Annotated in this window: 52 protein-coding genes and 4 pseudogenes (1 of these 56 running past the window's edge); 22 read left to right on the top strand and 34 right to left on the bottom strand. The window is 42.9% G+C overall.

Annotated elements, in window-relative coordinates; translation table 11 throughout:
- Positions 1 to 813, top strand: partial view of a metallophosphoesterase gene (locus tag FZC79_RS13725; RefSeq protein WP_148947341.1) — the 3' portion only. Its footprint begins 105 nt before the window's first position; only the last 813 of its 918 coding nucleotides appear in the window; its start codon lies off the left edge, out of view; its stop codon occupies positions 811 to 813.
- A 74-nt stretch (positions 814 to 887) separates the two neighbouring features.
- On the opposite strand, the gene FZC79_RS13720 is transcribed toward FZC79_RS13725, so the two are convergent.
- The 8 genes from FZC79_RS13720 to FZC79_RS13685 all read right to left on the bottom strand — a co-directional run bounded on the left by FZC79_RS13720 (position 888) and on the right by FZC79_RS13685 (position 9,781).
- Complete coding sequence (locus tag FZC79_RS13720; RefSeq protein WP_148947340.1) at positions 888 to 2,315, bottom strand: glycoside hydrolase family 1 protein; 1,428 nt, start codon at positions 2,313 to 2,315, stop codon at positions 888 to 890.
- Between the two features lie 62 nt (positions 2,316 to 2,377).
- Positions 2,378 to 4,240 (bottom strand): beta-glucoside-specific PTS transporter subunit IIABC, encoded by a 1,863-nt coding sequence (locus FZC79_RS13715; protein ID WP_148947339.1) that lies wholly within the window; start codon positions 4,238 to 4,240, stop codon positions 2,378 to 2,380.
- 146 nt (positions 4,241 to 4,386) lie between these two features.
- Positions 4,387 to 5,217, bottom strand: coding sequence for a BglG family transcription antiterminator LicT (licT, locus tag FZC79_RS13710; RefSeq protein ID WP_148947338.1), 831 nt, complete (start codon positions 5,215 to 5,217; stop codon positions 4,387 to 4,389).
- A gap of 162 nt (positions 5,218 to 5,379) precedes the next feature.
- Entirely contained in the window at positions 5,380 to 6,429 is a 1,050-nt protein-coding gene (locus FZC79_RS13705) for an acyl-CoA dehydrogenase family protein (RefSeq protein ID WP_148947337.1), read from the bottom strand.
- Positions 6,430 to 6,434: 5 nt separating this feature from the next.
- Positions 6,435 to 6,947, bottom strand: coding sequence for a DUF402 domain-containing protein (locus FZC79_RS13700; RefSeq protein WP_252183329.1), 513 nt, complete (start codon positions 6,945 to 6,947; stop codon positions 6,435 to 6,437).
- A gap of 212 nt (positions 6,948 to 7,159) precedes the next feature.
- Positions 7,160 to 8,002 (bottom strand): MetQ/NlpA family ABC transporter substrate-binding protein, encoded by an 843-nt coding sequence (locus FZC79_RS13695; RefSeq protein WP_148947335.1) that lies wholly within the window; start codon positions 8,000 to 8,002, stop codon positions 7,160 to 7,162.
- A gap of 378 nt (positions 8,003 to 8,380) precedes the next feature.
- Complete coding sequence (locus FZC79_RS13690) at positions 8,381 to 9,043, bottom strand: methionine ABC transporter permease (protein ID WP_148947334.1); 663 nt, start codon at positions 9,041 to 9,043, stop codon at positions 8,381 to 8,383.
- A 3-nt stretch (positions 9,044 to 9,046) separates the two neighbouring features.
- Positions 9,047 to 9,781, bottom strand: coding sequence for a methionine ABC transporter ATP-binding protein (locus tag FZC79_RS13685; protein WP_148947333.1), 735 nt, complete (start codon positions 9,779 to 9,781; stop codon positions 9,047 to 9,049).
- Between the two features lie 198 nt (positions 9,782 to 9,979).
- Between FZC79_RS13685 and FZC79_RS13680 the strand changes: the two genes are divergently transcribed.
- From FZC79_RS13680 to FZC79_RS13670, 3 genes are all read left to right on the top strand, one after another.
- Positions 9,980 to 11,107, top strand: a complete 1,128-nt coding sequence (locus FZC79_RS13680) for an aspartyl protease family protein (RefSeq protein WP_148947332.1) — start codon at positions 9,980 to 9,982, stop codon at positions 11,105 to 11,107.
- 128 nt (positions 11,108 to 11,235) lie between these two features.
- The gene (locus FZC79_RS13675; protein ID WP_148947331.1) at positions 11,236 to 11,472 is read left to right on the top strand and encodes a hypothetical protein; all 237 of its coding nucleotides are present in this window, start codon (positions 11,236 to 11,238) and stop codon (positions 11,470 to 11,472) included.
- An 83-nt stretch (positions 11,473 to 11,555) separates the two neighbouring features.
- Positions 11,556 to 11,846, top strand: a complete 291-nt coding sequence (locus FZC79_RS13670; RefSeq protein ID WP_148947330.1) for a hypothetical protein — start codon at positions 11,556 to 11,558, stop codon at positions 11,844 to 11,846.
- A gap of 260 nt (positions 11,847 to 12,106) precedes the next feature.
- Here the strand turns inward: FZC79_RS13670 and aspA are convergent, their stop codons facing one another.
- The 6 genes from aspA to FZC79_RS13640 all read right to left on the bottom strand — a co-directional run bounded on the left by aspA (position 12,107) and on the right by FZC79_RS13640 (position 24,269).
- Positions 12,107 to 13,537 (bottom strand): aspartate ammonia-lyase, encoded by a 1,431-nt coding sequence (gene aspA / locus FZC79_RS13665; protein WP_435873945.1) that lies wholly within the window; start codon positions 13,535 to 13,537, stop codon positions 12,107 to 12,109.
- Between the two features lie 122 nt (positions 13,538 to 13,659).
- Positions 13,660 to 15,138, bottom strand: coding sequence for a phytoene desaturase family protein (locus FZC79_RS13660; protein ID WP_187442781.1), 1,479 nt, complete (start codon positions 15,136 to 15,138; stop codon positions 13,660 to 13,662).
- A 514-nt stretch (positions 15,139 to 15,652) separates the two neighbouring features.
- The gene (locus tag FZC79_RS13655; protein ID WP_148947328.1) at positions 15,653 to 19,960 is read right to left on the bottom strand and encodes a glycoside hydrolase family 66 protein; all 4,308 of its coding nucleotides are present in this window, start codon (positions 19,958 to 19,960) and stop codon (positions 15,653 to 15,655) included.
- Between the two features lie 1,376 nt (positions 19,961 to 21,336).
- Positions 21,337 to 22,056, bottom strand: coding sequence for a ThuA domain-containing protein (locus FZC79_RS13650; protein WP_148947327.1), 720 nt, complete (start codon positions 22,054 to 22,056; stop codon positions 21,337 to 21,339).
- Positions 22,057 to 22,077: 21 nt separating this feature from the next.
- Positions 22,078 to 23,187, bottom strand: coding sequence for a Gfo/Idh/MocA family protein (locus FZC79_RS13645; protein ID WP_148947326.1), 1,110 nt, complete (start codon positions 23,185 to 23,187; stop codon positions 22,078 to 22,080).
- Between the two features lie 17 nt (positions 23,188 to 23,204).
- A complete protein-coding gene (locus FZC79_RS13640) occupies positions 23,205 to 24,269 on the bottom strand; it encodes a Gfo/Idh/MocA family protein (protein ID WP_148947325.1) in 1,065 nt (354 codons plus the stop codon).
- 685 nt (positions 24,270 to 24,954) lie between these two features.
- On the opposite strand from FZC79_RS13640, the gene FZC79_RS23865 reads away from it, so the two are divergent.
- The 9 genes and pseudogenes from FZC79_RS23865 (at position 24,955) to FZC79_RS13600 (ending at position 30,094) form a co-directional block, all read left to right on the top strand.
- Positions 24,955 to 25,089: a hypothetical protein gene (locus FZC79_RS23865; RefSeq protein WP_262371048.1), complete on the top strand. Its 135-nt coding sequence runs from the start codon at positions 24,955 to 24,957 to the stop codon at positions 25,087 to 25,089.
- 230 nt (positions 25,090 to 25,319) lie between these two features.
- A complete protein-coding gene (locus FZC79_RS13635; RefSeq protein ID WP_148947324.1) occupies positions 25,320 to 25,832 on the top strand; it encodes a hypothetical protein in 513 nt (170 codons plus the stop codon).
- Between the two features lie 218 nt (positions 25,833 to 26,050).
- The gene (locus FZC79_RS13630) at positions 26,051 to 26,485 is read left to right on the top strand and encodes a hypothetical protein (protein WP_148947323.1); all 435 of its coding nucleotides are present in this window, start codon (positions 26,051 to 26,053) and stop codon (positions 26,483 to 26,485) included.
- A gap of 129 nt (positions 26,486 to 26,614) precedes the next feature.
- Positions 26,615 to 26,977: a hypothetical protein gene (locus FZC79_RS13625; RefSeq protein WP_148947322.1), complete on the top strand. Its 363-nt coding sequence runs from the start codon at positions 26,615 to 26,617 to the stop codon at positions 26,975 to 26,977.
- A gap of 462 nt (positions 26,978 to 27,439) precedes the next feature.
- The gene (locus FZC79_RS13620; protein WP_148947321.1) at positions 27,440 to 27,649 is read left to right on the top strand and encodes a hypothetical protein; all 210 of its coding nucleotides are present in this window, start codon (positions 27,440 to 27,442) and stop codon (positions 27,647 to 27,649) included.
- A gap of 112 nt (positions 27,650 to 27,761) precedes the next feature.
- Positions 27,762 to 27,938, top strand: coding sequence for a hypothetical protein (locus FZC79_RS13615; protein WP_252183328.1), 177 nt, complete (start codon positions 27,762 to 27,764; stop codon positions 27,936 to 27,938).
- A 509-nt stretch (positions 27,939 to 28,447) separates the two neighbouring features.
- Positions 28,448 to 29,086 carry a DUF3139 domain-containing protein gene (locus tag FZC79_RS13610; protein ID WP_187442780.1) on the top strand — a complete coding sequence of 213 codons (639 nt, stop codon included), beginning with the start codon at positions 28,448 to 28,450 and terminating at the stop codon, positions 29,084 to 29,086.
- A 117-nt stretch (positions 29,087 to 29,203) separates the two neighbouring features.
- Positions 29,204 to 29,410 (top strand): hypothetical protein, encoded by a 207-nt coding sequence (locus FZC79_RS13605; RefSeq protein ID WP_148947318.1) that lies wholly within the window; start codon positions 29,204 to 29,206, stop codon positions 29,408 to 29,410.
- A 210-nt stretch (positions 29,411 to 29,620) separates the two neighbouring features.
- Positions 29,621 to 30,094, top strand: a pseudogene (locus tag FZC79_RS13600) (AraC family transcriptional regulator).
- A gap of 385 nt (positions 30,095 to 30,479) precedes the next feature.
- On the opposite strand, the gene FZC79_RS13595 reads toward FZC79_RS13600, so the two are convergent.
- From FZC79_RS13595 to FZC79_RS13540, 12 genes are all read right to left on the bottom strand, one after another.
- Positions 30,480 to 32,156, bottom strand: a complete 1,677-nt coding sequence (locus FZC79_RS13595) for a glycoside hydrolase family 13 protein (RefSeq protein WP_148947317.1) — start codon at positions 32,154 to 32,156, stop codon at positions 30,480 to 30,482.
- Positions 32,153 to 33,454 (bottom strand): extracellular solute-binding protein, encoded by a 1,302-nt coding sequence (locus FZC79_RS13590; RefSeq protein ID WP_148947316.1) that lies wholly within the window; start codon positions 33,452 to 33,454, stop codon positions 32,153 to 32,155. The genes FZC79_RS13595 and FZC79_RS13590 overlap by 4 nt, the downstream gene beginning before the upstream one ends.
- Entirely contained in the window at positions 33,444 to 34,982 is a 1,539-nt protein-coding gene (locus FZC79_RS13585) for a response regulator transcription factor (RefSeq protein WP_148947315.1), read from the bottom strand. Before FZC79_RS13585 ends, FZC79_RS13590 begins: the two co-directional genes overlap by 11 nt.
- Positions 34,975 to 36,765 (bottom strand): cache domain-containing sensor histidine kinase, encoded by a 1,791-nt coding sequence (locus FZC79_RS13580; RefSeq protein ID WP_148947314.1) that lies wholly within the window; start codon positions 36,763 to 36,765, stop codon positions 34,975 to 34,977. Before FZC79_RS13580 ends, FZC79_RS13585 begins: the two co-directional genes overlap by 8 nt.
- Before the next feature lie 1,171 nt (positions 36,766 to 37,936).
- Positions 37,937 to 39,718 carry a glycoside hydrolase family 66 protein gene (locus FZC79_RS13575; protein WP_148947313.1) on the bottom strand — a complete coding sequence of 594 codons (1,782 nt, stop codon included), beginning with the start codon at positions 39,716 to 39,718 and terminating at the stop codon, positions 37,937 to 37,939.
- Positions 39,719 to 40,065: 347 nt separating this feature from the next.
- Entirely contained in the window at positions 40,066 to 40,899 is an 834-nt protein-coding gene (locus tag FZC79_RS13570; RefSeq protein WP_148947312.1) for a carbohydrate ABC transporter permease, read from the bottom strand.
- A gap of 21 nt (positions 40,900 to 40,920) precedes the next feature.
- Positions 40,921 to 41,883, bottom strand: coding sequence for a carbohydrate ABC transporter permease (locus FZC79_RS13565; protein ID WP_215727438.1), 963 nt, complete (start codon positions 41,881 to 41,883; stop codon positions 40,921 to 40,923).
- 318 nt (positions 41,884 to 42,201) lie between these two features.
- Positions 42,202 to 43,485 (bottom strand): extracellular solute-binding protein, encoded by a 1,284-nt coding sequence (locus tag FZC79_RS13560; RefSeq protein WP_148947311.1) that lies wholly within the window; start codon positions 43,483 to 43,485, stop codon positions 42,202 to 42,204.
- A 720-nt stretch (positions 43,486 to 44,205) separates the two neighbouring features.
- A complete protein-coding gene (locus FZC79_RS13555) occupies positions 44,206 to 44,694 on the bottom strand; it encodes an STAS domain-containing protein (RefSeq protein WP_148947310.1) in 489 nt (162 codons plus the stop codon).
- 613 nt (positions 44,695 to 45,307) lie between these two features.
- Positions 45,308 to 45,529, bottom strand: a complete 222-nt coding sequence (locus FZC79_RS13550; protein ID WP_148947309.1) for a hypothetical protein — start codon at positions 45,527 to 45,529, stop codon at positions 45,308 to 45,310.
- A gap of 180 nt (positions 45,530 to 45,709) precedes the next feature.
- Positions 45,710 to 46,006: a hypothetical protein gene (locus FZC79_RS13545; RefSeq protein ID WP_148947308.1), complete on the bottom strand. Its 297-nt coding sequence runs from the start codon at positions 46,004 to 46,006 to the stop codon at positions 45,710 to 45,712.
- Between the two features lie 123 nt (positions 46,007 to 46,129).
- A complete protein-coding gene (locus FZC79_RS13540; RefSeq protein ID WP_148947307.1) occupies positions 46,130 to 46,624 on the bottom strand; it encodes a hypothetical protein in 495 nt (164 codons plus the stop codon).
- Between the two features lie 425 nt (positions 46,625 to 47,049).
- Here FZC79_RS13540 and FZC79_RS23195 point away from each other — a divergent pair, with 425 nt between their 5' ends.
- A complete protein-coding gene (locus tag FZC79_RS23195; protein ID WP_187442779.1) occupies positions 47,050 to 47,217 on the top strand; it encodes a hypothetical protein in 168 nt (55 codons plus the stop codon).
- Positions 47,218 to 47,607: 390 nt separating this feature from the next.
- Here FZC79_RS23195 and FZC79_RS13535 read toward each other — a convergent pair whose 3' ends face one another.
- The 4 genes from FZC79_RS13535 to FZC79_RS13520 all read right to left on the bottom strand — a co-directional run bounded on the left by FZC79_RS13535 (position 47,608) and on the right by FZC79_RS13520 (position 50,248).
- Entirely contained in the window at positions 47,608 to 48,066 is a 459-nt protein-coding gene (locus FZC79_RS13535; RefSeq protein WP_148947306.1) for a DMT family transporter, read from the bottom strand.
- 12 nt (positions 48,067 to 48,078) lie between these two features.
- The gene (locus tag FZC79_RS13530; RefSeq protein ID WP_148947305.1) at positions 48,079 to 48,507 is read right to left on the bottom strand and encodes a DMT family transporter; all 429 of its coding nucleotides are present in this window, start codon (positions 48,505 to 48,507) and stop codon (positions 48,079 to 48,081) included.
- An 84-nt stretch (positions 48,508 to 48,591) separates the two neighbouring features.
- Complete coding sequence (locus FZC79_RS13525) at positions 48,592 to 48,906, bottom strand: ArsR/SmtB family transcription factor (protein ID WP_148947304.1); 315 nt, start codon at positions 48,904 to 48,906, stop codon at positions 48,592 to 48,594.
- 112 nt (positions 48,907 to 49,018) lie between these two features.
- Positions 49,019 to 50,248 (bottom strand): GNAT family N-acetyltransferase, encoded by a 1,230-nt coding sequence (locus FZC79_RS13520; RefSeq protein ID WP_148947303.1) that lies wholly within the window; start codon positions 50,246 to 50,248, stop codon positions 49,019 to 49,021.
- 196 nt (positions 50,249 to 50,444) lie between these two features.
- Here FZC79_RS13520 and FZC79_RS13515 point away from each other — a divergent pair, with 196 nt between their 5' ends.
- On the top strand, positions 50,445 to 50,825 hold the full coding sequence (locus FZC79_RS13515) for a hypothetical protein (protein ID WP_148947302.1): 381 nt from the start codon (positions 50,445 to 50,447) through the stop codon (positions 50,823 to 50,825).
- Positions 50,826 to 50,857: 32 nt separating this feature from the next.
- Positions 50,858 to 51,055 carry a hypothetical protein gene (locus tag FZC79_RS13510; RefSeq protein WP_148947301.1) on the top strand — a complete coding sequence of 66 codons (198 nt, stop codon included), beginning with the start codon at positions 50,858 to 50,860 and terminating at the stop codon, positions 51,053 to 51,055.
- A 127-nt stretch (positions 51,056 to 51,182) separates the two neighbouring features.
- On the opposite strand, the gene FZC79_RS13505 is transcribed toward FZC79_RS13510, so the two are convergent.
- The 4 genes from FZC79_RS13505 to FZC79_RS13490 are packed head-to-tail and all read right to left on the bottom strand — an operon-like array spanning position 51,183 to position 52,832.
- Entirely contained in the window at positions 51,183 to 51,488 is a 306-nt protein-coding gene (locus FZC79_RS13505) for a nucleotide pyrophosphohydrolase (protein WP_148947300.1), read from the bottom strand.
- Between the two features lie 41 nt (positions 51,489 to 51,529).
- Positions 51,530 to 51,865, bottom strand: a complete 336-nt coding sequence (locus FZC79_RS13500) for a hypothetical protein (protein ID WP_252183327.1) — start codon at positions 51,863 to 51,865, stop codon at positions 51,530 to 51,532.
- Positions 51,866 to 51,900: 35 nt separating this feature from the next.
- Positions 51,901 to 52,296 (bottom strand): hypothetical protein, encoded by a 396-nt coding sequence (locus FZC79_RS13495; protein ID WP_148947299.1) that lies wholly within the window; start codon positions 52,294 to 52,296, stop codon positions 51,901 to 51,903.
- Positions 52,297 to 52,316: 20 nt separating this feature from the next.
- Positions 52,317 to 52,832 (bottom strand): hypothetical protein, encoded by a 516-nt coding sequence (locus FZC79_RS13490; RefSeq protein WP_148947298.1) that lies wholly within the window; start codon positions 52,830 to 52,832, stop codon positions 52,317 to 52,319.
- A gap of 95 nt (positions 52,833 to 52,927) precedes the next feature.
- On the opposite strand from FZC79_RS13490, the pseudogene FZC79_RS13485 reads away from it, so the two are divergent.
- The 6 genes and pseudogenes from FZC79_RS13485 to FZC79_RS13465 all read left to right on the top strand — a co-directional run.
- Positions 52,928 to 55,483, top strand: a pseudogene (locus tag FZC79_RS13485) (DEAD/DEAH box helicase family protein); the annotation flags it as partial.
- A gap of 1 nt (position 55,484) precedes the next feature.
- A complete protein-coding gene (locus FZC79_RS23190) occupies positions 55,485 to 55,694 on the top strand; it encodes a hypothetical protein (RefSeq protein WP_148948309.1) in 210 nt (69 codons plus the stop codon).
- A complete protein-coding gene (locus FZC79_RS13480) occupies positions 55,675 to 56,202 on the top strand; it encodes a DUF6431 domain-containing protein (RefSeq protein ID WP_353733612.1) in 528 nt (175 codons plus the stop codon). Before FZC79_RS23190 ends, FZC79_RS13480 begins: the two co-directional genes overlap by 20 nt.
- Positions 56,097 to 56,435: pseudogene (locus FZC79_RS24075) on the top strand (helix-turn-helix domain-containing protein); the annotation flags it as partial. The gene FZC79_RS13480 and the pseudogene FZC79_RS24075, both read left to right, overlap by 106 nt.
- 217 nt (positions 56,436 to 56,652) lie before the next feature.
- Positions 56,653 to 57,393: pseudogene (locus FZC79_RS13470) on the top strand (DDE-type integrase/transposase/recombinase); the annotation flags it as partial.
- Positions 57,394 to 57,546: 153 nt separating this feature from the next.
- Positions 57,547 to 57,671 (top strand): helix-turn-helix domain-containing protein (locus FZC79_RS13465; RefSeq protein WP_353733611.1); only part of this gene is annotated, 125 nt, incomplete at its 3' end.

The following is a 57,671-nucleotide window of genomic DNA, read 5'->3' as shown; positions in this document are numbered from 1 at the left end:
ACAGCAGAGATACCCAACCTTCCCCAAGCTTGGGATGGGAAAGACATAGCGGTATTAGGAGATTTTCAGGTCGGAATGTGGATGGATAATGACTCTGTTATTCCCCGTGCAGTGGATAAGATTATTGAAGAAGAACCTCAAGCTGTACTGCTCCTGGGAGACTATGTCTATCATCCTGCAGATGACAACACGGTACAAATGGAGAAGGTCGCAGATGCTTTGACACCATTAGAGGAGGCTGATATACCTGTCTTTGCTCTTCTCGGAAATCATGATTATGCTATGGATAAAAAAGATGACAGAATTAACCAGGAAACAGCGGATCGTGTAGACCGCATTTTAGGGGAGAAAGGCATCCGCATGCTTCAGAATGAGTCTGTTCCTCTTACTTTAGAAAACAATGAAATAACCACTAATGGGGAGAATGAAAATACCCTTTACCTGGGCGGACTGGGGGCAAGCTGGCCTGGTAATGTGGATGCTCCAAAAGCATTGGAGAATATTCCAGAGGACGCCCCAAGGCTTTTCATGATGCACAATCCTGAAGCGTTTAAAAAACTGCCGCCTGATTCTGCACCAGCAGCTGTTGCAGGCCACACGCATGGAGGACAAATCCGGATACCTTTCACTCCAGACTGGTCATATAAGGATCTTGGAGCTAAAAATGCTCATGTCGACGGCTGGACTGATGAGAGTTACGGCAGTAATGGAAACAGCCTTTATGTAAATCGCGGGATTGGGTTCAGCCTGCTCCCAATCAGGATCAATTGTCCACCAGAAATCACATTTTTCAAATTATCCGCAAAGGCATGATGTGAAATTGGCCAATACACTTTAAAGCGCGAAAAGGGACAGTCCCTCTTCGCGCTTTCTTGTGTTGAAATGCTTTATAGATTCTCCCCATTACTGCCAATAACATCTTTGTACCAGTAGAAGGATTTTTTTCGGCTTCTTTCCAGCGTTCCGCTGCCATCATCATGCTTATCAACATAGATGAAGCCATATCGCTTGGAATATTCACCGGATGAAGCACTCACCAAGTCGATGCAGCCCCATGAAGTATATCCAATGAGGTCTACCCCATCTTCAATTGCTTCACCCATTGCTTTGATATGGTCGCGAAGATATTCAATCCGGTAGTCATCGTTGATGCTGCCATCTTCCTCAACCTTATCGTAAGCACCTAAACCATTTTCAACAACCATCAGTGGTTTTTGGTAGCGGCCGTACAGCTCATTTAGTGCAACACGAAGCCCAGTAGGATCAATCTCCCAGCCCCAGTCACTTGCTTTCAGGAATGGATTTTTCACGCCGCCAATCAGATTTCCTTCTCCGATTTCTTCTGGTGTTTTATTCTTCTTCTCCGTTCTGGACATGTAGTAACTGAACGAAATGAAGTCAACCGTACCTTCTTTGATTGTCTCCAAGTCACCCTCTTCCATTTCAATCTTAATATCGTTTTCCTTGAAGAATCGATTTGCGAATGTTGGATATTCTCCGCGAACATGTACGTCCCCACAGTAAAAGTTGAACATTCTTCCATCAGCCAATGAGTACATGACATTTTCCGGATTAGCATCATAGGAATAAGTTGGAGCATAGATCAGCATACACCCGATCTGAGAACCAGGAATGATTTGATGACCGAGCTTTACGGCAATGGCACTGGCCACAAATTGATGATGCAGCCCCTGGAAGCTTTCCTGCAGACGTGTTTCATCACTAGTAGCCGAGAATCCAAGACCGAATAATGGGAAGTGAGTGGCACCATTGATTTCATTGAACGTCAGCCAATATTTCACTTTGTCTTTATAGCGGTTGAAAAGAACCGTTACATAACGCTCGAAGAAATCTACCAGCTTACGATTCTTCCATCCGCCATATTCTTTTATTAAATGCAGAGGAGTTTCATAGTGAGCAATTGTCACCAATGGCTCGATTCCGTGCTTATGAAGTTCATCAAAAACCCGATCATAGAACGCCAATCCTTCTTCGTTTGGCTCAAGCTCGTCACCCTTAGGGAAAATCCGGCTCCAGGCAATACTCATGCGAAAGACTTTAAAGCCCATTTCGGCAAACAATGCGATATCTTCTTTATACCGGTGATAAAAGTCAATTGCCTCATGATTAGGATAAGTATATTTTTCAGTATCCATTTCAAAGTCGAAGCCAGACTGCGATAAAAGCTTCATACGTACTTTTCCGCCTGGTAACACGTCTGCCAAATTCGGCCCTCTTCCTCCTTCGTTATATCCACCTTCTAATTGATTGGCAGCAGTTGCGCCGCCCCATAAAAAGTTTTCTGGAAATTTCATATCAAATTACCTCCATTTTTTAGTGAAAAATTGTACTAGTAATATCATAATTTTTTTAACTCTTAAGCCTCAAGGTGTAACAAAACGTCATTATGTGTGACAGCTGCCATATTTGTTTTGTTTATTTTTGCAAATGAAGTAGTGTTTGTGATGATAACAGGTGTCACTGTATCAAAGCCTTCTTTCTTGATACCTTCAATATCCACTTCCAATAAAGGCTGTCCTGCTAGTACGCTTTCTCCCTGTGCAACCAAGGCTTCAAAATATTTACCTTCAAGCTGTACTGTATCAATACCTACATGAATCAAGATTTCAACACCTTCTTCTGATGTAATCCCAATTGCATGTTTGGTTTTAAACAGGGTGGTTACCACGCCATTTACCGGCGATACAACCCTGCCATCTACCGGTCTTACAGCAATTCCTTCTCCCATTACTTCGGAAGAGAATGTTGGGTCGCTTACTTCAGAAAGCTTTACCACTTCCCCTTTCAGCGGACTGATCAAAACGGAATCCGTATCTGCTTTAGTTACAGCCACAGCTTCTTCTGTTTTCGTTACTTCCTCGTTTTCAACTGAAGCTTCAACCGGAACATCCTCAAACCCTAGTAGGTAAGAAATAATTGTGGCTGCAAAGAATGCTACAGCAAGCCCGATTAGTGCGTGCACAAAAGTTGGTCCAATAAATGAGGTAACTCCCGGCAGACCTGCGCTTCCTCCTAAGATATAAGCAGCTACACCTGTAATGGCATAGTATAAGCCCCCGACCGCTGCTCCTAATAAAGCTCCGACAAACGGCTTCTTAAGTCTTACGTTTACTCCATACATGGCAGGTTCTGTAATACCCATCAAGGCCGTAATAGAGACCGTTAATGACAGAGATTTGAATTTTTTATTTCTAGATTTTAAAAATACGGCAAACGCTGCCCCTGCCTGGCCCATATTCGCCAAGAACATCGCCGGCATTAAGTAATCAATGCCCTTTACGGTAAGATTGTTGATCATAATAGGCACCAAAGCATAATGCATACCCGTCATAATAATTAACGAGAAAGTACCCGCTAGTAAAACCATTGCAATAAAGCCATAATCTTCAAATAAGAAACCTAATCCACTAGATAGATAGTCACCCAGAATAACTCCAAGCGGCCCTACTGTCATTAAGGTTACCGGAACAACAAACAGAATAGTTAACGTCGGCACGACAATCAATTTCAAAGAACTATGTGTAAATTTATCCACAAACCTCTCAACATATGAAGCAATCCAAATAGATAGGATAATCGGGATAACCGTTGAAGAATACACTGCTGCTATTACAGGTAACCCAATGAAACTTATAGGTTCACCAGCGTTGAATAAAGTCGTTAACGTCGGATGCAAAATGGCCGCAGCAATGGTGGCCGCTATATAAGGGTTACTGCCAAACTTACGGGCTGCACTGACTGCTAACAGAATCGGCAGGAAGTAGAATGCTCCATCCCCAATGGCATTTAAAATAATATACGTCTGAGACGCTGCATCAAGCCAGCCGAATGTAGCAAGGATGGCCAAGATCCCTTTAATCATCCCAGCGCCGGCAATCGCTGGAAGAATCGGAGTAAACACACCAGAGATGACATCAAAAATCGCGCTTATTACATTACTGCTGCCTGATTTTTCTCCGTTGCTATCCTCACTTAACTTAGTATTATTGATGATCTCTTTATAAACTTTCGGCACATCATTTCCAATGATAATCTGGAATTGAGATCCGCTTATATTCGTACCCATGACCCCATCCAGATTTTCAAGTTCGCTGCGTTTTACTTTCTTGTTGTCACGCAAATTGAACCGAAGCCTCGTCATACAGTGAATGACACTTTGAACGTTATCTTCCCCGCCAACCAACTCAATTATCTTGATACCTAAATCTTTATGGTTCATATCCTTACACCCCCAATAATTTTCAAAAACAATTCATTTCCCAAAAGAAAAAACCCAAACTACGTGAAGACCAGCAAGTACGTTGCCCGCCATTCCCGCAATTCAGGTTTTGCCTCAAGAGAGTAACAATCCTAAACGGAAAGTATTTATTTTTTCACTACACGTTCGATATGAATGGTTAAGTAAAGCAGTTCTTCTTCTGTCAGTTCATATCGGTATTGCTTTTCCACAAACTTCTTGATCTTCAATGAGCATTGATAAGCATCAGGATACTTATTGATAATGACATTTAACAAATCGTCTTCCTGACTGTTTTTGTGGTGCTCCCCTTTGACCAAGCGATGTGCGAAGAACTTCAGATGCGTGATGAACCTGTGATAATTTAAAGAAGACTCATCGAACTCGATTTTGAAGCTGTATTTGACAATCGTTAAGACATCCTGGATCACCTTCGTCATATCAACCGTGTTGGTCATGTCCTCATTGAACTGAGCATTGACAATATGGAGGGCAATGAACCCTGCCTCATCCTCCGGTAGAATAACGTTAAAGCGGTCGCAAATCTTATTCAGAGCTTCAAGGCCGATTTCGAACTCCTCTTTATAAAGGTTCTTCGTTTCCCAGAGCAGCCCATTCTTGATAGGCAGATTCTGATTATACCGCTCTATCGCAAAATGGATATGATCCGTTAAAGAAATATAGATGCTGTCGTTCAGTTCTTTTCCGAGCTTTTGCTTTGCAAATAGGATAACTTCCTCAGACAGTTCCATATACTCCATTGGGATATCCGCAATCAGGGTTTTAAACTTCTTTGTGATATCCTGGTCTTCCAAAGTGAAGATCTTTTCTACTTTATCTTCATCGATGTCTTCCCCAACACGCTTGTTAAAAGCAATGCCGCGTCCCATGACAATCACTTCCTGATCATCTTTCATGGAGACAATTACATTATTGTTCAGTATTTTACTAATCTTCACTTCTTCCACCTCCGATAACAAAAAAGGCAAAACCTTCCCCGTTTATAAGGGAATCGGTTTTGCCTGATTTAACAGTAACAATCCGTTCTGTATGCGCTTACTTAGTATATTACAACACAATAAAGATGCACGCAACCTCTTTTTCAAAAAATTTAAATACTATTAATAAGGCCCTATCAACTCATGCTGCGAAGCCGCCAGCAAATCCCTGAACACGCGGTTGAACGGAGTATCTCTATCACCGGCGTACATCCCCAAGTAAGGATACAAGGCAAAAGCAATCTCCCTGACGCCTTGAGCAGTTCCCGCACACACTTCGCTCACTTCATCATATTGCTCCTGACCCGATTCACCTTCTAGATGCAGGCTCCAATTTCCATCAATCGTATGATAAAAAGTACTTCTCACAGCTTCCAATCTTTCTCCCTGTTCATCCAGCACTTTCCTCAGAACCGGTTTTTTAGCAGACTCTTCCACCAACATGTCTAAGTAGTGCCCCGCTTCCTCCATGACCCGCAGCCCCAGACCCAGCATCACTGCTGTAAAGGAAGCCTGAGCAAAAGGCATGAATGGATAGGAGAAAACAGGCTCATCCACAACACCATTACTTTCAAAGATTGAAAAAGTCCATTCTTCAGGAACAAACACATCTTCCACCTTGATCGAGTGGCTGCCTGTTGCCTTCAATCCAAAAGCATTCCAATCTCTCAAAATCTCAACCTGTTTTTCAGTAAAAGCAAAAGACCTCATCGCCGGTTCTTCCCCAGCACCATGCTCAATCATCGCATTAGCCGTAAATGTGGTCGCAAACTCAGCACCCGAACAGTACTTCCACTGCCCTGTCACCCGGTAGCCCCCTTCACACTTCACCGCTTTTCCTGTTGGAGCCCCGCTTCCCGCAATCACCGCATTCTGTGGTAAAAAAACATCATCCAGGACTTCTTTCTTCATATTCCCAGAGAAAAATCCACCTCCGGAACCGATCGTCACCAGCCATCCCATACTCCCGTTTACCGATGAAGCCTCTTCAAAAATACGAACACTTTCCGGAAGAGAGGTCATCCGGCCGCCAAACCTCTGAGGTACAAATAACTTGAACAACCGCTTATCATAGATGATAGCAAGGAGCTCGTCCGGAAAAGCTCCCTCCCTATCCATTTGTTCTTCGTTCCAGCGGATTTTCTCCACCTCTTGTTCTGTGAACTCTTTCAACTACATCACCTCGAACTTCCTTCGTTCAGCTTTTTTATAAGGATATCTTTATGCACTGCGGTTAAGTCAAACAAGTTGAACTCCCCGCTTTTAATTAAATGCAAAATCTCTTTTTGTTCCTTCCAAGCCAAATCATATAGCTTCTGATCAATCTTTCCCATCGAAAAAGCCTCTTCCAGTTCATCCACATCTTTTTCAATCACTCTGCCGGACGGAAGCACAACCAGGTCCAAATACAAATCCTCCATCCAGGGAACCTCATCCTCAAAATGATTCTTTGCACATATATCGATGTACCACTGAACAATAGCACCCTTTTCGTCGAACATTGTCGTCACAACATGGTTCTTTCCCTCAGGGAACTGGTGCAGCCACATATACCCGTCATCGGCAATGCAATGGGTGTGGCCGCCGTACCCCACGATCAAAGGGTGAGCAACCTTTACTGTATGCAATAAGGCGATGGCCCCTCTGAACGAATCTGTTTTCAAAAAGGACTGGGCATATTCTTTTTCCAAAATCCGTTTCCATCCTTGGCGATTTCCATATTTTCTCTTCAGGACTTCCAACTCCCTTAAATATCCCGTTCATTTTATGGTAAAATTATACCAAAATAGTTGAAATAGTCTAATATTTATATTTCTGGATTGAGAAATGATGCAACAAAGAAAGGCCCTTCAGCATGATAAAAGCCCCTTCTCTCACTCCCGAGAAGGGGCTTTATTGAAAATTATTCAAACGCCGGAATCGCCGTTTCATCGTAATTTTCTTCTAAAAACGTGCGTACTTCTTCGCTCGTCATCGCTTCAGCGAGCTTTTGGATCGGCTCGGAATCGACATTATCTTCACGTGCCACCAATGTGATCGCAAAGTCATTTTCAACGCCTTCTGTCAGAAGTCCGTCACTTTTCGGAGTCAATCCAAGCGGTGACGCATAAGCCGGTGTCATGACGACCGCATCTGCGTCATCGTACATTCTCGCCAGCATCAGCAGGTCGACTTCTTTGAATTCATAGTTCTTCGGATTCTCAATGATATCCGCTTGTGTGTAGTAGACATCTTCTTTTTCTTTCAAAGTAATGACGCCATGCTGCGCAAGCAGGGACAATGAACGGTCGATATTGGACACGTCGTTCGCAATGGCAATCACAGAGCCTTCAGGCAGTTCTTCCATTGAAGGATACTCTTTTGAGTACACACCATAGTTGGCAAAATAGATCGGTGTAACCGGAACAAGGTTTGCATCGTTGCTGCGATTGAATTCTTCCATGTACGGAACGTGCTGGAAGAAGTTCGCATCGACTTCTTCTGCCGCAAGAGCGGTGTTTGGCTGGACATTATCTCCCAGAACAACCATTTCAAGGTTGATGTTGTCTTCAGCAAGCTTTGGTTTAACAAGCTCAACGATTTCGGTCATTGGCGGGATCAGAGAAGCTACCTTCAGGGTTACTTCTTCCTGAGGTTGATCTTTTGGTTCTGAGGCATTTTCCTCGTTATTTCCTTGATTGTTGTTTTGACCGCAGCCGGCCAGTACGAATAGTAATGCTGCTGCTAGTAAAAGTAATTTTTTCATGTAATTTTCCTCCTGGTGATTTATTTGGTATTGATTGTAACGTCCTTTTTGTTAACCAAATCCCGATTCCTTTAAAATAAGAGTAATATCCTTAAATGAGTAACCAGCGGCGAAAAATAAGGGGAATTTTTACCGCTATTTGTAGATGAGTGCTCATTTTGCTCGTGAATAAGGGAGTTTTTCCCCTTAAGCAAAGAAATAGCCCCTAATTTCCAGTGTTTTGGTCAAATAAGGGGAATTTCTCCCTCTATTCAAGCGATTTTTGATGTTTTTTCAAAAATAAGGGGAAATTTTCCCTCTATTATTTGCCAAAGCACCTAATCTACCCCTGACCGACAAAGTGATGCAAGTAGCGAATGGTCATGCTCCAGCCCTCAGCTACCTCTTATCAATCAACCGAGCGACGGTCGTCCCGGCGAATTGAATCAGCTGAACAAAGATAATCATGATGACGATCATGTACAGCATCAGATCCGTTTTGAACTGCTGGTAGCCGTAGCGGATGGCAAAGTCACCGATTCCGCCGCCGCCAACGACCCCCATGATAGTAGAGTAGGAAATGAAGCTGATGATTGATGTCGTCAACCCGAGGACCAGTCCTGATCTAGCTTCGACATAAACAAATTTAAATATAACTTCTTTGACCGAAGCTCCCATGGAAATGGCCGCCTCCATCACTCCTCTTGGCACGTCCAGCAAAGACTGCTCGACCAAACGGGAATAATGGGCAATCGCGATAATCGCCAGCGGGACGGTCGCCGCCGCTGTTCCGATGGCTGTCCCGATGATAAAACGTGTGAATGGAATCAAGAAAACCACTAATAGCAGAAACGGAAACGAACGGATGATGTTCACCAATAAGTTCACGATCGAAAATAGCCACTGATTCTCAAGCATATTTCCTTTTCTGGTCAGAAACAGCAGCGTACCGACGGGAAGCCCCAGCAGAATGGCCGCAAGAATAGAAATGCCGACCATCACAAAGGTCTGTCCGATAGACCGCCAAATTTCAGCTTCGTATTGAACTAAAACCTCAAGCATCTATCACACATCCTTTTTCAGCTGCTCTATAAAGTAATCGGGGCTGTCATCCCTGGCTTGTATCCCTCTCGGTTCCGAGTCGACGGTATCGTAGATTTCCCCGCCGGCCATCACCGTCACACGATTGCAGATGCTCTTAATCACGTTCATCTCATGGCTGACAATCACAATCGTCACCCCGAGACTTCGATTGATATTTTCTAAAACACCCAATATATCGGACGTTGTGTTCGGGTCGAGAGAAGAAGTCGGCTCATCGCACAGCAGTACCTGGGGCTTATTCGCCAATGCTCTCGCAATCGCCACCCGCTGTTTCTGCCCGCCGCTCAACTGCGCAGGATACTTCTCCACAAAGCTCTCCAACCCAACAAACCGAAGGCACTCCATCACACGGTCCCGGCGTTCTCTTTTTGGAAAATTCGCCAGCTGCAAAGATACGACCACATTCTCATACACCGTTTTATTGGCCACCAGATTAAAGTGCTGAAAAATCATCCCAATCGACTTCCGGGCTTCCCGAAGCTTCCGGCTGTTCATCTTCGTCAGGAACTGTCCGTTCACTTCGACTTCACCTTCATCAGGGATTTCCAGCAAATTCATCAGCCGCAGCAAGGTTGACTTCCCCGCCCCGCTGGCTCCGATGATTCCATGAATCTCGCCTTTATGTATGGTCAGTGACACCGATTTAATGGCTTGATAGCTCGAAAAACTCTTCGTCACATCATGCAACACAAGCATAAAAAAACCCCTTTCTTATGTGAAAGGCAAATTTCAGACGCATTCAATTATAGCTTAATTCACTAGTGGTGTCAGGTTAGCTGTTTTTTCTATTTATTTTGAAATTTACGAATTATCATTGGGGTTAAAAGGTAAAATATTACTTTTATTGTTATAATGATAGTTAAATTTACTTTTTTATAGGGGGATCTAAAAGTGATGAAGAAATTGAAGGTTTTTGATCTTGGTAACCAAAAGTCTGATGAAGGATTGGGGACTGCTTTAGAATTCATTATCATGGGAGAAGATTCTATTGCAATCAACCATTTAAAGCAGCTGTACAACTCCACCCAGAATTCTTTAGTAAAGAGTGAAGCAGCCAACCTATTATTTGACCTTTATTTTACACGTTCAGAGTGGAGTCAAATAGAAACAGACGGACTCCTTGAAGAACCAAGTATCGAAAAAAGCAATCGAATAATCGCAAGGTCATGCGGCATGTCTGAACCTCCCTTGTACTCTTTCCCAGAAAGCCCTATACATACTCCAATGAAACTCAGCTTTTCAGGCTGCCCAACGATTGAAGTTCTCATCAACGGAAAAAAGAAATTCTTCTGGCTGGATACAGGGGCGGGAATGACGGTAATTTCAAGTACTCTAGCAAATGAATGTTCAATGAACCTTTTAAAAGAGAAGGAAATGGTAGTCGGAAATTCAACCAACCAGGACTTGGATACAGACTTAGCATTTATTCATTCTATTAAAATTAAAGATTTGCTCATTCGCAACCAGCCGGCTTTGGTCCTTTCAGATAATCTACTAGAGATTCCACTCCCTGACAAGAAAGGAAACATGGTCATTGACGGAATTATAGGATGGGACATTATTCAACATTTACATTTAGAGATTGATTACAAAGCGAAAGAAGTTCTGATCCAGAAACCAATAACAAAAGAAAACAAGGATAGAAACCTCTTTTTCTGCGGAGCTCCATTTATAAAAGTAAGTAGCTTAAATGAAAAACCGCTGTATTTCGGATTGGATACGGGAGCCAATAAAACGCATTTTGGGCAGCCTCTTCTGTCAAAACTGGATAATCTGGTAGTAGAGAACAGACTCATCCATGCCGGCGGAATTGGCGATGTAAAAGAAAGAGAGATTCAGTGTATCAATTACTTAAGCATCCAGTTCAATTCCCAACAAGACATTACCTTTGCAAACGTCCGGATGATGTTATCTGATTTTGGCAGTTTTTTTACCCCTGATGGTGTATTTGGAAGCGATATTGCGAAAGACGGACGCTTGATTATTGATTATGCTAATAGGAAGGTTGACGTTTTCCGTTAAACTATTTCAATGAACGTTCCATAATTAAATGCTGGATTATATGTAAATATACAGCTTATAAGTTTTTAATTGTTAACAACCATCTTCAGGTAAGGTTCAGTTAAGGAAGCTTTTAAGGAGTGAGGAAGATGAATATATTAAAAAGGGTAAATGATATCCTCTTTATCATAGTAATTGGACTTTTTTTATCTTATTTTTTAATGGAGAATAAGATACCGATATATCTTGTTCTCGGTCTTTTATCTATTACGTATTTGTTAACCGCGGTTGAATTTATCAAGGGGCGGCAAGATAAGGGCGGCTATAAATATATTGTTGGTGCAATTGCTATGCTTTTTGCGGCTGCTGCGTTCTACATAAGGTGATAAATTTCCCTGCGGGGGTGATTGTTCCATAAAGCAGCCGCTTTTTCACTATCGAAAATTTCCAGGTAGAGTAGAGGTCGAGTATGAATCAATTATTTTTATCATTAAATGAAGCAGGTTTGATTTTTAAGGGGCATACAGAACAGGGAGAGGTTGATTTCATTTTTCTTGAAACCTACGAGAATGGAACAACACATTCAGTGGATGTGGATACATTCAAAACGCTTTTCGGAGATATAGAAGGAAGTCCGACCTATGAAGCATTGTCGGGACCTCATACTTTTAAATGGGGCGGTACGCAATACACCATGACTGCCGAGGAAATGGGTTATCAAAAGTATTTCGACCAATGGAAAGAACAAAGGATTATCTAACGAACGGAGTTTTAAATTGCATAAGTAAATGGCAAAAGGCTTAGAAGTTCAGCTTCTAAGCCTTTCGCCTGCTCATTACTCGCTATTGGTAATCGAAATAAGTACTGCCACTAATCACCAAAAAAGGCTAGGGATACCCCAAGCCTTTTTTGGTATGTTAATTCCATTCATTTCCCTTGTTGCATACATTATGATCATGTAGATTATTTAGGCTGCCATTATACGTCAACATGATCTAAATTTCCCAAAAAAACTTGCTCTTATTCTCTATCAAACAAAGCCGCCCCCGCAATACCCGGGTTCGTCATTTCATAAGGATCCAGAATCAAATCTAGCTCTTCTTCTGTCAGGACATCATATCTCAAGCACAGTTCCCTGATTGGCTCGCCGTTCAGGATCGCTTCCCTCGCGATTCGTGAAGCGACTTCATAACCGATATGCGGGTTGACTGCCGTGATGATGCCGACACTCTTCTCCACATAGGTCTTCATTCTTTCTTCATTGGCTTCGATCCCTTTTACACAGTTCTCTGTAAAAGTATCAAAGGCATTGTTCATGATGCTGATGGATTGAAGAAGGTTGAAAATCAGCACCGGCTCCATCACGTTCAGCTCCATTTGCCCGGCTTCGGACGCCATGGAAATAGTGTGGTCATTCCCGATGACTTGGAAAGCCACCTGGTTGATGAGCTCCGGCATGACCGGATTCACTTTTCCAGGCATGATGGATGAACCAGGCTGCCTTGACGGAAGGGAAATCTCACCCAGGCCGGCTCTTGGTCCTGAAGCCATTAAACGCAGGTCATTAGCGATTTTGGACATATTGACCATAGAGATCTTCAGCGTGCTGGATACTTCTGTGTAAGCATCCGTGTTTTGTGTAGCATCCACCAGATGTTCAGCGCCTGTGAACGGAAGGCCGCTGATTTCTGCCAGGTAAGGAACGACAAGCTCGATATATTTCGGAAACGCATTGAGGCCTGTCCCTACGGCCGTCGCTCCCATGTTCAGCTCATAAAGATGCTCCCTGGTCCGCTCTATGCGCTTGATGTCTCTTGCAATCACTCGGCTGTACGCTTCGAATTCCTGGCCGAGCCTGATGGGAACTGCGTCCTGCAGGTGGGTGCGTCCCATTTTGATAATATGGCTGAATTCCTGCGCTTTAGCGCTGAACGCCTCATGCATCTTTTCCATCGTCGGAATCAACTGATCAAGCAGGTTCAAGATCGAAATATGCATAGCTGTCGGGAAGGCGTCATTGGTCGATTGCGACATATTGACGTGGCTGTTCGGACTGCAGTGTCCGTACGCGCCCTTCTCTTTTTCCATGAACTCCAGTGCACGGTTGGCAAGGATCTCATTGATGTTCATGTTGAACGATGTTCCGGCGCCTCCCTGGATCGGATCGACAAGAACCTGATCATGCCATTGTCCATCGATCATTTCATCCGCGGCTTTCACGATGGCTTCCCCGATGCCTGAGTAAAGCCTGCCGACATCCACATTCGCCTGGGCCGCCGCTTTTTTCACCATGGCCATTGCCTTGATCAGCTCCGGATGAATCTTGTAGCCTGTGATCGGAAAATTCTCCACTGCACGCAGCGTCTGAATTCCATAATAAGCATGTTCGGGTACTTCCTTAGATCCGAGGAAATCTCGTTCCACTCGGTGTTTGTTTACTATGACTGACATTTGGCTGTATCCCCTTTGATTAGTCTCTTATTTATATATTGGCTGTTTATATCCTTTTCTATAATAGCATGTCTCACATAGCTTCACTAACCTAAAATAAAGAAAGAAGAGGCGAATTCCCTTCACCTCTCCTTCATGATACTCCTTGCAGCATAATAGCCGCTGAGAGTCGAGGATAGCGTCCCGGGTCCAGGAAACACCTGCTCTCCGACAATATACAATTGCGGCAGGGAAGAACGAACACTTTTCGGCTTCAAGATCGCATTTTTTACTGTCAAAGGAAAACCGCCGACTGCCGTCTTCCCGATATAGCGTTCGTACGTCAAAGGCGTTCCGGTCTCTGCAAAAAGAAGACTCTCCCTAACCGGAATGACTCTATCAATTTCATTCAGAATTTCTTCCGTCAGCCGCTCCTTCATTTCCTTGTACTTCTCCTTTGAATACGTCGACCAGATATCAGGATCCGTGTGCAGCGAAACGGTCATTGTCACTTCATCTTTTAAAAGATTCCCCTTCATGTCCTGCGTGTTATGAAAAGTCGCATAAACCGGTCCATGCGTATTCTTGACCAGAGAGGAAAAATCAAACTGCGGAACAATTTGGTATGCAAAAGGAAATTCCACTCCCTCCAAAGGTCCCCGCCTCACTTCATCGGAAAGAACGGCATCCATTCTAAAGGCTCCCCATGAAAACTCATCGTCTGCTCCATAGGAGGTACCCGGCCCAAAAGAGAGTCCCGAGTTATTGATGACAAAGTCAAAAGAAGAGGTGCATTTCCGGCTGATGACATCCCATTGCTTCCTGCTTGTATCATAAGTGAGACTTTCTACGGGAGAGACCTTCACAACCTCCCCGCCCAGCTCCTTCACCCGGCCTGCCAATGTTTTCGCAAGCTGTCCGAGCCCTTCCTGAATGGCGAAACTGCCCCTCCGGTAGATCGTTAAAGCGAGACTGGATGGAAGCAGTGCCGCTTGCGACACATCCGTCTGCACAGCATCAAGCAGCTGGGCATCCAGAAGCTGGCGCAGTGGTTGATACGATTGCAGATCATACTTTTTCATAAGATCTTCTACTGTCATCAGCGCATACCGGGCAAGGCGCATGACTGATGCCGGATGCTTTAGAGCATGCTGAGGCAGGCTGCCTAATTCATAGAACCTTCTGATAGGCAGCGAAACCCGGCTTTCAGTGACAGCCTGAACATCTTCGCCAATCTGCTGAAGGGCTCTCCAGAACTTCAACACTTCTTTACTTCTCTCAGAAAAAGCGCGTTTCAGCTCTTCCTCCCACAGCTCCGTACTTTTATATACCGAGACCTTTTCCTGCGGCAAAATAATATCCATTGGATGCAGCAGGTCCGCTGCCGGAAGGTCGATGTCCAAATCATCCAAAACGGTCCTTAACAAACCCTGCTCCTCTAAGCCGAACGCAATGGTGGCTCCCGTCGGAAACTTCCGGCCATTCCGGAAATACCACCCCGCCGAGCCTCCAACCGTCGTCGATTTTTCAATAACCGTCACCTTATAGCCTTCCTTCGCTAAATACGCAGCAGCTGTCAGTCCGCCGACACCCGCGCCGATGACACAGACAGACTTTGACATGGCGGCACCTCCAGTCTTTTTGAGTAATTGTAACATCTCAACGGCCATTTTCCTTTTTATCAGTGTGCTCCGAGCTATTCGTACCATCTCAACACTGATTTCTGATTTTATTGGTTCGATTCCCGGCTAATCGTACCATCCCAACTCTGATTTCTATTTTTGTTGGTACGTTTTCCGGCTAATCGTACCAGCTCAACGCTGATTTCTGATTTTGATGGTACGTTTTCCGAGGAATCTTACCATCTCAGCGCAGATTTCTGATTTTGTTGGTACGTTTTCCGGCTAATCGTACCATCTCAACCCAGATTCCTGATTTTGATGGCACGTTTTCTCGCTAATCGCACCAATTCCCAGCAGCCCATGATCATTTAAGGCGGTACCCTATCCAAGCAATTTACTTATCCTTTATCATACCAAAAAGAGCTATTATCTCTTAAAGATAATGGGCTCTCTTTACTTTTCTGTTCTTACGCGCAAAAAGAAGCGCAGCCAACTGCCGCTGCGCTTCTTTTCCTCAAAACTTAATCTTTTCAGCCTTTTTATTCTGCGTTCCATCCCGATCAATAACAATCATCTGCCAATACTCCAATTCAGGCAGGGTGATCACTAGTTCTTCGTTACTCCAAGTGAACGGAATTTCCTGCAGCTGTCCTTCTGCGCCATCGGGACTTGCTGTGTAAACACGCAAGTCAGGAAGGTCTTTCTTGGTTTTGCCGATGTGATAGCGGACCGTCATGTCTTCCTGCTTCTGCGGTTTAGTGGCAGCGTTTCTCCAATTGGAATCATTATGGAGAAGGTTGATCAGGTGGAGGAGTTCATAATCCTCGAAGCCTTTGTTATTCTTATTTTCTCTGGCGATGGTCCATATGCTGTTCTGCTCGCCATTAGCACTTGTTTTTACCTCTTCGTTCCCTTTTTCGATAACAATTTTTTTGTCTGTTTCTTTACTGTCAAATAGAAGATTCTCGTAGGCAGCAAAGAATTTATAGTAGTCTTTCATTGAGTCTTTCAGGGAAGCACTCATTTTTTTGCTGCGGTTCGGGTAGTACTCGTGAGCCAGCATATTCGGGCCTTCTTCGTAATTTTCAGCGGTACCGATTTCGATATGCGTGGCTCCCATAGCGGCGAGTCCAGCATCCATCAGGCGGACGGCAGGTTCATCGAACAAGCCGATCGTCATTCTTCGCAAATCGATCGATCCCTTTTGCCCTTCTTCCTGTTTCAGGGTGATGGTGTGTTTGCCTGCGGTCATATCCGGCAGGACAACATATCCATCCTCACTGTAGGAATCCTTGTTTCCTGTGCCTTTGAACGCAACTGTGTATGGTTTTCCGTTATCGTCCAGAGCAGGTTTTCCATCTACTAGGACAGTTCTTGCCGTCTCCGCTCCGGCGTTGGCGTAGGTGAAGATGAAGCTCGTTTCACCTTTTTCCTCGAGGTCGACATTGAACGTGACTTCATCACCGACATGGCCGAAATTCAGCAGGGTATCTTTATAGATGTGCATAGGCGCAAGGGTGTTGACCGACTCTGCATGCCACTTTTCTTCTCCGACCTGCAGATAATCAAGCTTCACTCCATCGTCATCGATATTTTCCACAGCTAGTTTAATGGAATTGATTCCTTCTTTTAATGAAATGTCCTTCATCTCAAGTTCTGTCCATCCATTACTCGAAGGGAAAGTGAGATCCTGAATTCTTTCTCCATTGATGTAGACACTTCGTTTCGCATCACGCTTTGAAGCGGAATCATTGTTATACTTCCAAACAAGGTCGTAAGTGCCTGCCTCTTCTGCTTTCACTTGGAAATCCAGGAAGTCTTCTTCATCCTTGAAGTCGTAGACATGGCCTGTTGTGGTCGAGATGCCATGGCCTTCAGGCGCAAATGAAGCATCCTCCACCTGGTATTCTTTTTCACCGGCCGTCATGCTGTCGAGGTTGATGTACTGCCCATTGGAGGCCAGTTCAAATACCACTTCATGGTTTCCGGCAGGAATCGGTGCCTTGATGGATTTCTCGGCCATTGCGCCATCCCAGCCTCCTGGCGTGCTGCTGAAGATGTTTTCGGAAATCGTCTTTCCGTCGACGTAAGAATTGTTTGCCGGTATCAGCTCTCCATCCACATAAATATTGACTTGCGGGTTATTGCCCGTTCTATATTTGAACGTGAGTGTATCTGTTTCTTTCTCATTATTTACGTTAAAAACAACACGCTGCCCCCTGTTTCCAAGGTTGTCCGTGTAACCCGGGGAGATGGACACCTGACTTGTTTTCGCCACTACAGGACTCCAGCCAATTTCGGCCTGCTCAGCCTCGATCACTGCCGACTCTACTTTAAATTGATCGACCATGATAGCCGCAGCTGCTGTTTCCTCTTCCATTTTGACCATTACGTCACTCGTTCCTCCAGGAAGGTAGACGACAGATTCTGCCTTGTGGTACTCTTCGCCTTCCGTATGAGGCAGGGTGAATACGCCCGCTTTTTTGCCATTAATGAAAATACTTCTTTTTGTTTCTTCACCTGGATTTTTGTAAAAGATGGAGACTGCTGTTTCTTTGGCTGAGTCCGTTTCTGCATTAAAACGAATGAAATCGCCTTGCTGCTTGAACTCTGTCAGCGCTCCGTCTGCGATATCCAGTAACGGCTCCTGCGAAGGCTCCCATCCGCTGTGGGCCTTTTCAGCCTGATAGCGGTCCTCTCCTACAGACAGGTAATCGACTTTAGCTCCTGTATCATTTACACCTTCCACTTTTAAAACAACCTTATTGGCTCCTGCCTTTAAAGGAACTACAATATCTGCTGTGGATTGGAAGTTTTCCCAGCCGCCGGTTGATGTCATCTGTACCTGATCCTTGAGAAGTTCTCCGTTCACATAGACATTCCGCGAGACAGCACTACGTTCAACTCCGTACTGGAAGCTGAGCGGATAGGTTCCTGCTTCTTTTACATTCACATCAAATTCAATGAAATCGCCGTCTGTTTCAAAATTAAACACATGGCCATGCTTGTCGACTTTACAGCTGATCAGCTCGGCATCTTCCGCTTCATATTCCTTTTTAAAATCAGCTTTTTCAAGAGTGATGCTGTCGACATTCAGCCACAGATTATTCGAATTCAAACTCAGCATGATTTCATTCGTTCCTGCCTGCAGTTCCACTTCATAGGATTTTGCCGCAACCGGGTTGCCCCATCCTGTTTTTTCATTAAAATCGATGGATGGCACGGCTTCAGAATTGTTGACGGTCAGCTTGCCATTCGGGCTTTCTCCGTTATCATGGCCGTAATTAAGGTCAAGCGAATAAGTGCCTGCTGCAGGCACATCAACAGTCCAGATAATCTGGTCTTCGTCTTTCTTACCAAAATCACCGACCCAGCCGGCTGTCTTTCCGATTCTGGAGAAAAATTGATCGGCTTTCGGGATTCCTTGTACATCAGAAACCTCGTAGTGAGTGCCCGTCGCCTGCTTGTAGTTCATGTACCCTGCAATCACGACCGCTTTCCCTCCATTGGTTTCCCTGGTTTCCTCGACGATTTTCAAGAGATCGCGATAATTGTCTTTGTCCTGCCAAATTTCGCTGTAGTCGAAGTCCGTCTTGGTCGTTGTTTTCGGAACATCCCCATACCCTTCATTTCCTCCCACCATATTGAAGGTAACAAAGTTCTTCTTTTTATCATTATCGACAAGTGAATCTTTGACTGAATTGATAAGAGAATCATAGTCTCTTGAAAAATATCGCTCATTTCCTTGATAGTCATAGAGATAATCATTGTCATGGAAGCCCCATTGATCAAGGTGCATCCCATCAAAACCGAATTCATTGACTCCTCTGGCAAATTCTTTATTGAGGTAGTCCTGCCATTCCGTATTGCCCGGATCCTGAAGATACAATCCCGTCGGCGGATCTACCCAGTCAAAGTAAAAGCCTTCCTGATCATTGAGGGACGGATTCGGGAACTCCGCATTCTTTCTGTAAAGCCCCCACTCCTTCTTCACTCCGAAAGCTTCATAGTTTTCCCTTGCTGCATAGTTCATCTGATAAGCCATCGCAGCCGCATTGTACTTCTGCGCCGCTTTGACCTGCTGCTTGACCGTCAGCGGGAATAACTCTCTCCCCAGCAAGTCATCATAGGCCGTTTCTTTCGTGATTTCTTCTGAGATAAAATTTCCATCCTCATCACGAAGAGGGTTTCCTTCGCTGTCCGTTTTAGAGTAGACAGACACATCATGGCGCCACATCCAGTCATAAAATTGGAACCCGTTCAGATAATATTCCTGCGTCAGTTCCTTCATCTTTTTCTCACTATCCGCTTTGGATTCTTGAGGAAACTCAGTCGCATATCCATAACGGGGATACTGGGTCCAGTCACTGGAGACATCAATCGCTGCGGTCACTACCTGATCGGAACCTTTTATGGAAGCCTTCACAAGATATCCACGGAAATCCTCTTTCGGCGGGGTCCATTCGATCTCGATTCCTTTTAATCCTTTTTTCACCTTAATATTCTTGGATCCCTCTGCCACTTTCTCATTCAAGTGATAGACTTCGAGGTTCAGTTTTCCTTTCCAATCCTTCGTCGTGTCAAACAGAAGTGACATTTTCACTTTTTCTTTCGGGTTGTATCTGGCTTTATCGACCAGAAAGGCGGTGATAGGTTCAGCTGGAAGCCCTGCTTTAGCTTTATGCTGAGCCTGCGCTGCGGCGTGGGGGTTGTTCGTCTTCGCCTCTGTTACAGGGGTGAGCGTCATGGAAGCGAAGGCAAGATTGACAGCCACCAGACTGGCTAACGGTAAAGTCGTTTTGCGGAATGAACTCTTTTTCATACATTTCCTCCTTGAATTCTTCGATACTTTTATTGTCCTCTATGGAGAATCCTTATGTAACCGTTTTCATTACTGTGAAGGTGTCATTTGTTTGAATTTTCGATAATTCGATTTGCCGGCACTCTTATTTACGGTTTGCGATGGTGGTGTTTTTACTGAAATAGAGATAAAAGACACCATTTTTTATGGTTATTTTAGCGGCGTACTGGCTGCAAGGCAGATAGTCTTAGGGCTTTTGACTTTGGAGAGTTGCCGGAGGGAAATGCCTGGCGCTGTGCTTTGAGGGTGGGGGTGATTGGGGTGGGAGCAGCCTGCTAAAACTGGATTTCTGATTTATAATAGGGTGTTTTGCTCCTAATCACTATACTATAACTGGATTTCTCCATTTCAATAGGGTGATTAGCTCTTAAACACTATACTATAACTGGATTTCTCCATTTTAATAGGGTGATTAGCTCTTAAACACTATACTATAACTGGATTTCTCTATTTTAATAGGGTGATTAGCTCTTAAACACTATACTATAACTGGATTTCTCCATTTTAATAGGGTGATTAGCTCTTAAACACTATACTATAACTGGATTTCTCCATTTTAATAGGGTGATTAGCTCTTAAACACTATACTATAACTGGATTTCTCCATTTTATTAGGGTGATTAGCTCTTAAACACTATACTATAACTGGATTTCTCCATTTTAATAGGGTGATTAGCCCTTAAACACTATACTATAACTGGATTTCTCCATTTTAATAGGGTGATTARCTCTTAAACACTATACTATAACTGGATTTCTCCATTTTAATAGGGTGATTAGCTCTTAAACACTATACTATAACTGGATTTCTCCATTTTAATAGGGTGATTAGCTCTTAAACACTATACTAWAATTGGATTTCTCCATTTTAGTAGGGTGATTAGCTCTTAAACACTATACTATAACTGGATTTCTCCATTTTAATAGGGTGATTAGCTCTTAAACACTATACTATAACTGGATTTCTCCATTTTAGTAGGGTGATTAGCTCTTAAACACTATACTATAACTGGATTTCTCCATTTTATTAGGGTGATTAGCCCTTAAACACTATACTATAACTGGATTTCTCCATTTTAATAGGGTGATTAGCTCTTAAACACTATAATATAACTGGATTTCTCCATTTTAATAGGGTGATTAGCTCTTGAACACCATACTATAACTGGATTTTTCCATTTTAATAGGGTGATTAGCTCTTAAACACCCTACTATACTTGGATTTCTGCATTTTAGACATTTTCATCGCCATTGGGTCTCTACCCCAAACATCTTAGACGTAATTCAATTAAACGCCAAAAGGCTGCAGAACCAAAGTCCCAACAGCCTCTCTCCTTTTATTTAATTGCTTCCAAAGGTTCCACATTTCCTAAGTGGATCTTCGGGCTGCGCGGATTCGGCGCTGCCCACTTCACTGCGTTGCGAATGACCTTCTGGATTTCTTTTTGATAATAAGTCGGGTAGGTTTCGTGCCCAGGGCGGAAGTAGAAAATCTTCCCTTTTCCGCGTTTATAGGTGCAGCCGCTTCTGAATACTTCTCCGCCAGAGAACCAGCTGATGAAGATCAGTTCTTCGGGCTGCGGGATGCCGAATCTTTCGCCGTACATTTCTTCTTTTTCAATTTCGATCATATCCGGCAAACCATCGACGATCGGGTGGCTTTCGTCGACGACCCACAGTCTTTCCGTGTCATCCGCTTCACGCCATTTCAATTCGCCCGTCCTTGTTCCCATCAGCACATGAAATATTTTGCTTCCATGAGCAGAGTGCAAAGGAATGAAGCCCATGCCGTCAAGGACACGATTCCTCACTCTTTCGACGATCTCATCCTGGACGTCATCATGAGCCAGATGGCCCCACCAGATCAAGACATCCGTGTTGTTCAAAACTTCGTCTGTCAAACCATGCTCCGGCTCATCCAGTGTAGCAGTCGTTACTTCGAAATCCTCTTTTAAAAAACCGGCAATCGCATTGTGGATTCCATCAGGATAGATTTTCTTCACATCGGGGTTCGTCTGTTCATGGCGGTTTTCGTTCCAAATTGTTACTTTGATCATGTTGACCACTCCTCTATCAGTCTATTTTTCTATTAAAATTTCTTTCCCGTGAATCGCTGACTCCAGGACAGCATCAATCACCTTCTGCACGGAGTATCCATCTGCAAAGTCGGGATAGTCCGTTGAAGGGCCATTTTTAATAGAGTCTGCCCACTTCCAGATTTCATTGGTCTCAGTCAGGCGCCACGGACGGAATCGGTCTTCTTCCGGCTCTGCACCCTCTTCCCATTTCCAAACAGCGTCCAGTTCTACTTCCGTCCACGGTTCATTTCCGAGGGCAATCTGCAGCTTGATGCCGAGTTCACTCGAATGCAGCTGAATGGCGCCTTCGCTTCCGTAAAAAGTTAACTCGATCGTCTGGTTCCGGTTTCCCTGAGGTGAAATCCAGCTTGTAAAAAAGGAAGCATGAAGTCCGGAGGGAAATCCTGCATTGAACATGGCCGAGTCGACGGACTGGTCTGCGTCCCCCATATCATTGATCCGTTTTAATCTTCCTTCATGCAGATAAGAGAGCGATGATTGCACACTGGCGATTTCTTCCTTCAAAACATACTGCACCATGTCGATCAAATGGGACCCCAAGTCGGCGAGCACTCCGCCACCGCCGCCTGTGGATCTTGTTCCCCGCCAGCCCGGAGGACCGGAAAGCCCATAGCAGGCTGTATAGTGAAAACGGCCTTCATAGATTTCGCCAATTTGATTTTCAGCCAGCAGTTCCTTCAATTTTTTCACAGCAGGGTTCTCACGGTATGTAAAATTGATGGCGTGTAGAATTCCGTTTTTATCCGCTTCCTCCAGCATCACATGAGCTTCATCCCGGTTCATGGCCAGCGGCTTTTCACAGAGAATATGGATTCCCCTGCGGCTCGCTTCAAGCGCTATCTCGCTGTGAGATTGATTGGGCGTCACGATACACAGCCCGTCCAGCTGTTCCGTATCAAGCATCTCTATATAAGATTGATAGCTTCGTTGAATCTCATATTTTTCAGCCAGCCTTTCAGCACTGATGCCGCTCGGACTGCAAATGGCCGTCAGTTCGACATCCGGATGCTTTTCCAGAGCCGGGAGGTACCACAGCTCCGTGAAGGACCCGGCCCCGGCTATGCCGATTTTCAATTTGTTATCACTCATATCTCCTGGCTCCTTCCTTAATCAATCAGTACGGTGCGTCCGCTTTCCGCCGATTCAATGATTCGCTCAAGAACTTTCTGGTTTTGGTAGCCATCAAAGAATTCAGGTGTTCCCTCCTGCTTATTCCCAAGGATCAAATCAGCGAAATCCTCCAGCTGCTGTCTCTTGTAGCTCTCTGAAACCGGTTTTGTCTCGAAGCTGGAATGAACTTCTTTGTCTTCAATGATGCAGACATCGATTTCATAAGGGCGTTCACAGCTCGCATGAATCGTCCCGAAATCTCCATAAACAGTGATTTCATGCTGATTCCCCGAACCGATCGCATTTCTCGTCGTAACAAAATTACCCGGAATAGAATTGTCCAGAACAGCCAGAAAGCTCGCATAGTCATCCACATCGACTTTCTGCATCTCCCCGCTGACAGGATTTTTCCTTTCATGAACAAAGGTATCCACCATCGCGGACACAGAGGTGAACTCGCCAATCATGAAGCGGGCAAGATCGATCATGTGGGCACCAAGATCCCCAAGCGCACCTGTTCCTGTAACCGCTTTATCAAATCTCCACAGAAAAGGAACATCATATATCGGCGCACCGAATGACTGCAGATAACGGACCGAGATATGCTTTACCTTCCCAATTTTGCCTTCTTGAATGAGCTCTTTCGCATAACGGAATGAAGGTGTATAGCGATAAGAAAATCCGACCATGCAGGGGATCGGTTGTTTTTCATATAGAGACTTTAAATATTCTGCTTCATCAAAATTTAATGTGAACGGCTTCTCCGCCAGAATCGGCTTCTGATATTGAATGCACAGCTCCAGCACCCTGGCATGAAGGTGATTAGGAACAATCGAAATCACCGCATCCACATCGCCGTCAGAAATAAGGGCTTCCATATTGTTAAAGCGCTTTTCCTCTGCGACGTTCTCAATGTCCCCGATCTTATTCAGGAGGTCTTCATTGACATCGCAAAGGGCACTCAGCTTCAGTTCATCTAACTCGGAAATCATGGTCCTGTGAGCATTTGCCATGTCCCCAAGGCCAATCAAGCCAACCTTCACTACTCTATTTTTAATCATGTTCTTTCCCCCTTTTACTTCATTGTAAAGTGAACACTGGAGGAGTAGAACACGGAAAATGTAAACGCTTAACTTAAGACACCTTCTCAGGAATATAAAGCACTTATTCCGGAAAATGGCAGTCAGTATCTAACGGGTTCTGTTTTGAGATACATACTTCTAATAAGTAACCGAAATGATTGTTAATTTACAGTCAAAAGACAATTCTAAAATGCATTAAAATGATCAATAGCCGATGTCAAATGAGGGTAAATTGATTTCCACTCCAGGTGCGTGACTCCGCGGGGCGTGCGGTGAGCCTCCTCGGCTTTGCCTGTGGGGTCTCACCTGTCACGCTAGTCCCGCAGGAGGTCACGCACCTTCCGTTCCAATCAAATCATTGCTAGGTTTTTTAGTTAATTGCATCTCACTAGGAAAAAGTGTATAGGAAGTTGTACAATTTATTATTTTAGATTCCAATACCATCCGATAATCAATTAAGTAGTTCATTTTTGGAGTACAAAACTGAACTGCTTTTTTATATGAGGTATCAAACTAATCTGCACCCTACTTCTTAAGGTAATATGCAACCAAATAGTCAGATTAATTGGAATATTTATGGTAAACTGAAGTTAATGTAATGTTCCATTATCCATTCAAGGAGCAGGATTATTGAATAATTAAAACTTTTTTGGAGGGGTTATTTTTGATAAATCTTGTTGCAGTTTTGGCGGTTTCCATCCTCACAATAGTATCTTGGTTGGCGATTGGTTATTGGTCCAAATCAACCGAGGATCTGGAGAATGCAAACAAGAAACTAAATAATGACAATGAGGGTTAAGTTAGACACTGGGCGTTTGCAGCATACTGCGAACTATTTTCTGCTCCTCCACTAAAGGAGCATGTTAGCCGAAGAATATAGGGGCGCACCTTGATTCACTTATATGAGGCGATGATATTACAGAATTGCAGTAACTTTGAAACTCCTGTCCCGTATATACAGTAGAAGAATACTTGAAAGGGTGGTACTAAATTATTAAAATCAAAAAACACTTTCAGCCATTGATATTAGTGGGTATTCTACTTTTTGCCACAGGCTGCACAAATGCCGAAACCTCAGGGGACAATTCAGAAGAGGGCGGAACCCAAAGTGCTGCTGAACAAAACATTGAAGCTTTCTTAGAAAATGCGTTTACTGGACCTACCGAGGCGTATGAGCAGGCTTTTCTCGAAGAGGCTGATAATTTGGAAAGAAGAGACGAAAAAATTTCTGAGTACTATCAAAATAATTTCGAGCCTTATATGAGCGAAAGTCTTTTAGAGGGTTTTATCAATTCTAATGGTGCTACTCAATTCTTGAGATTTGCTTACCCTGATTATGTTTTGGCAACAGAGGAAATCACACTTGAAGAAGACGAGGACTATTACACCTTTGCTGCTGATGTATCCTATACGAAAAAAGAAAGTGATGATAGTGGTACATTTACAATAAACGGCAATATGCAAACAGATGAGGAAGGCGTAATCACAGGTATTCAATATCATAAGGGCCAATATGAAAAGCTTGAGAATGCCTTAAAATAAGAAGAACTGAAATTTGGTTAAGATAAAAAATAGGCACAGTTCAATATGAGTTGAAGTATTTCAGGATGCTTTCTACTCGCTTAGGTTTAAGCGTTGTTCTGTTAAGGGGGCATTTGCTGAACAAGCAGCTGCCCTCTGTTCATGTAAAGGAAGATTAGGTGAATAAGGTGAAACTAAAAATAAATATGTTCGTCTAATAGGATTGGAGGTGTACATATATGATTAAAAAGCTATTATTTCTTGTACTATTCATATCTTTTATGTGTGCTTGCAGCCCACAAGAAACAGAAAGAACTCCATCTGAAACAAACTACATTACACTGGAAGATGTAGAAACTCTCATAGCTGAGCAAGGGTTTGAATTAGATAAAAATACAGATTTACCAAGCGAGAACGTCTTTATACAAGAACTAAACGGTATTACACCTGAAATATACAATTTAGAAGGCAATACATTATCGGTTTATGTTTTTTCTTCGGCAAGTGATAGAGGAAAGGGAATACAAAGGTTTGAAGAGATAACAGCAACAGCAGATGTAGTAGAACATAAAGCATACGGAATAAATAATATTTTGGTCTTTTATGTAAGTGACAATGATAGGATACAAAATAGATTGTCTGAAGCATTACAAAAACTAGATAAACCAGGATAAAATCTTGTTCAAGTAAAGAGGGCGTTTGCTGAAAAGCAGTCTTCTCTCTTAGTTGACAAGCGGAAATATTTGAAGAAACTTCTTTGATAATTAATTTTAGCATTAAAAGCAGATAGAGGATGTGTAATATTGAAAGGTAAAATTACTATTTTTATTTTTATAGCAATATTTTTGTGCGGGTGTGCCAAAGAAACTTCTTTTAACTTTCCTCAAAATCTGGATGTCCCGGATAAAGGTAAATATACTGTTTTCTATATCGATGATAATAAAGATATAAGCGATGATATGCTTCCTGAATTCCTTAGAATTGAAGGATCTCATAATATGCAGACGCTATATCCTTCTAATATAGAAGAATTTAACCAGCTATATGACAACATTCAAATAACTGATTCACCTTACTATATCTTTTTGGGTTCTGAAGAAAAAATATTTAAAACGGGAGATATAAATAAAGCTGCAGAATTCTTCAGCGAGAATATCTTAAAGTAACTATCGATTTGGGAGAAATGTTTCCCAATTGAGAATCTTGGCGCTTAATGCCAAGCTACTTCTTAGTTCACCTTACGGGAGCGTTAGTTAAAGAAAATCTGCTTTTAAAACAATAAATCTACTACATATATTAAGCCCTTATCAAAAAACAAAAAAACCATGATGGACAAAATCCGTTTTGGTTTTTTTAAGCTATACCGCATTTCCAGTGTTGCGGAAACGTATGCGAGATTGGGTACGAACACACACTTGGTAAAAGATCTGCTGTAATATCAATAAAAAATTATTGCGTTTTGCACCTCTAAAGTTAACCCCTTATAAATCAATATTGTCGTTTTTTCTTCGTAAATAGCGAAGAATCTACTGCTTATTGAAGTGCGGAGTTTTCACTGTGGTAAAATAAGGATAGTGAATTATGAGAAATTTCTGTTTAAACAACAAAAGTTCAAGGAGGTGTTGAGGTTGCAAAAAGCAGCTATCGGAATAATGTTTCTTGGGTTCATGCTGGCAATTTTTCTCGACTATTCGTTTGCGGGGATTATTGCTTGGTTAGGCACACTTGTTGGAGTTGGCCTTTTATTAGTACATAGCAAACAGCAGAAGCAAATGAAACACTTCGCTTTTTTCTTGGTTTGTTTCATCTTATCGCTGTCAGGCGTTTTCTATATATAGTTCTATTATAGTGAGGGTGTTTGCTGGATAGCATCCCCCCTCCTTTCGTTACTTCAGCGATTGTTAGATATCCTGATATGAAGATGGATTTTATTTTATGGAGGCGGCTTATGTGTCTAAAGAAATTACTTTTATCTTAGTTATAGTATCAATGGCTATATGGGTTACGGTGTCCAGAGAGGCTGTAAAACCTTCAAAAGAAATAGACTGGAGAAAAATGATCACATTACTGTCTGTCGGATCCCTATCTGCATTCGTTATAACCATTACGCTTTTTCAAAGCCTGTGATTATGTGTTAAAAAGGAGACTAATTGCAACACGGCAGATCACTTTTATTGTGTTATGAAACTATAAGTATGTGAGACTCGTCATATGGAAAGATGAATATAAAAGGGCGGATACTGTGAATTGGAGGAACATCACAGGATTTATTTTGCTGGGGTTAGGTACAGCCCTTTGGTTCCTTGCTTTCTCCTACAGGATGTTAATCACCTCAGACATCCCAGTTAACTTTACTCCTGAAGAGTCTGCCTTGGCTCAGAGATTTTTTATCGCATCGGGGTACTTGTTCTTCTAGCAACATTAGTGGCAGAAGCTAGAGGGCTCTACTTGTTATCACTGGGGATATTCGGTTCCATCGCTGTTTTTGGCTGGCTGAACAAATCCTGGTACGCGGTCGGTGCTGAATATTATAGTGCTGTATATGCTCGTTTAAATAATGTCAGCATTTACGTCCCGAGTGTTCTTGCGCTTATCAATTTGATTTTTTTATTACTATCTCTGTGGAAAAACTTGAAATGAAGAATATGGACAGTGCGTTTTATATCCCCATAGAGCGATGTTTCGTTAAACCAGCAGCTGCCCTCTTTTCAAGTAAGGGGTTAGTTGAAGAATTTTTGGAGGAGATCACAATTAAGGGTATATTAAAGGATTGTTTTTATTTTGCAGGTTGTCTGTTCATTATCCAATTAGTCATAAGTTTATGGACAGGAAAAGGAATAGATTGGCTAACTTTTTTTGCATTGAGCATAGGCGGGCTTATCGGGATAGTAATTCGGAATGAGTTCAAAAATGACTCTAGTGAAAAACCTATGAAAAAGTGGAGTATTGCTGCATCAACTGTATTGATATTGGTCGCAGGAGGGATTTTCTTCTTTAAAACTTATCAGCAAAATGTGATCATAGAAGATACCTATTCTTACCTCCAAGAACAGGGATACGGAGAGCTTATTGAAAAGGAAGAAATCACAACCTATCCAAGGGTCAGCATAGATGAAGATGGTGACCCTCGTTTTTCAGGCGGATATTTTTCCTTTGTAACCTTCGAAGACGAACCGTTGGTGGAATATGTTTTTGGGTATAAAGAAGAGACAAAACAAATTACAATGATAGACTTCAGGCAAAAGAGCAGTGAGCCGCCGTTAAAGGAGTTTTAGTGGTGAGATAGGCTTCCATCTCGGGTGGAAATTCTGCAGCTCATTGGGTGTCTAGCTTTAAGATTCGAATAGAGATTTCTTAGGAGATTGATATAATTGAACTGAGGTGAAACCTATATGAATTCAATGAGCGAACAGGCCGGAAGAATGAATCATGCTTCAGATTTTGATCCATCAAAAGAAATTGAAGAATATCCCGATCTAAAAGCTTCATTGACCAGGTATTTAGACAACTTAGAAATGAAAAGGTATTCCGGAAAAGAGCTGAAATCTAAGCGTAATGAAAAGAGAAATCCTTCAGGACAGAATAAAGAAATAATGTAAAGGTTGCTACTGATAAAGTGACAACCTTTTTTTTAGACAGGGTGAATTCACTCTAAAGGAGAGCGTTCACTGAACAATCAGCCGCCTCCCTTCAATTACTCCACCAAGCGATAATATCTTCTAGAAACAGTTTAAAATAGAAGGAGTTTTGACAATAGATAGAGAAAACTGTTGAAACGGACATTATCTAATTTTGGGAGGGGATAAAATTTGAATATCACAGTGAAGGAATTACCACAGAATGAAGTTGCATATATCCGGCGTGTCGGAAGTTATTTTGAACCCTAAGAACATTGGGGAAGCTTGATCCATTGGGCATTTAAAAATGAGCTTTATCCTCCAAGACAGCATTTTATAGGGATTTCTCTGGATAATCCTGATTTAGTTGAGAGTAATAATTGCCGTCATGATGCTTGTGTCACAATCCCTGAAGGATTCCATAAAGAGAAACATCTTGATATGCAATTTAAAAAGCTGGATGGCGGACAATATGCTTTGTATCCATTTTATGATGTGCCTGAAAAGCTGAATAATGCTTATCAATACATGTTTGAACAATGGCTGCCGAACAGCGGCTATGAGGTGGACTTTCATAGACACAACCTTGAATTTAATATGAATAACCCTGCCGAAGATCCAGAAGGGAAATGTAAAGTTGATTTATTTGTGCCTATAAAGAAATAGAACTTCTTAAACTAGCTAACACAGGGCAACTAAACAACCCCTAGCTGCCCTTAATCCAACCATCCTGCCAATTAAGGGCATCAACATACCTCCTTGCTTCCCTAAATCCAACCATCCTGCCAATAATGGGCACCAACAAACCCTCTAGCTGCCCTAAATCCAGCTAACCACCCAATAATGGGCACCAACACACATCCTAGCTGACCTGAATCCTACTAACCACCCAATAATGGGCATCAACAAATCTCCTTGCTTCCCTAAATCCAACCATCCTGCCAATAATGGGCACCAACACCCCCCTAGCTGCCCAACCCAAACCAACAAAACAAAAAAAGGGGCATCCAGGAAAACTCCCAGACACCCCTAATGTGACCAACTATAAAATTTACTTCAATAGATAAACCCTCGCCTCATAAGGCTTCAACTCCACAGAAGACAAAGTACCTTCCTCCGAAGTATCATAGTTCCCGATCAACAGATCTGCGGAAGTATGCTCAATACCCTCTGGCAGGGTGAACGCTGCCTCTTCCCCACTGAAGTTACACATCACAACCAGTTTCTCGCTGCCCAATGTACGTGTGTAAGCATAGATTGCTGGATCATCTTCCAGGATTAAATCGTACGTTCCATATACGATGATCTCATGCTCTTTGCGGAGCTTGATGAGCCTCTGATAGTAATGGAAAACAGAATCAGGGTCTTTCAAGGCGCTTTCTGCATTGATGTTCGTGTAGTTCGGGTTGACTTTCAGCCAAGGCGTGCCGGTTGTGAAGCCTGCATTTTCGCTGCCGTCCCATTGCATTGGAGTACGGGCGTTGTCACGGCCTTTGATGTAGATGGCGTTCATGATCTTGTCATGATCCTCGCCGCCTTCGGTTACTTTTTCTCGGTACATGTTATGGATTTCGATATCGTTGTACTCTTCAAGAGAGTCAAACTGAACATTGGTCATCCCCAGTTCTTCTCCTTGATAGATGTAAGGAGTTCCTTGCATCATGTGGAGGAAGGTTCCGAGCATTTTTGCCGATTCTGTACGGAATTCTTTGTCATTCCCGAAACGGGAGACCATCCGCGGCTGATCGTGGTTGTTGAGGTACAGACTGTTCCAGCCCTTTCCTTCAAGTTCCTTCTGCCACTTGGTCATGACGTCCTTCAGGTCAGCCAGTTTCCATGGCTTCACATCCCATTTTCCGCCAGGTCCGGAGTCCAGATCCATATGCTCAAAAGTGAAGATCATGTTGAGCTCAGTTCCTTCGTCATTGGCGTACTGGGCTGCATCCTGTGGAGAAGCACCCGGGCATTCGCCGACCGTGATCATGTCATACTTCGAAAGCACTTCCTTGTTCATTTCCTGAAGATACTCATGAACACGCGGTCCGTTCATGAAGAACTCCCCGCCCCAATCGTATTTTTTACCGCCCGGTGCGCTCGGCAGTCCGTCCGCTTTGGAGATCAGGTTGATAACATCCATGCGGAAGCCGTCGACGCCTTTGTCCAGCCACCATGTCATCATGTCGTAGATTTCATTTCGCAGCACAGGATTTTCCCAGTTCAGATCCGGCTGTTTTTTACTGAAAAGATGAAGGAAATATTCATCGGTTGCTTCATCGTGCTGCCAGGCTGAGCCGCTGAAGAAGGATGTCCAGTTATTCGGTTCCTGCCCGTCTTGTCCCGGATGCCAGATATAGTAGTCTCTGTATTGGTTATCCTTGGATTTGCGTGATTCGACAAACCAGTTATGCTCATCGGAAGAATGGTTGACGACAAGGTCCATCATCAATTTCATTCCGCGGCCGTGGATGCCTGCCAATAGTTCTTCCCAGTCTGCCATCGTTCCGAATTCATCCATGATGTCCTGATAATCGCTGATATCATAGCCATTGTCATCATTTGGTGATTTAAAAACAGGCGACAGCCAGATGACATCGATACCCAGCTCTTTTAAATAATCCAGCTTGGAGGTAATTCCTTGCAGATCACCGATTCCATCTCCATTGCTGTCCATGAAGCTTCTTGGATAGATTTGATATACAACACTTTCTTTCCACCATTTTTTATTCATTCCTCTTCATCCTCTCTATGTATCAGCAGTTCATCGATCTCTTCTGCTGCTTTCTTTAGTCCTTCCTCTGCACTCATTTCTCCTGAAAACATCAGCCTGAAATACTCGGTGTAGATGGAGTTGATTTCATTCCACTGTGGCACAGGCGGCCTGAGGAAAGTTTTGTCTATGCTTTCAATATAGCTTTCATAATAAGGATACTGTTCGACGATACTGGACATTTCCACTTCCGTATTGGTCGGCAGCACACCTGCTGTTAACAATAATTTCTGCGGAGTTTCTGTCGTCAGCCACTTGATGAATGTCCACGATGCTTCGCGGTGCTCGGACCCTTTCGTAATAACGGCATTTTCGCCTCCAAGGACCGATGTGTAGACCTCATTGCTCGGAAACGGTGCTGAAACAGTCTGCCTCTTCAGGACTTCAATATCCAGCAGGGAATGGACGCTGTAAAACCAAGGCCCTTCATCGATCATAAAGTAGCCCCCGGTCCTTATTTTTTCCCATGTTTGTGGATAGCCCTTCAGGATTTCAGCTGGAAAATTTCCATTCTCATAGAGCTGCACAAGCCTCTCTACGGCCTCGATGCTTTCCTTGCTGTCCAGGTATCCTGCAGCCTGGGTATATTGCGGGCTCAGCAGCTTCCCGCCCAACCCGTAAAAGTAGGGCAGACTGTTCCAAGGGGACACGTCGTTAATCCCAATGGTCAGTTGATTTTCTTCCACTACTTCCAGCAATTCATCCATCGTATGGGGCAGTTGTTCCAAACCGAGGTCTTCTACAGTATCTTTGTTAAAAATCGCTGCTTTGGTGTTGGTATTCAATGGCAGGCCGTAGTAGTCCTCACCATATCGGTTGGATTCCAGGGGCGGACGATAAAATCTTTTTTTGACTTCATTAAAATCGTCGAATTCACTCACAGGATAGAGAAGCTTCAGGTCGGCAAACTTCGGAAGCCAGGTGATGTCCATCCGGATAATGTCAGGCGTGCGGTTGACGGATGCCCGGGAGATCAGCGCAGACATCAGCTGCTCGTTATGAGGCTGGCGAACCGGCTTGACATCGATATCCGGAAATTCCTCTTCAAATAATGGGATGACTTCCTTCTCGAAAATCCTTGTCTCCTCATCGCTGTACGTGTGCCAGATTTCGATTTGTTCCTTTTCGTTCCCCGCATCCATCTGGACAGGTTCGTTCTCTTCTATAATATTCTGGTTCATACAGCCCTGCATCGCCAGCATGAGCATGACCAATGGCAGCAGTGAACGCTTCATGGACGGAATTCCTTTACTGTTCATGATTCAGCCTGTAATCCCCGGGTGATTGGCCCGTGACTTTTTTGAATAGCTTGCTGAAGTACTTCACATCATTGAATCCCGCATTCGCTGCCACTTCATACACCTTCAAGGAGGTCTGCCTCAATAAGGCCTTCGCTTTTTTCACCCGAAGTTCGATCACATAATCGATAAAATTCTGGTCCATCAGCCTTTTGAAAAGAATGCTGAAGTAATTGCGGCTGATATGAATATGGTCGGCTACATTTTGCAGCGTCAGTTCATCTGTATAATGAGCATGAATGTAGTGCAGGGCTTTATCCAGAAGTTCGTTGTCCATATGAGGCTTATTTTCACCATTCACTAACAGCTGGGCACAGGCTTTGAGGCCTTCCAGGGTGGATTTGCGGACTTCTTCCAACGTGTCTGATGCCTCAATGATCGCAATCTTTTCCATCAAAACAGGAGGATCAATCTTCTTCATAAAAATGGTTTTCAAGATGTTTCCTGCCTCTTTTTTGATAACAGAAGGCTTCATGTTTTCACTGCTCCACACACCAAACCGTTCCTCGATGAACGTTTCACTTCTGCTTTCCTCGTAAGGAAGCAGAAATCCTTCCAGCTCTTGTTCTGAAAGGGCCGGTACATCCTGCGCGATGTCTGGTCTGTACCTGAATATCTCTTTTTCACTGTGAAAGAAGTATCTTCCGCACGCGGCATGTGCCCGGTAATATCCTTTTACAAGATCTTGAACATCATGGACGACATCGTATCCATAGATGATGCCGATCGACGTTTCTCTTTCAATCTTCTCTTTGATCATGGTCGTCAGAGTTAATGGATCACTGCTCTTCTTCAAGAAAAACAGCAGCTCACTGTCGCTGATCAGAAAGCAGATGCCTTCATCTGTTGCAAGATAAAATCTTTCTTGTATTTCTTCAAAGATCAGGCTGTTATACAGAAAGCCGAAGTCCTCATCCACCCTGTCCATTCCCTTCAGCTTCAAAAGGACGATTGCATGAGGCTCCTCAAACATCGAAATGACGCTTTCGCTCTTCACTTCGTCATGCTTTTTCAGAAGAATCCGCTTCATTTCCTGCTCCACTCTTCTTCTAATGGCTGCAACATTTGATTGCTGGGCGTACTCCAGTTTTCTGTCCATCTTCTGCTCTTCTTCAATCTTGTCCACACATTTGTGAACCGTTTTTAAAAATGTTTCCGGCTCGAGTGTCGGTTTTAAAATATAATCAACGGCTCCGTGTGTCAGCCCTTCTCTTACATACTCAAATTCGTTATAGCTGCTGACCAGCACGATTTTCAGCTTCGGGTTCACTACAAGCGCTTTTTTCATGAGAGTGATTCCATCCATCACAGGCATCTTGATGTCGGTAATCAGGATATCAACCCGGCCTTCCCTCTCCATGGCATCCAGCGCCTGCTGGCCGTTTGAATAATCGCCGATCAGCTTCAGGTTCTCTTTTTCCCAATCGATAGAGGATTTCAATCCAAAGCGGATAATCGGTTCATCATCTACAATCATCACGTTAAACACGATCTTCACCCCCGGGTACAGATAGCAATAGTAATTTCACGACTGTTCCTTCTTCCGTACTCGTGATTTCCACCTTCGAATCTCTTTCATAATAAAGGCGCACAGAGTCATATACATGGCTGAGCCCTATTCCTAAATAGGAACCCGATGTTTCGGATGTCTGCTGAAATTTCTTCAGTACATCTTCCTTCATCCCCATTCCGTTATCCGAGATTTCCAGCTCAATTCCCCGCTCAACCTTTTTACCTGATATGACGATCGATCCTTCTTCGCCAGTAGGGACGATTCCATGAAAAATCGAATTCTCGACAATCGGCTGAAGAAGCATACGCGGAATTTGGACATCTTCCACACCCTCTTCAAAGTCTGTTTTCAGAAAAAAGTTCTGCTGATAGCGGATTTGCAGGATCACCATGAAATTCTGGACCAGCTCGATTTCTTCTTTAATGGATATAAACGTTCCGGTTTTTCCCATATTGCCTTCCAGCAGCTTGGATAACGAGGTCAGTGCCGTGTTCGCACGCTCCGTTTCCTTAAACTGCACAAGCCAGCGGATCGTGCTCAGCGTATTGAAGAGAAAATGAGGATTGATTCTGTGCTTGATGGCCCTGAGCTCGGCTTCCTGCTTCTGTCTTTGCTCTTCTCTAATCTGATCCAGAAGATTATCCACCTGATTGATCATGTGATTAAACTGGCTGCTCATCACACCGATTTCATCAACCGAACTGACGGCTGTCCGGACTTTAAAATCTCCTTCTCCAACCAGTTTCATCTGCTCTGTCAGCACCTTGACAGGCTCCGTCACCCGTTTGGCGATGGCGATGCCAAGAATGATCGCAATGATGCCGAACATGACAGAGGCAAAAATGATGATGCGCTGGATCGACACAATTTCACCTGTGATTTCAGTGACAGGGACGATACCGACAATCGACCAGCCATTACCGATCGGCTGCATGACGCCATACTGGTGGATGCCGTTTTCATCAAATTCGAATTCCTGCTTCTTACCCGTAATGTAATTCCGCAGTTCTTCATTTTGTACAGGCTTCCCGATTTCATCCAGGTCATTGTCGATCATCACTTCCGCCGATTCATTTACCACAAAGAAGCGGCCCGTTTTCCCCAATTTGATTTGATTGATTTTCTCCAGAATCGCATTTCCATCCAGGCTGACCTGTACATAGGCGATATTTTCCATATTGTCAAAATCCTTTAGGACCCTGGTGATGGGAAGCACGAGGGCGGTATTCTCTCCGGCTCCGCTGAACCTATCGTACTGCAGGCCCCCCCACACCAATTCTCCGTCTTTTTTGACAGCATCCTCGGCCCACTCCGTCTTGTCAATATTGACCATCGACAGCTTATAAGGTGAAAACGTCCCGCTTCCCCAGCTCGCTCCTTCATCTTTTAACACATAAATGATACGGACGAATGAACTGGTATAGATATTCGAATTCAGAAAAGAGTTCATGTATTCCTGATTCTCTTTGGCCTCAACGGATGAAGCGTTCTCATTCAAATCCGCCTTAACAATCTCCTGAATTCGTTCATTGCTGTATAAAAGGTCCGACATATCACTGCCATTGGAAAAAATAAACGAAAGAGAATCTGCAGCCTGCCTTGCAATCTGCAGCGAAGATTCTCTAACATTTTCTTTTACCACATCAGATGCGGACTGATAGAAAAACAAACTATTAAACACAGTCGGGATCAAACTGACAATCAATATAGTGACGATGACTTTCGAAGCCAGACGTTTTCTTAGTAGGTTGTAAATCATCGTTGGATCCCTCTTTATTCTGTCGTATTGAATATTTCCTGACTTCTATTTTTCAAAAGGTTATGGCTTGGAGTGCTAGTTACCCTTACAGCCCTTTTAGGTTTGGAAAGTGTTGCTGCCGGGGGCGGTCTCCTGCCGGTCTGGGGCGCTTGGGCTTTTGGCGATAGCGGAAAGAAATTCCCTTATTTGCTGAATCGCGCCGCCAAAAGCTTAAATAGCGGAAAAATATTCCCTTATCGGCCTTTAATCTCTAAAGAATAGGGTCTTTTCTTCAAATAAGGGAAACTAATTCCCTTATTCATCCTCAAAATGAGCCAGATTTGAAAATAAGGGAAAGATCTTCCCTTATTTTCACGCTGGTTACTCCGGCCAGGCCATGACCTTCAGTTACTCTTTTAAATAGAGGGAAAAATTCCCCTTATTTCAAAAACAGCGCCGAAAATCACCGAAATAGCGGGAGAATTTCCCCTTATTTGACTCAAACCACTAGAAAACAGGGGCTTTTTTTCATATAAGGGGAAAAACTCCCCTTATTCACCCTTAAAATGAGGTCAAGCCTGCACTTAAGGGGAAAATTTCCCCTTATTACCCCCGCTGGATATTCCGGCAAGGACCTGGCCTTCAATTTCTCCTCAAATTAGCGGAAGAAAATTCCCTTATTTGCTAATTAGCACCGCCAAAAGCTCAAATAGAGGAAAAATATTCCCTTACCGGCCTTTAATCTCTAAAAAATAGGGGCTTTTCTAAAAATAAGGGAAACTAATTCCCTTATTCATCCTCAAAGTGAGCCAGATTTGAAAATAAGGGAAAGATCTTCCCTTATTTTCCCCGCTGGATACTCCGGCCAGCCCAACACCCTCAGTTACTCTTTTAAATAGAGGGAAAAATTCCCCTTATTTCAAAAATAACGCCGAAAATCACTGAAATAGCGGGAGAAATTCCCCTTATTTGACTCAAACCACTAGAAAACAGGGGCTTTTTTTCATATAAGGGGAAAAACTCCCCTTATTCACCCTTAAAATGAGGTAGAATCTGCACTTAAGGGGAAAATCTCCCCTTATTTTCCCCGTTGGTTACCCAACCCAGGACAAGACACCCGGAACAGCGGCCATTGCCCGCCCCGAAAGTCCAACTCCCAATAACACCCTTTTACCAAAACAAAAAATATAGTTTATTTATATTCTACCACTACCATATCCCAATATTTAATAGACGGCAATGTGAATTCGAGCGAATCACCCTTCTGCTTGAATTCCAGTTCCATGGCGGAACCTTCATAGAGATCCGGTGATGCTGTCCAGACTTTGTCGACATCTCCATCTGTTTTGATGGTTACCTTCAGTTCTTCTTTTACAGAAGGCTCCGGCTGGGAACCATCATTGTCTCTCCACTCCATCGAGGCAGCATCCGTGAAGTTGATGAGCTGGATGATTTCTTGTTTGTCTTTCTTTTTGACAAAACTCCAAAGCGCGCCCAATTCAGGGGAAGCTGTTACTTCCTGGCCCTCGATGCTCACTTCTTTTTCCACTTCCTCCGCGCCGTCGCGAAGCAGGTTTTCGTACGCTACTGTAAAGTCATAATAGCTTGTGAGCTGGTCGTTCAATTCATCCGTGATTTCTAAATTTTTGTGCGGGAAATATTCTTTTGACAGCATGTTCTCCCCAAGTTCGAGGTGGGCGCCGCCTGATGCGAAGATGACCGAGTTTGTCAGCAGTACGCCAGGTGCGTTGAACTCACCCTTGCTGTTGGACAAATCATAGTTCATGTACGCCGCCAGCACGGTATTCAGTTCACCCTTGCTGTACTTTGAGTTTTGATCGATTACTTTTTTCAAGCTGTCATACGTGGTGTGTCCATCCCAAAGCTCTGAATACAGGAAGTTCACCGGTGCCTGGGAGGCAATATACCCCTGCGCATATTGGCTCACAGCATTCATGACAAAGTCCACATCCAATTCGGCTTTTGCCCGTTCAAGGAATGGAACATACGTCTGAGCAAGATCGATGGTTTTGCCCTGTCCGTTCCATAAAACACCGCGGTCGCCAAGCTGATCGACATGCCAGCCGTCAAAATTCAAATGATCGAATACTTCTTTCTCTGCATTGATCAGGTGTGTCTGCCATTCTTCATTTGAAGGGTCCATTAAGTAGATGTCACTGGCCCAGTTTTCAGGAAGCGGATGCTTATCCTGGTCATCCATGTCAGGGTCACGGAAGATTCCCCATTCCTTTTTGACCCCTTCTTCTTCAAAATTTTCATAGCTTCCGAATAACAAGTTATAGTTCATGGCTTTCATGTTCTTTTCATGAGCCAGCTCTATATATTTTTCGATGGTTTTCTTTGAGACTTCGCGGTTGGCGATGTCCGGCCACGTTTGGGCAACCTCTCCATTTTCCATCTTTAACGGCTTCTCATGCTTGAACTGCCAGTCATAAAATTGAATGCCATTGAGGTGGAAACGGTTCAGTTTGTCGATAATGGCTTCCTGTTCGCCTTCCTCCATCGCAAAGAAGTCGGCGAGATAACCGTATCTCGGGAATTTACTCCAATCGGATGAAACGTCGACCGCAATATTCTGGTGATCGACGACATCCTTCCCGTCTTTCACATACACCTCTGCCATATATCCTTTAAAGTCTTCTTTCTCAGGAGTCCATTCCCACGTAACTTCCTGGGAGTCAGACAATGTTACTTCCTGTTCTTCTACCTGGTCGTCGAGGTGCTTATATTGAATAAGAAGGCTGCCTTCCTTCACCTTTTCCTGCAGGGTAAGGGTGAATTTCACTTTATCTCCGGGAGCATAAGCTGCTTTATCCGTGTTCAGGGAACTCACCCATTCTCCAGACTCGATTGTGGCCGATTGAAACACGGGTTCATTTGTCGTACAGCCCGCCAATACATTCAATCCCAAACCTACACTTAACACCAACGCTAATTTCTTTTGATTTTTCATGAAAGTCTCCTTAATCTGCTTTTTTAAAAAAAGACTCTGTCAAAAAATACTGTTGTTTTAAAGGGTATGTTGACTTCCGCTCCAGGTGTCCGACTCCGCGGGGCGGGCGTTGAGCCTCCTCGGCTTCGCCTGCGGGGTCTCACCTGTCCCGCTAGTCCCGCAGGAGATCGTACACCCTCCGCTTCAGTCAACATATGCGGAAGAAATGAGAATCCATTGCACACTGGACCTATCAACTTTTGTTACTAATTTTGATGCTAGATTAAAAGAAGCAGCAAGTTGATCAACCCGTAACTGAACCCAAAATATCTTATGACAACAATATTAACTAACAGAGCCTGAAAAATTTAACCTTTGACAGCGCCTTCTGAGTCGCCGCTTTGGACGAACTTTTTCTGGAATATGATGTAGATCAAGATAACTGGCAGGATGGCAATGATGGAAGCTGCAAATATCCATGACCAGTTGCTTGCGTATTTACCTTGAAACATCATCAGGGCAATCGGCAGGGTTCTCATTGCTTCGTCTTTAATGATGGTTAACGCGACAAAGTACTCATCCCATGTTCCGGAAAAGGCGAAGATCGCCATTGTTCCGAGTGCCGGCTTGGATAGCGGAAGGTAGATCCTTCTGAAGATCGTCCAGTTTCCGCCGCCGTCCATCAAGATGGATTCTTCCAATTCTTTCGGTACGGTTTCAAAGAATCCGCGCAGGAAGAAGGTTGATCCTACTACCCCTCCGCCGATATACAGAAGCCATAGTCCCCAATACGTATTCACTAGCCCCAGGCTCTTGATAACCGTGAACTGAGGAACGATTGCCAATACAAGAGGAATCATCATGGTGAACAAAAACATTCTGAACAGTAGTTCTTTTCCTGGAAAAGTGAAGCGCACAAAGGCGTAAGCTGTCATGGCGCCTAAAAACACGCTTCCGACTGTCGCAACACCCGCGACAAGCAAACTGTTCAGGAAGTAACGGAAAAAGTTATTCTTGTTCCAAACTGTTTCATAGTTTTCCAGATTAGGTACTGCGGTAAATACCTCCTGCGGCCGAGGCAGTGAATACGCTTCGCCGATGAAGGTGGTCATAAGCATATAAATGAATGGTGTGATAAAAATGAGAAGCCCGAATATCAAAAACGCATAAACGATAATTTTCGAAAAAATGTTTCCCTTCATTTGTAAAACCTCCTCCTCTGGTTACATGAACCTCTGTCTTCCAAGTTTTTTCTGCTGCGTCAACGTAATGAGGAAGATCGTTAATCCCATCATTACACCCAGGGCTGAGGAATAACCAAAGTTGAAGTTATTGAAAGCCTGCTTGTAGATCATGCTCTGCAGTACTTCTGTCTGCCCCATAGGTCCGCCATTGGTGATGAAGTACACCTGCGGGAAGATATTGAACGCACCCATGACAAGGTTGATGATAACAAAGGCGGTGATTGGCCCAAGCATTGGGATTGTGACAAAACGGAAGGCCTTGATGCCGCTTGCTCCATCGATCGCTGCCGCTTCGTAAAGATTTTTCGGAATGCCTTGAAGAGCTGCCAGGTAAATGACAACGGTCCATCCGACTGTTTTCCAAATATGGAACAACCAGATAACAATCATTGCTGTCCATTGGTTTTGCAGCCAGCTGATCGGCTCATCCACAATTCCAACGTTCACAAGAAGATAGTTGATCAATCCGTTTTCTCCATCAGCAAACAAGTAACGGAAAAGGAAAGCGACAACGATCCAGGAAGTAATGATAGGAAGATAGTATAGAGTCCTGAAGGTAATCTTGTATTTAACGAACTGGATGTTAATCAAAACGGCAAAGAACAGTCCGAGGAACCAGTTGATCGGCACCGTGACGACTGTATTCAAAAAGGTGTTTCGCACTGCGTATCTGAAAGCAGGATCGGAAAATGCCTTCATGTAGTTCTCCAAGCCGACGAACGGGCTTTCGGCACCAGGCATGATGTTGTAATCCTGAAAACTCATGACAATTCCTTTTATTAGAGGATAGACGACAAATATGCTGGCACCCGCTAATCCTAAAAACAGAAACGGAAGAACCTGGAGCCATTGTCTAAAACCTTTTTTTACTCTGCTGGACATCGGCTTCTTATCGAGCATCACGACGTCTTGATTATTATTGTTTTTTAAATTAGGTAGCACCCCTGCTCCCCCCTCACTATTGGTAAAGACTCTCTTCGCAAAACCTGTTGACCTTGATATCTGCGTTAGTTGTTCCTTGCTCTTTTGAAAAGGCTCTTTTTCCAATGATTGTGGCTGTTTAAAAGCAGTGGATTTCCGCTCCACCTACGTAAACGGGTGTAAGGTAAAACAGCATTTAAAGCGACAATCTTTTAGAAAAGAGCCTATAAAAACTCTCTGCAATCAGCTTGCTTTTCAACAAAGTTTACGAAAAGAGCCTTAATGAAAGAAGATACTGCACCGGCAAGGCGCCTGGCGAGTATCTTCTCTTGTCAGTGTTTATTGCTGCAGTAAGGAATCTGCTTTCTTCGCAGCATCATCCATTGCTTCTTTAGCTCCCATTTCCCCGCGGATCACTTTTTCGAAGTTCAAGTTAATGATCGCTTCAACTTCTGACCATTGAGGGATTGGAGTACGCGGCAATGCCGTTTCAAGCTGTTTTACATATTTTTGAACGATTGGGTTTTCAATAACTTCAGAATCGTTCGCAGTTTCTTTGTTTGTCGGAATCAATCCTACACCAGCCATGATTCTTTGCGGCTCATCTGTAAGCATCCATTTTGCGAAAGTCCATGCTTCTTCCGGATGGTCGGAACCAGCAAATGTTACAAGGTTTTCTCCACCGATAACAGAGCTGCTGCCGCCAGGGCCTGAAGGGATTAATCCGCTGACAGTTGCTTCTTCAGGGTTGAACTTGCTGCCTTCTTCATTAGCCAGGACACTGTAGAACCAAGGGCCATCATCGATCATCAGGTATTCATTGTTCTTCATACCGTCCCATGCGCCAGGCTCTCCACCAAGAATCGTAGGTGCTACAAGACCGTCTTTTTCCCATTTAGCGATTTCTTCAACAGCTGCAATACTTTCAGGGCTGTTCAAGTATCCATCAAACTTTGTATAATCTTCATTTGTCATTGTTCCGCCTAAGCTCCAGAAGTATGGAAGGAAGGCCCATGAGAAGCTTCCGCTGATTCCGATACCGCCTTTTGCTCCACCTTTTACTGCTTTTTCAGAAGCGTCCACTAATTCATCCATTGTTGCAGGAGCTTCAGTGTAGCCTGCTTTCTCAAGCAATTCTTTATTATAGATAGCAATTTTTGTATTTGTATTAACAGGAACTCCGTAATACTTTCCTTCAAAAATGTTCGTTGCCATCGGTGATTCGAACACGCTGTTCTTTACTTCTTCAAATCCGTCAAACTCGCTTAGGTCTTGAAGAGCACCCATTTTGGCGAACTCAGATACCCAGACGATATCCATACGCATCAAGTCCGGAGCTTCTCCGCCTGATACACCTGCAACAACCTGCTGTTTCAAGCCTTCATATGGCATACGCGTCAATTTTAACTCGATGTTCGGATATTCTTTTTCAAACAAAGGCTTGATCTCATCGTTCAAGATGACCTCTTCTTGATCACTGTAAGTGTGCCAGTAATCCAGTACCACTTTATCTTTGCTGCCTTCACTACTTGAGCCTGATTCAGTCGAACCTCCGCTGCATCCTGCAGCAAATAGCATCGTCGAAATCCCAACTCCCGCAACCAGCTTGTTTAATAGTTTCATTTTTGTTAACCCCTTCCCTTTATTTAACTCTATTTTCCTTGAAAGCGCTTTTATATAAAACCGCTTACATTTTGTAAAAGGTGTTTTATATTACACTGTTTTTTTACAGGATTGTTTTTCCACACGTAAAAAGGTGTCGTATTTCTCTTTTGTAGAGATATACGACACCTTTTGGGTTGGTTAAGCTTTTCCGGCTTTGAGAAGACAGCACCTGAGGTAAGTAACATAGGAATTAAACATGCGGTTTAAATGGGTTTGATTTCCGCTCCAGGTGCCCGACTCCGCGGGGCGGGCGATGAGCCTCCTCGGCTTCGCCTGTGGGGTCTCATCTGTCCCGCTAGTCCCGCAGGAGGTCTGACACCTTCCGCTTCAATCTGTTTCAGGTAATAGAAAGCGAGGTGAACTTATAATAAAACTAAAACCCCTGAATGAAGTATTAATAATTGTCTTCGCTGACACCATCTACATTTATAAGCAGGCTAATCTCAAAATGGTTAACACCCCATTAACCATTTGTAATCTAATCTATCTTAATTCTAAAATGCTTCCCTCATAAAAAGAGATTTTCTTCAATGGTTGCTGTTGTATAAGAGTAATGGATTTCCGCTCCAACCCTCCGTTATAAAAGGATAGAGGGAGGTAATCAACAATAAATGCAGCAATTCCTTAGAAAAGAGCACAACAAAAGAACCATCATCTCTGAAAGATAATGGTCCCTCTTTACTTGGCTGGTGCCGTTTCTATAAACTCCAGCCCTTTTTTACTCATCAGGTATTTCAGACCATCTCGGAAGGTTGCGTGTGTGATGAACTTGCTTGTGTCCACTCCGGAGATGACCATTTCATGAGCAAAATTCGGTTTGAAGCCTACGAAGATTGTTTCCACGCCCATTAGGTTCAATCCAGCCTGAAGCTCGCTTATTCGATATATCAAGTTTTGCAGGCCCAGTTCTTCAACCTCTAAATGGCTGATTCCCGTAAAATCAATCAGAACGGTATCTGCCTTTTGTTTTTGGATGCTGAACAAAACTTTCTTTTGAATATTATCCAACCGTTTCTCATTCAACGACCCTGTTAATGGAACCAGCATCGTTTCAGGAATAATGGAAGGAATAATCGGAGTTGAAAGTTCATCGATCAGCTTTTCGCATTCCTCTACTCTTTCCCTCAGTTGACGAATTTCCTCTTCGGGAGTTTGTGACTCGCTCATTTCATTTACACCTCTTAAAACTTAGTTAGGACTAGTATACCATTTTGACAGGGAATTGTGGGTAAGCAATATCACTCTTTGTAAAAGAGACGGCTTTTCCAATGAATCACAACTAGAGGATTCCAGAGCAGGGGTCTCCTTTAATATCAGCTCCTGCCCTGCGTTATCCAATTTTAATCGTGTTGGTGATCTCAACATGAGAAAATGCTGGATTGAATTCTCAGCTTAAGGAGTTGTTACACGATGGCAAGGGGGTTCGTTATGGGTGGACTTCCATATCATATCCAAAATAGCAGAAGATTATTGCATTTAACAGTAGCAATTCCAGATCTAATGGATCGGGGTACTTATGTCTTTATTCAATTTTCTTCGATTAAGGACCTCGTTAGCAGAATAGCTATTGTATGTTTTCGTCCATATAGTTCAAATAGTAATTAAGAAATATTCCAGTTAAAAATCCCAGCATAATATTTGTAAAACATATTTTACACCTACTTTGTCTTGTACGTTATTTGAACTTTTTTCTATTCAACTAACCTGCTCTTTTCTGGAACAAAAGGCAGCGTGTTCAGTAAACTCACCAGTTTGATTAGAGTGATATATAGAATTAAATTTATAATATCCCAATGATACAAAGTATTATTGCGATTGCTACTATGCTTTCACCTTTTTGATGTACTCCCTCGCTAATCCTACTGTGCTTAATTTCCCTTAGTGCGATGAAAGAACCCACCAATCCAACTACACCAAGAAAAATGCCGATATAGGGTGTAATAGTTGATAATGCACCAAGTAAAATTGAAGAAACTGCTTTTCCGTTGGTCTTTTCCTCCATAAATATACCCCTTCTTCATTTGTATCGATAGTACGCTGGATTATGTACACTTCATCTCTTTTTAAATAACAGCTAATCCTAATAATTAGACGGAAACTCCATTGGTTTTGTTTCGGATTGTTCCATTAGCCTTCCCTTTACTTGAGTAAAGGGCGGCTGCTTCATCGGCAAACGAAACCGTTAGTTATATCTCACAGCACTTTTATAATAAAAAATAAAACTTAGAGCTATTGTTAAAAGAGCCGTTCCGCCGATAATATATACTGCACCAAAGTTTTGCGGCTCTCCAGTTAAAACCCAAATTTGATAAGGAATAAATATAATTGCTGAAATCACTAAAACTCCCCATAATAATGATTTTGCATTTTGTTGAACATCTTTAAAAACAGAATGTCTTTTGGAATATTTAATCATAGAGACCTTTCTCAAGGCGAACAACAAAACAAAAATCGATAAAATGAATAAAAGAAAGTTCATAGAATACATCTCCTTTCAGTAACAAATACACTTCATTGCCGAATTTCTTGTTCAACTATGCTGACCCTTTACTTGCACAAACGGCGGCTGCATATAAACTAATGCCCCAGTTATAGTTCAAAATTAATTTTCCGCTTCTTTAAGCCATTCTTGGGTACCATCTGTTAATATCACTTTAATATCTATGTTAATGTTTTTACCAAAGTGATACCAAACCCTTTTAACACCATCGTCCAATTCGATCATTTTCGTTTCTGCATCGCCGACAATAACTTTCTCATGTCTTGGTTCAGTTAAAGTTCCACACCATAAATGCGACTCTCCATCCAGGTTGCCACTCCATTCATCTAAAGGACATACATTGGTTCTTTTCCATAACCATTTGTCATCAGATCTTGTAAAGTGTGCAAGTTTTGGATGGTGGTTGTTGTAAACATCATCTTCTGTATGAGAAGTAAAAATAATAATATTATCTTCTTCCACTTTCTCTACTACCTTGTACTCGTCAATATCTTTATTATCTTCCATTTCATCATGAAAGACTTCTTCCATCGTTTCAGGACTGTTACAGCCGACAAGCAGAAGTGGAAACAGAACAATACCAATTATATTTTTCAAACCATCATCTCCCTTCACAGCTGCCTTAGCATCAATCTTGAATTTCTTAAGGGTGAAGCTTGTCAGTCGAAGAAGCTGTTTTTTTGAAGAAAACTGATCAGCAATTAAACAGGTAATCACGCAAGAAATAAATAATAGAGAACAAAAGATAATAAAAACACCGGAAGAATAATCATAAGTTTCTTTCTAAAGTTCTTAAATAACGAACTATTATCTGGCGCATACCAAAGTTCCAAAGAAGAGAAAAAGAGCAGCAAAACCGTAATGAAAACCCCTATCATGATCTCCACAACCAACCGCCTCCCCAATGATAAATTTTGTACACGTGGTGAACAATTCCATGCAGTGGTATGACGATTGCCAAAAGAATAAGGTTTCAAAACTTTAAGGCTGAGAACCTACAGTATTCTACTAGGAGGTTTATAATGGGACTCACTTTAACCTTATTAGGAATTTTATCGTCTGCTGCGGTTCTTGATAAGGTACTCTTTTTTACAAACCTGTTTCTCTATCTTAATACCAATTATTTCAAAATCTGGAGTATTACTCAAGAAAATGAAACAAAAAAAGAAGCTCATCCTTATTCCGGATGAGCTTCCCTTTGTTGAACAAGACGACATCATTAACTGGTCTTCGGTTATTGCCTCCTTGTTACTTATTATTTTGATTTATCTCCTCTAGCAGCTCAATAATTCTTTTATTTTGTTGTGATTGCTATTTTAAAAAACCCACAATTGTCCCGATACCGACTACAATAAGCAGTGATAAAATCCACATAATCATACCCCCATAAAAAACCTTATTACATTACTTTACCTTAGTAAAATATCGCTGTATATTGAAGGGTTCCGTCTTGCTTTTATCCTTCTCTGTCCTCTAACAACTCGCCTGTGTTTACGAATCCAAGTGACTGATAGAATTGAAGTGCAGGATAATTAAACAGGCTTTACATGGTCAGGTCTTGCACCTGGCCGGCAGTTCCCTTAAACTTCTTCACTGGCGCGTTTATTTCCTTTATAAATGAAATACAGCGCAATCATCATAAACACCAGCGCTGCGGAACGTTTCATATCCAAGGGAATCACTAAACTATTGAACCAGCCGAAATGGTCAATAACGACACCGATTACAAGCTGACCAATGATGACGGTGATATTGGCCGCAATCACCCCGATTTTTGGAACGGCCGCGACAATAAAGAGTAAAAACATCACGCCTAAAAAGACTGCGCTTAACTGCCATTTAGGCACTTCCAATATAGCAAGCACATTTCCCCGACCGAAAAACAGAATGAATATGGCTAGAAACATGGTGCCCGTCAGAAAAGTTAATAGTGTCGTTTCGATCGTTCCTGCTTTACGGCTGAATGTACCATTAATAGCCGACTGTGCGCTTAATGTAAGACCACCTAAAAAGGTGAATAAAATCATGAATATCCCCACTTTTCATACCTCCTAGTAAACTAAAACAAGTGCAATAATCATCGAAACCACCGCAAATATTTTTTCTTTATTGATTCGATATTTCTTACTTCCAAGCCAGCCGTAATGTTCTACCACCATGCTCATGACCAACTGGCCGATAATGACCGCCACCATCGTGATTCCGACACCAACAAACGGAACACTAATTACTATGGAAGTTAAATAGACAACCCCAAGGACACCGCCAAGCATCGTCCATTTAGGGGCTTCGGCAGCATGAGAAAGCTTACCCTTCCCAAAGAACAGCCATAACAAACCGAGAATGATCGAGCCCACAAAGAAATTGTAAAAACTGGTTTCGAGCTTTCCGATCGACTTTCCTAGCTCACCGTAAATCGCTCCTTCAAAGCTAAGCGCTGCCCCCGCTAGCAGTGCTAATATATATGCAATGTAACGCATGGAATAAATCCCTCCTGATTTCTTTATTTTTAAATATCTAGAAAAATCGATATACTGCCGCAAAAAAAACAGAAATCCACCATCTCAGATTTCTGTGCCAAGATATTCAGCAAACTGGCGAATGGCTTCTTCGTTTCTTCGATAATACGTCCACTGGCCGTAACGGACAGATTCAAGAAGCCCTGCTTTCTGCATCATGGTTAAGTAGTGAGAGACCGTAGATTGAGAAGCTGCCGCTTTTTCCTGAATATCACCTACACACACTCCCCCTTTATAACTTACCTCCTTGGGCAGGTGAGCGCCTTGCTTAGGAAAGTGCTTCTCCGGTTCCTTCAGCCACTTTAATATATTTAGTCTGGTTTGATTGGATAACGCTTTGAATACATCGATTGGTTCCATAGTTCATATTATATATCGAGTTTTTTCGATATGTCAATCAGCGGGAGTGAATACCGGGGGAAGGAGGTTCCTTGTCCCTCCTTCTCAGGCAATGTTTAAAATGACAAGATCATCAAAAAGCTTTAACCATAACAGGCTTTTGATCTGTTTGAAAAAGTGAATTGATCACTCTGCTATAACTTTCATTTGAGATATCCATCAGTCCCCATCTTAAAAAGAAATAAGCATTTTCCACGCCCATTACCATAGAAGAAAACTCAGCAATATCCATTTTAATTTCCACATCATAAGAACCTTTCTCTTTTACCTCGGCGATTTTTCCATTTTCAAAGGTTACTATAAATGGCAAAGAATTCGAGTGATAGAACTCATCGTGAATAGAAAATTTAACGGCCAGTGTAACGCCAGGATTGAACTGATGATTCTTCTCTTGGAGGTCCTTAAAGAAATTAACACTATTGATGATCCTGTACATGACCCCGATTCCTGCATTTGCTGCGTGTTTATTGTCAGTGGCGGAAGGAAAGTCAGCCATGGTCGTTTCCCCGCTTTCTGGAGAGTTTACAAAATGTAAAAGTTCATCAGAATTAGAGTTCAGTATCACACGTTTGATTTGATCGGACTGGCTGTGCAGAAACGTTGAAATTTCCCTCAGGACTTGTGGCGACTCAAAGAAAAGTTCGTGAATAATTAAATCTTTCTCTTCAATGCTGTACACAAAATAGCCTTTCACTTTTCCCTCGTCGACATAACCGATTACCCTTCCAAACCAAAAAGGCCGGTTCAATTCTCTTTCAAAAGGAAACCTTCTTGTCATCCCGTGTGTTCGCGAATAGACCCTGTTGTAGCAATCAAGGACCTGTTCCCTATCTTCCACACCTAATTCTACTAAGTGCCCCTTTTCTTTATAGTCAGGAAATTCTCCTGGACTTATGTAAAACTGATAATTCTTTGTGCCGATTCCAAACCCCATTTTTTTATAAAAACTTACTTTAAACGGGTGTAACATGACAAGATTGGCATTTGCCTCTTCATTCATCTGAAGAAAATACTGCAGCAGCTGATAGGCATTTCCTTCTTTTTTATGAAGCATATCAACCGCAAGCATACCGACTCCTCCTGCACGGATCGGTGTAGACGAATAGTTCACTTCAAAATCAAACGTTCTCATTCCCGCTACCACATCATCGCCTTTGAACAAACCAAATAAACGCTCTTTAGTTGTTTCTTCAATGTGGTTTTCCAGCCATTTATCAGCATTCAACCCTGGAAATGCTGAATTGGCGAGCTTGCAAAACTTCTCATAATCCTTCCCGGCTATCTTTCTGATTTGTTTTTCCATCCAATCCTCCTATAACACTTACTAATTCAATAAAAATGGTGATTTCTTCATCTAACCACATTAACATAATTTTCAAAGGATTTATTCACCAAATTCAGCTTCTGGCTTTTAAAAAAGAGGAACTTTCCTATCCTTATCCCCTTTACATAGTCATCTTATTAAGCCTAAGATAATAGGAGACATTGGGAGGGATTATATGAATTTAACGAAAGAAAGAACATTATTAATTTTCCTGGTTATGTTAATACCCCTTGCCATAACGTATTATGAAGTATTTTATACTCCCAAGGACTCGCTTGAGCTGTACCAGCATTTTGCGTTTGCTGATGACTTTAATGAAGCTCAAGAGATTGTTTATGAAGAGTACCAAGGGAACTTTACAGAGGAAGAATTCCACCTAATAAAAGATAGTGTGGATTCCCCGTCTGAAATTAAACAGTTTACTCTATTAAAATACGAAGATAAAAATATATTAGTCGAAACTTCACCAGGCACAAAAAAACTGCATGTCCTGAATGTGAAAGAAATACCTGACGAAGAAATGAAAGCTTTAATGGATACAGAAGATCAACCGTGAATTTTAAAAAGATCTTAGGAGAGTGATTACATATGGGAAGACGAAGTGCGGGGATATCATTTTTCGCCTTATCAACAGTTTTAATATCAATTAAATACATAACTGAAGCCATGTGGCAAGCTGATGTTGGGGACACCCTTAGTAACGCCAGCTTACTCTCGCTATTTGCAGGGATAGTTTATTTAGTTTGGGGAGAGTATGAGGAATTTAAAAAAGGTAAAGATAACTAGATGAAAGGTAAAAAGCTTGGAAAACATACCAAGCTTTTTATTATAGTTAAAATATTCATATGTTTAAAATGGAATCTTAAACTATCCACATCTTCATCCTGTAGGGCTCGCTGGACAGGCTTCGTTTCTATCGTTTTTCTGCCTTTACGGGGTACTTAATATTGTTCTTCTCAAGCTTCTTATAAACCTCTTCCTCTAGATCCACATCCAGTGAATCAGCCAGCTGGACTAAATAGATCAGCACATCCGCCATTTCTTCTTTGATATTCTGTCTGGAATCCGCAGCAGCCTCTTCACTTGTTTTCCATTGAAAGTTCTCCAGTAGCTCACTCGCTTCAAGGACGATTGATATTGCCAGGTCTTTTTCCCGGTGGTCGTGATTCCAGCCTCGGTCGTCTCGGAATTTTAGGATTTCTTTTGTTAGGTTTTGCATGGGGTTCTCCTCTACTTCCTAATTAGGTTTATCTTTATGGATTATTCAGCAATAAGTAAGTTAAACTCTCTCAAAAACAAGGATAGTTCATCAACTGATTGGAATTTAAAAGCATATCCATACGGAATTGGCGTTTCCCCGGTATTTTTTCTTTTAGGGAAGTTCTTTAATGCTGTACTATGAGTGAAACCTTTCGTCATATGTTTTAGCAATATTGAACTTTCTACAGTCTCAGGGTTTAATGCCAGGGATATTTCCTTGTTAGGCATCAAGTACACCAATTCCTTTGTGTCTATGTTCTCAAACTCTATTGCTTTAGTTGTTTCGTGTATCACGTCGAAATTATGTAATTTAAGGATTTTCACTAGCTCTTCCACATCATCATCTCCTTGGTATGGGTTATTTCTTCATTCTACTCTAAATTGGTTAAGTATTTGGAGTTGATCCTTACTCTTTGACCTAAGTAATGCTTCTTCCAATAATAATTATCTCTTAATCTACTTTGACAACTAGCAGTAAATTCGTCTCTGACTCCTGGATTATCAAATATGAAGTAGTCCCTATTCTTTTGAGTGCTTAACATACTCATAAAAGAAAAACCGTATGTAGCATACTTGTTTATCCCTGCAGTTCCTCTTGGGATAAACATCATAATTTCTTTAATAGTGAACACCTTTCGTAGGTCTAACTGGCTCTTTTCAACTTCTATAAGAAAGCTTAAAAACAACTTATCGGCATTAACCCTGTTTTCAATATTTGTAGTAGAAAATAATTTATATTGATCTGAATCCCAATCTAGTGCTTCCATTTTTATCCCCCTAAATTTTTTTAATACTTCCCAATCCACCGAACCAACTTAGCCTTACTCCTGTCATACCACTGAGCACATACCAAATACTTCTTCCCCTGTATTGTTATAGGCTTAGCATAATACCGATTCCGCCCAGTATGATCCTTCCCTAGCTCATCCATCTTCCCCATGTCTGTTATCTCCTTGAGCAAAGGGAAATTCAGATCAAAGGTATCTTTTGAATATCTTTGATCCTTCAAACTCTCTATCACGGATTGTGGAACACGCCCACTCTCCAGCAGCCTTACTAAATCCGTTCTGGCAATTACTCCTATCTTCTTCTCACTAACACTAACAGGCTCCGCTTCAAGCGCTACAGATACAGCAACCTCTTTTTCAGCAGCGTTGTATTCTTCATACTTGCGAGCTTTCCGGCTTAACTGTTTCAACACCCTCTTCTTTTCCTCTATCTTTTCTTCTAACTCCAATAGTTCTTTTTGTCTTAAGCTGATCGTTGTCTCAAGGTTTGAGAGTTCTAAGATTTTCTTTAGCATGGGGCCCCTCCTCTGTTCGTCTGCACGATTTTAACCCTATCTATGTTATTATGATTATACCAAATAAAACCATATATTAGGAAAGGATCCCCATCATGCTTAAACAAGGAATCTACGAAGAAATCATTACGGAAAAACTTCAGGAAGAGCTTGCAGGCTCCGACCTGGATTTTGATATCGGCAAGACCCCTTTGGATGTGGAGGAAGCTCGAAAGGTCCTGTCTTCCTACATCAGCTCGGTTACCAGGAATGCTCTGAAAGCTGTCCGCGATGAGGAGCGGAATGATCAGCAGGCTCTCCTCAGACAAATTGAGACCTGCAATGAAATCATCGACATTCTCAGCCAGCGATTGGATCGGCAGGAATTTGAGAGACTGCGAATCTCTGAAGAAGGCCAAGTCCTTACCCATATCTACTCTAAGATGAATTCCGTCCGCAGCATCGGGAAACAGGAAGTCATCCGTCCTGTGACCCCTATCTCCGAGAGTTCGTTATTCACCGGTTCCAGCTACGAGCCGAACATGCTGGGTGAGCTGAAGAAGGAGATCGTCTCCTCTGACTCTATCGATATGCTCGTCTCCTTCATTAAGTGGAGCGGCCTGCGGATCATTTTGGAAGAACTGAAGACATTCACGGAGGGTGGCGGCAGGCTTCGTGTCATCACGACTTCTTATATGGAAGCGACGGACTTCAAGGCGATTCAGGAGCTGAGCAAGCTTCCCAACACCGAAATCCGTATTTCATATGACGTGCAGCGGACAAGACTTCACGCCAAGGCCTATCTTTTTAAAAGAGACACAGGCTTCAGCACGGCGTACATCGGCTCCTCCAACCTATCCAATCCCGCGCTGACTTCCGGTCTCGAGTGGAATGTGAAAGTAACCGAGAAGGATTCCTTTGATGTTCTCAAAAAATGTGAAGCCACCTTTGAAAGCTATTGGAATGACAGGGAGTTCAAACTGTTCAACGGAGAGAATGCGGAAGACAACCAGACACTCAAGCTCGCCCTGGAAAAAAGTAAAGTCGCGGAGGAATCGGTTCACTATCTCTTTGACATCCAGCCTTACTTTTACCAAAAAGAGATCCTTGAAAAGCTGCAGGCAGAACGGGAAGTTCATCATCGTTATAAAAATTTGTTGGTTGCCGCAACCGGGGTCGGAAAAACCGTCATCTCTGCTTTTGACTACAAACGTTTCAGGAAAGCAAACGGCGGCAAGGCCAAGCTGCTTTTCGTCGCTCACCGGGAGGAAATTTTAAAACAAAGTCTGAACACCTTTCGCGCGATATTACGTGAACCGAACTTCGGGGACATGCTTGTTGGAACGCAACAGCCTTACTCTCTCGATCACTTATTTGTCAGCATCCAAAGCTTTAACAGCAAGGAGCTTCATCAACATACCGAGAGCGGCTACTACGATTTTATTATCGTTGATGAGTTTCACCATGCGGCCGCAGACTCTTATCAAAAGCTGTTGAACCATTATCACCCGAAGATTCTCCTGGGACTGACCGCTACCCCGGAGAGGATGGACGGAAAAAGCATCCTCTCTTACTTTGATGATCACATCGCAGCCGAAATGCGGTTAACACAAGCGATCAACCAAAAGCTCTTAAGTCCTTTTCAATATTTCTGCGTCACCGATACCGTCGATCTCTCCAACCTGAAATGGTCGAGGGGCGGCTATGACACCAAGCAACTCGAAAATATCTATACGTCCAATGACCTTCGAAGCACGCAAATCGTTCAAAGCGTGCAGAAGTATGTCACGGATATCACCGATGTAAAAGCACTGGGCTTCTGCGTATCGATTGCCCACGCTCAGTACATGGCCGACTTTTTTAACAAATCCGGCATCCCCTCTATCGCATTACATGGAGGAACGGACCGAAAAACCCGTCAGGAAGCTCAACAGCTGCTCGTCTCAGGAGAAATCAAGTTCATCTTTGTCGTCGACCTATACAACGAAGGAATCGACATCCCGGAAATCAATACCGTCTTGTTCCTGCGCCCGACCGAAAGTATGACCGTCTTCCTGCAACAGCTAGGACGCGGCCTTCGCCTATCAGAAGACAAAGAATGCCTGACCGTCCTGGATTTCGTCGGACAAGCTCACCGCAACTATTCATACGAAGAAAAACTGCGAGCCCTGATCGGCAAATCAAAGCACTCCGTTCAGTACTATGTCGAAAACGGATTCTTCAACCTGCCAAAAGGCTGCTTCGTCCAGCTGGAAAAACAAGCGAAGGACTACATCCTGCGAAACATCAAGGCAGGCGCCAATACCAAAGGAAACCTGGTAGCCAAATTAAAAACCTTTGAACACGATACCGGGAAACCTGTCTCCTTGAAAAGTTTCCTAGAGCACTATCACCTGGATCTCTATGATTGCTATGGAGGAAACAGGGACCGAAGCTTTTCACGGCTACTAGTAGAGGCGGGTCTTGCTGAAGATTTCACCTATGAAGACGAGACCTGGCTGACCAAACGGTTGCCAAGCCTCTTCCATCTCAATTCAAGAAAGCTGCTGGAGTTTATAAGAAGCTATATGGAAACAGGAGAAGCCAACGGAAAAGAAGAAGAACTGATGCTGAACATGTTCTACTACTCTTTCTACCAAGCCCATCCTGAAAAAGAAGGACTCTCTTCTGTTAATGCTGTCTAAAAACGTCCATATGTTGACGGTATTGTTTGTCCGGGGATTGACGGATATAATGTCCTTAATCACCCTGAAGAAAGGAAAAGACGCCTTCCATTATGCCGGCCATTACCAGTGGCGCGACGGAAGACGTCCCTCAAACAATATGATTGTTGTAAATGATTATATCATAGTGGAATCCGCCGATAAAAGCGTTTTTTATTAAATGTGCAGAAAAGGTTCCTTGTCCCTGTTGTAATCATCAGGACTTCAAGGTCATTGGTTCAAGGGAGAGAAAGTTAAAAGATGAGAGAGGCATGGCCAGAACGTTTATCATCAGGAGGCTGCGTTGCCAGCAGTGCAACAAGATTCACCACGAGCTTCCTGACTTAATGATCCCATATAAACGATACGCTGCAGATGTCATTGAGGAAACCATTTTTCAAACAGCCCACCTGACGGTGGCAGCGGATGAATCTACGATTTACGGGTGGAGGAAATGGTTTTCTACTTTGATTGATTACTGGTTGTTTATTCTTCAATCCTTACTGATTCAATTTGAGCAGAATGAGACCCCAACGGTCGACCTGTCCAGTCGTCTGTTGCCTGTACATAAACGAATTGGACAATGGTTTGGCACAGCAAGTGGATGGCTGGGGAAAATTGTCCATCCAGTTGCAAATCATCATTTTTGGATACATACCCGTTCTGCGTTTTTGTCCGCTTATCCATGATTTACACTTCAATTATCAAGAAAAAAGGAGTGTTAACAATGGATAGAACTAAAGCAGATGAAAAGGCAACGAATCGCTTTCAAATGATTGCGCCGTTATTAGATGAAGAATTGGATAAGCAGGGGCGAGGAAGACTCATCAAGCAAATCTGTCTGAGGCACGGACTTTCAGAACGCACCATTCGACGCTATATCTCGCAGTTTAAGGAAAAAGGCTTTGAGGGTTTAAAACAAAAACCTTATCGTTCAGTTCCAGAAGAATTACAGGATCAAGTGCTTGAACAGGCTATTTTACTGAGACGTGAAGTGCCAAGTAGGAGTATTGCCTCCATTATTCAAATCCTCGAGTGGGATGGCNCCCTCCTCCTTTTTGGATACATACCCGTTCTGCGTTTTTGTCCGCTTCTCCATGATTTACACTTCAATTATCAAGAACCCCTGAGTGTTAACAATGGAGCGACCTCCCGCCGCTGCCCCGGCCCCGCCTCTCTTTCCCCTTCTTTCTCCTTTCTTCTCTTCCTCCTTTTCTCCTCCTTTTCTCTTCCGCCTCCTCAAGCCCATCTGTCTGAGGCACGGACTTTCAGAACGCACCATTCGACGCTATATCTCGCAGTTTAAGGAAAAAGGCTTTGAGGGTTTAAAACAAAAACCTTATCGTTCAGTTCCAGAAGAATTACAGGATCAAGTGCTTGAACAGGCTATTTTACTGAGACGTGAAGTGCCAAGTAGGAGTATTGCCTCCATTATTCAAATCCTCGAGTGGGATGGCCTTGTAGAAAAAGGTATACTGAAACGATCAACACTGCAGGAGCGTCTCGCAAAACGTGGTTATAGTTCACGGCAAATGAAGATGTATCATGAAACATCTGGAGCTGTCCGACGTTTTCAGAAGCGTTGTCGGAATGCTTTATGGCATTCTGATATTAAATACGGACCTTATTTACCGATTGGACCGAACGGTACGAAAAAACAGGTATATATGGTAGCTTTTTTAGACGACGCGACTCGATTTCCACTTCATGTGGCATTCTATCCTATGCTTGATGCTCGTTGTGTTGAAGATGCTTTTCGTGAAGCTGTCAGAAAGCATGGGGTTCCTGAAAGTGTTTACTTTGATAACGGTAAGCAGTACCGGACGAAATGGATGGCCAGAACCTGTTCCAAGTTAGGTACCCGGCTTCTATATGCCCGTGTGACTGCTAAACTAAAGTAGACAGTTTTTGCTAGATAAGATGAAACACTTATTTACCCTAATATACCAGTAAAATATATGGCCCTTCCATTGTATGATGATGGTTTGATTTGTAAATCATTGGAGGGCTGAGAAAAGGTGGATAAGTGGGAAATGTATATGGAAATACAGCAGTTACTCAAGAAAGGGTTCAGTAAAACCAAAGTAGCAGATAAGCTGGGGGTGTCCAGGGCGACTGTATATCGTCACCTTAAGAGATCTCCTTCGGAGACGGCAGA

Origin of the sequence: Rossellomorea vietnamensis (assembly GCF_008180615.1) — a bacterium.
GTDB classification, from domain to species: Bacteria; Bacillota; Bacilli; order Bacillales; family Bacillaceae_B; genus Rossellomorea; species Rossellomorea vietnamensis_D.
This window is presented reverse-complemented; position numbering and strand designations above follow the sequence as displayed.

Excerpts from the sequence above, each read along its gene's own strand:
- FZC79_RS13720 (WP_148947340.1), bottom strand. The coding sequence starts at position 2,315 with ATGAAATTTCCAGAAAACTTTTTATGGGGCGGCGCAACTGCTGCCAAT.
- FZC79_RS13715 (WP_148947339.1), bottom strand. The coding sequence starts at position 4,240 with ATGAACCATAAAGATTTAGGTATCAAGATAATTGAGTTGGTTGGCGGG.
- FZC79_RS13695 (WP_148947335.1), bottom strand. The coding sequence starts at position 8,002 with ATGAAAAAATTACTTTTACTAGCAGCAGCATTACTATTCGTACTGGCC.
- FZC79_RS13690 (WP_148947334.1), bottom strand. The coding sequence starts at position 9,043 with ATGCTTGAGGTTTTAGTTCAATACGAAGCTGAAATTTGGCGGTCTATC.
- FZC79_RS13685 (WP_148947333.1), bottom strand. The coding sequence starts at position 9,781 with ATGCTTGTGTTGCATGATGTGACGAAGAGTTTTTCGAGCTATCAAGCC.
- FZC79_RS13680 (WP_148947332.1), top strand. The coding sequence starts at position 9,980 with ATGAAGAAATTGAAGGTTTTTGATCTTGGTAACCAAAAGTCTGATGAA.
- FZC79_RS13675 (WP_148947331.1), top strand. The coding sequence starts at position 11,236 with ATGAATATATTAAAAAGGGTAAATGATATCCTCTTTATCATAGTAATT.
- FZC79_RS13670 (WP_148947330.1), top strand. The coding sequence starts at position 11,556 with ATGAATCAATTATTTTTATCATTAAATGAAGCAGGTTTGATTTTTAAG.
- aspA (WP_435873945.1), bottom strand. The coding sequence starts at position 13,537 with ATGTCAGTCATAGTAAACAAACACCGAGTGGAACGAGATTTCCTCGGA.
- FZC79_RS13660 (WP_187442781.1), bottom strand. The coding sequence starts at position 15,138 with ATGTCAAAGTCTGTCTGTGTCATCGGCGCGGGTGTCGGCGGACTGACA.
- FZC79_RS13655 (WP_148947328.1), bottom strand. The coding sequence starts at position 19,960 with ATGAAAAAGAGTTCATTCCGCAAAACGACTTTACCGTTAGCCAGTCTG.
- FZC79_RS13650 (WP_148947327.1), bottom strand. The coding sequence starts at position 22,056 with ATGATCAAAGTAACAATTTGGAACGAAAACCGCCATGAACAGACGAAC.
- FZC79_RS13645 (WP_148947326.1), bottom strand. The coding sequence starts at position 23,187 with ATGAGTGATAACAAATTGAAAATCGGCATAGCCGGGGCCGGGTCCTTC.
- FZC79_RS13640 (WP_148947325.1), bottom strand. The coding sequence starts at position 24,269 with ATGATTAAAAATAGAGTAGTGAAGGTTGGCTTGATTGGCCTTGGGGAC.
- FZC79_RS13630 (WP_148947323.1), top strand. The coding sequence starts at position 26,051 with ATGATTAAAAAGCTATTATTTCTTGTACTATTCATATCTTTTATGTGT.
- FZC79_RS13610 (WP_187442780.1), top strand. The coding sequence starts at position 28,448 with ATGAAGAATATGGACAGTGCGTTTTATATCCCCATAGAGCGATGTTTC.
- FZC79_RS13605 (WP_148947318.1), top strand. The coding sequence starts at position 29,204 with ATGAATTCAATGAGCGAACAGGCCGGAAGAATGAATCATGCTTCAGAT.
- FZC79_RS13595 (WP_148947317.1), bottom strand. The coding sequence starts at position 32,156 with ATGAATAAAAAATGGTGGAAAGAAAGTGTTGTATATCAAATCTATCCA.
- FZC79_RS13590 (WP_148947316.1), bottom strand. The coding sequence starts at position 33,454 with ATGAACAGTAAAGGAATTCCGTCCATGAAGCGTTCACTGCTGCCATTG.
- FZC79_RS13580 (WP_148947314.1), bottom strand. The coding sequence starts at position 36,765 with ATGATTTACAACCTACTAAGAAAACGTCTGGCTTCGAAAGTCATCGTC.
- FZC79_RS13575 (WP_148947313.1), bottom strand. The coding sequence starts at position 39,718 with ATGAAAAATCAAAAGAAATTAGCGTTGGTGTTAAGTGTAGGTTTGGGA.
- FZC79_RS13570 (WP_148947312.1), bottom strand. The coding sequence starts at position 40,899 with ATGAAGGGAAACATTTTTTCGAAAATTATCGTTTATGCGTTTTTGATA.
- FZC79_RS13560 (WP_148947311.1), bottom strand. The coding sequence starts at position 43,485 with ATGAAACTATTAAACAAGCTGGTTGCGGGAGTTGGGATTTCGACGATG.
- FZC79_RS13555 (WP_148947310.1), bottom strand. The coding sequence starts at position 44,694 with ATGAGCGAGTCACAAACTCCCGAAGAGGAAATTCGTCAACTGAGGGAA.
- FZC79_RS13550 (WP_148947309.1), bottom strand. The coding sequence starts at position 45,529 with ATGGAGGAAAAGACCAACGGAAAAGCAGTTTCTTCAATTTTACTTGGT.
- FZC79_RS13545 (WP_148947308.1), bottom strand. The coding sequence starts at position 46,006 with ATGAACTTTCTTTTATTCATTTTATCGATTTTTGTTTTGTTGTTCGCC.
- FZC79_RS23195 (WP_187442779.1), top strand. The coding sequence starts at position 47,050 with ATGGGACTCACTTTAACCTTATTAGGAATTTTATCGTCTGCTGCGGTT.
- FZC79_RS13530 (WP_148947305.1), bottom strand. The coding sequence starts at position 48,507 with ATGCGTTACATTGCATATATATTAGCACTGCTAGCGGGGGCAGCGCTT.
- FZC79_RS13525 (WP_148947304.1), bottom strand. The coding sequence starts at position 48,906 with ATGGAACCAATCGATGTATTCAAAGCGTTATCCAATCAAACCAGACTA.
- FZC79_RS13520 (WP_148947303.1), bottom strand. The coding sequence starts at position 50,248 with ATGGAAAAACAAATCAGAAAGATAGCCGGGAAGGATTATGAGAAGTTT.
- FZC79_RS13515 (WP_148947302.1), top strand. The coding sequence starts at position 50,445 with ATGAATTTAACGAAAGAAAGAACATTATTAATTTTCCTGGTTATGTTA.
- FZC79_RS13510 (WP_148947301.1), top strand. The coding sequence starts at position 50,858 with ATGGGAAGACGAAGTGCGGGGATATCATTTTTCGCCTTATCAACAGTT.
- FZC79_RS13505 (WP_148947300.1), bottom strand. The coding sequence starts at position 51,488 with ATGCAAAACCTAACAAAAGAAATCCTAAAATTCCGAGACGACCGAGGC.
- FZC79_RS13495 (WP_148947299.1), bottom strand. The coding sequence starts at position 52,296 with ATGGAAGCACTAGATTGGGATTCAGATCAATATAAATTATTTTCTACT.
- FZC79_RS13490 (WP_148947298.1), bottom strand. The coding sequence starts at position 52,832 with ATGCTAAAGAAAATCTTAGAACTCTCAAACCTTGAGACAACGATCAGC.
- FZC79_RS23190 (WP_148948309.1), top strand. The coding sequence starts at position 55,485 with ATGCTGTCTAAAAACGTCCATATGTTGACGGTATTGTTTGTCCGGGGA.